56 protein-coding genes, 1 other RNA gene and 3 riboswitches (1 of these 60 running past the window's edge) are annotated in these 57671 nt (G+C 40.6%); of the genes, 12 read left to right on the forward strand and 45 right to left on the reverse strand.

Translation table 11 applies throughout. The features are described from left to right. Positions 1-254: IS3 family transposase (locus tag BMX34_RS03090; RefSeq protein ID WP_143440720.1), on the forward strand; the 254-nt coding region annotated here is incomplete at its 5' end. 119 nt (positions 255-373) lie between these two features. On the opposite strand, the gene rpoE is transcribed toward BMX34_RS03090, so the two are convergent. Together rpoE and BMX34_RS03100 are read right to left on the reverse strand one after the other, a co-directional pair. After that, complete coding sequence (rpoE, locus tag BMX34_RS03095) at positions 374-1033, reverse strand: DNA-directed RNA polymerase subunit delta (RefSeq protein WP_092570687.1); 660 nt, start codon at positions 1031-1033, stop codon at positions 374-376. Positions 1034-1070: 37 nt separating this feature from the next. Next, positions 1071-1472 (reverse strand): DUF1934 family protein, encoded by a 402-nt coding sequence (locus tag BMX34_RS03100; RefSeq protein ID WP_092570689.1) that lies wholly within the window; start codon positions 1470-1472, stop codon positions 1071-1073. A gap of 83 nt (positions 1473-1555) precedes the next feature. On the opposite strand from BMX34_RS03100, the gene BMX34_RS03105 reads away from it, so the two are divergent. Next, a complete protein-coding gene (locus tag BMX34_RS03105) occupies positions 1556-2365 on the forward strand; it encodes a lipoate--protein ligase family protein (RefSeq protein ID WP_092570692.1) in 810 nt (269 codons plus the stop codon). Positions 2366-2402: 37 nt separating this feature from the next. After that, positions 2403-3800, forward strand: coding sequence for an HD domain-containing protein (locus tag BMX34_RS03110; protein WP_092570694.1), 1398 nt, complete (start codon positions 2403-2405; stop codon positions 3798-3800). A gap of 48 nt (positions 3801-3848) precedes the next feature. Here the strand turns inward: BMX34_RS03110 and BMX34_RS03115 are convergent, their stop codons facing one another. Continuing rightward, positions 3849-4547 (reverse strand): methionine ABC transporter permease, encoded by a 699-nt coding sequence (locus tag BMX34_RS03115; protein ID WP_092570696.1) that lies wholly within the window; start codon positions 4545-4547, stop codon positions 3849-3851. Next, a complete protein-coding gene (locus BMX34_RS03120; RefSeq protein ID WP_092570698.1) occupies positions 4544-5617 on the reverse strand; it encodes a methionine ABC transporter ATP-binding protein in 1074 nt (357 codons plus the stop codon). Before BMX34_RS03120 ends, BMX34_RS03115 begins: the two co-directional genes overlap by 4 nt. A gap of 424 nt (positions 5618-6041) precedes the next feature. Here BMX34_RS03120 and BMX34_RS03125 point away from each other — a divergent pair, with 424 nt between their 5' ends. Beyond that, positions 6042-7169 carry an NAD(P)/FAD-dependent oxidoreductase gene (locus BMX34_RS03125; RefSeq protein WP_092570700.1) on the forward strand — a complete coding sequence of 376 codons (1128 nt, stop codon included), beginning with the start codon at positions 6042-6044 and terminating at the stop codon, positions 7167-7169. A gap of 60 nt (positions 7170-7229) precedes the next feature. Continuing rightward, positions 7230-7604 carry a large conductance mechanosensitive channel protein MscL gene (gene mscL / locus BMX34_RS03130; protein ID WP_092570702.1) on the forward strand — a complete coding sequence of 125 codons (375 nt, stop codon included), beginning with the start codon at positions 7230-7232 and terminating at the stop codon, positions 7602-7604. Positions 7605-7697: 93 nt separating this feature from the next. On the opposite strand, the gene BMX34_RS09705 is transcribed toward mscL, so the two are convergent. The 23 genes from BMX34_RS09705 to BMX34_RS03240 all read right to left on the reverse strand — a co-directional run bounded on the left by BMX34_RS09705 (position 7698) and on the right by BMX34_RS03240 (position 27149). Further along, complete coding sequence (locus tag BMX34_RS09705) at positions 7698-7847, reverse strand: hypothetical protein (RefSeq protein WP_159428831.1); 150 nt, start codon at positions 7845-7847, stop codon at positions 7698-7700. Between the two features lie 112 nt (positions 7848-7959). After that, positions 7960-9660: an alkaline phosphatase gene (locus BMX34_RS03135; protein ID WP_234971667.1), complete on the reverse strand. Its 1701-nt coding sequence runs from the start codon at positions 9658-9660 to the stop codon at positions 7960-7962. 220 nt (positions 9661-9880) lie between these two features. Beyond that, the gene (gene pcp, locus BMX34_RS03140) at positions 9881-10522 is read right to left on the reverse strand and encodes a pyroglutamyl-peptidase I (protein ID WP_092570704.1); all 642 of its coding nucleotides are present in this window, start codon (positions 10520-10522) and stop codon (positions 9881-9883) included. Positions 10523-10549: 27 nt separating this feature from the next. Next, positions 10550-11491 carry a DUF979 domain-containing protein gene (locus tag BMX34_RS03145; RefSeq protein WP_092570706.1) on the reverse strand — a complete coding sequence of 314 codons (942 nt, stop codon included), beginning with the start codon at positions 11489-11491 and terminating at the stop codon, positions 10550-10552. Next, positions 11488-12204: a DUF969 domain-containing protein gene (locus tag BMX34_RS03150; protein ID WP_092570708.1), complete on the reverse strand. Its 717-nt coding sequence runs from the start codon at positions 12202-12204 to the stop codon at positions 11488-11490. Before BMX34_RS03150 ends, BMX34_RS03145 begins: the two co-directional genes overlap by 4 nt. Positions 12205-12626: 422 nt before the next feature. Beyond that, complete coding sequence (locus BMX34_RS03155) at positions 12627-13130, reverse strand: FUSC family protein (RefSeq protein WP_092570710.1); 504 nt, start codon at positions 13128-13130, stop codon at positions 12627-12629. 50 nt (positions 13131-13180) lie between these two features. After that, positions 13181-14185 (reverse strand): YdcF family protein, encoded by a 1005-nt coding sequence (locus tag BMX34_RS03160; RefSeq protein WP_159428832.1) that lies wholly within the window; start codon positions 14183-14185, stop codon positions 13181-13183. A gap of 17 nt (positions 14186-14202) precedes the next feature. Beyond that, on the reverse strand, positions 14203-15075 hold the full coding sequence (gene rsmI, locus BMX34_RS03165; RefSeq protein WP_092570714.1) for a 16S rRNA (cytidine(1402)-2'-O)-methyltransferase: 873 nt from the start codon (positions 15073-15075) through the stop codon (positions 14203-14205). Continuing rightward, the gene (locus BMX34_RS03170; protein ID WP_092570716.1) at positions 15053-15394 is read right to left on the reverse strand and encodes a GIY-YIG nuclease family protein; all 342 of its coding nucleotides are present in this window, start codon (positions 15392-15394) and stop codon (positions 15053-15055) included. The genes rsmI and BMX34_RS03170 overlap by 23 nt, the downstream gene beginning before the upstream one ends. After that, positions 15387-16178 carry a tRNA1(Val) (adenine(37)-N6)-methyltransferase gene (locus tag BMX34_RS03175; RefSeq protein ID WP_092570718.1) on the reverse strand — a complete coding sequence of 264 codons (792 nt, stop codon included), beginning with the start codon at positions 16176-16178 and terminating at the stop codon, positions 15387-15389. Before BMX34_RS03175 ends, BMX34_RS03170 begins: the two co-directional genes overlap by 8 nt. Beyond that, positions 16162-16521 (reverse strand): initiation control protein YabA, encoded by a 360-nt coding sequence (locus BMX34_RS03180; RefSeq protein ID WP_092570720.1) that lies wholly within the window; start codon positions 16519-16521, stop codon positions 16162-16164. The genes BMX34_RS03175 and BMX34_RS03180 overlap by 17 nt, the downstream gene beginning before the upstream one ends. Positions 16522-16538: 17 nt before the next feature. Next, complete coding sequence (locus tag BMX34_RS03185; protein WP_143440721.1) at positions 16539-17549, reverse strand: hypothetical protein; 1011 nt, start codon at positions 17547-17549, stop codon at positions 16539-16541. Beyond that, positions 17515-17844 carry a cyclic-di-AMP receptor gene (locus BMX34_RS03190; protein ID WP_092570724.1) on the reverse strand — a complete coding sequence of 110 codons (330 nt, stop codon included), beginning with the start codon at positions 17842-17844 and terminating at the stop codon, positions 17515-17517. The genes BMX34_RS03185 and BMX34_RS03190 overlap by 35 nt, the downstream gene beginning before the upstream one ends. 17 nt (positions 17845-17861) lie before the next feature. After that, positions 17862-18494 carry a dTMP kinase gene (tmk, locus tag BMX34_RS03195; RefSeq protein WP_092570726.1) on the reverse strand — a complete coding sequence of 211 codons (633 nt, stop codon included), beginning with the start codon at positions 18492-18494 and terminating at the stop codon, positions 17862-17864. 21 nt (positions 18495-18515) lie between these two features. Then, positions 18516-19112: a recombination mediator RecR gene (gene recR, locus BMX34_RS03200; protein ID WP_092570728.1), complete on the reverse strand. Its 597-nt coding sequence runs from the start codon at positions 19110-19112 to the stop codon at positions 18516-18518. Positions 19113-19130: 18 nt separating this feature from the next. Then, complete coding sequence (locus BMX34_RS03205; RefSeq protein ID WP_428831969.1) at positions 19131-19445, reverse strand: YbaB/EbfC family nucleoid-associated protein; 315 nt, start codon at positions 19443-19445, stop codon at positions 19131-19133. A 96-nt stretch (positions 19446-19541) separates the two neighbouring features. Continuing rightward, positions 19542-21470 carry a DNA polymerase III subunit gamma/tau gene (gene dnaX, locus BMX34_RS03210; RefSeq protein WP_092570732.1) on the reverse strand — a complete coding sequence of 643 codons (1929 nt, stop codon included), beginning with the start codon at positions 21468-21470 and terminating at the stop codon, positions 19542-19544. 60 nt (positions 21471-21530) lie between these two features. Continuing rightward, positions 21531-22721 (reverse strand): cation:proton antiporter domain-containing protein, encoded by a 1191-nt coding sequence (locus tag BMX34_RS03215; RefSeq protein WP_092570734.1) that lies wholly within the window; start codon positions 22719-22721, stop codon positions 21531-21533. A gap of 132 nt (positions 22722-22853) precedes the next feature. Continuing rightward, positions 22854-22950: signal recognition particle sRNA small type (ffs, locus tag BMX34_RS03220), an RNA gene on the reverse strand. 80 nt (positions 22951-23030) lie between these two features. Further along, on the reverse strand, positions 23031-23570 hold the full coding sequence (gene tadA, locus BMX34_RS03225; RefSeq protein WP_092570736.1) for a tRNA adenosine(34) deaminase TadA: 540 nt from the start codon (positions 23568-23570) through the stop codon (positions 23031-23033). A 65-nt stretch (positions 23571-23635) separates the two neighbouring features. Further along, positions 23636-23983: a hypothetical protein gene (locus BMX34_RS03230; RefSeq protein ID WP_092570738.1), complete on the reverse strand. Its 348-nt coding sequence runs from the start codon at positions 23981-23983 to the stop codon at positions 23636-23638. A 199-nt stretch (positions 23984-24182) separates the two neighbouring features. Continuing rightward, on the reverse strand, positions 24183-26672 hold the full coding sequence (locus BMX34_RS03235; protein ID WP_092570741.1) for an ATP-dependent Clp protease ATP-binding subunit: 2490 nt from the start codon (positions 26670-26672) through the stop codon (positions 24183-24185). A 12-nt stretch (positions 26673-26684) separates the two neighbouring features. Continuing rightward, the gene (locus BMX34_RS03240; protein ID WP_092570744.1) at positions 26685-27149 is read right to left on the reverse strand and encodes a CtsR family transcriptional regulator; all 465 of its coding nucleotides are present in this window, start codon (positions 27147-27149) and stop codon (positions 26685-26687) included. Between the two features lie 240 nt (positions 27150-27389). Here BMX34_RS03240 and BMX34_RS03245 point away from each other — a divergent pair, with 240 nt between their 5' ends. Both BMX34_RS03245 and BMX34_RS03250 read left to right on the forward strand, forming a co-directional pair. Further along, positions 27390-29993 carry a vitamin B12-dependent ribonucleotide reductase gene (locus BMX34_RS03245; protein ID WP_092570746.1) on the forward strand — a complete coding sequence of 868 codons (2604 nt, stop codon included), beginning with the start codon at positions 27390-27392 and terminating at the stop codon, positions 29991-29993. 113 nt (positions 29994-30106) lie between these two features. Then, on the forward strand, positions 30107-30697 hold the full coding sequence (locus BMX34_RS03250; RefSeq protein ID WP_092570748.1) for a cob(I)yrinic acid a,c-diamide adenosyltransferase: 591 nt from the start codon (positions 30107-30109) through the stop codon (positions 30695-30697). Between the two features lie 174 nt (positions 30698-30871). Here the strand turns inward: BMX34_RS03250 and BMX34_RS03255 are convergent, their stop codons facing one another. The 4 genes from BMX34_RS03255 to BMX34_RS03270 form a co-directional block, all read right to left on the reverse strand. Continuing rightward, a complete protein-coding gene (locus BMX34_RS03255; protein WP_092570750.1) occupies positions 30872-31540 on the reverse strand; it encodes an ABC transporter ATP-binding protein in 669 nt (222 codons plus the stop codon). Positions 31541-31549: 9 nt separating this feature from the next. Then, a complete protein-coding gene (locus BMX34_RS03260; protein ID WP_092570752.1) occupies positions 31550-32617 on the reverse strand; it encodes an ABC transporter permease in 1068 nt (355 codons plus the stop codon). 196 nt (positions 32618-32813) lie between these two features. Further along, complete coding sequence (locus tag BMX34_RS03265; protein ID WP_234971668.1) at positions 32814-33368, reverse strand: ECF transporter S component; 555 nt, start codon at positions 33366-33368, stop codon at positions 32814-32816. After that, positions 33361-33801: a DUF4430 domain-containing protein gene (locus tag BMX34_RS03270; RefSeq protein ID WP_159428833.1), complete on the reverse strand. Its 441-nt coding sequence runs from the start codon at positions 33799-33801 to the stop codon at positions 33361-33363. Before BMX34_RS03270 ends, BMX34_RS03265 begins: the two co-directional genes overlap by 8 nt. A 44-nt stretch (positions 33802-33845) precedes the next feature. After that, positions 33846-33992, reverse strand: a riboswitch (adenosylcobalamin (AdoCbl) riboswitch). A 280-nt stretch (positions 33993-34272) separates the two neighbouring features. Between BMX34_RS03270 and BMX34_RS03275 the strand changes: the two genes are divergently transcribed. Next, positions 34273-35781, forward strand: coding sequence for a DUF1846 domain-containing protein (locus BMX34_RS03275; RefSeq protein WP_092570758.1), 1509 nt, complete (start codon positions 34273-34275; stop codon positions 35779-35781). Between the two features lie 179 nt (positions 35782-35960). On the opposite strand, the gene folP is transcribed toward BMX34_RS03275, so the two are convergent. Further along, on the reverse strand, positions 35961-36923 hold the full coding sequence (gene folP, locus BMX34_RS03280; RefSeq protein WP_092570760.1) for a dihydropteroate synthase: 963 nt from the start codon (positions 36921-36923) through the stop codon (positions 35961-35963). 19 nt (positions 36924-36942) lie between these two features. Next, positions 36943-38322 (reverse strand): SLC13 family permease, encoded by a 1380-nt coding sequence (locus BMX34_RS03285; protein ID WP_200793412.1) that lies wholly within the window; start codon positions 38320-38322, stop codon positions 36943-36945. Positions 38323-38413: 91 nt separating this feature from the next. Continuing rightward, a riboswitch (THF riboswitch) is annotated at positions 38414-38510 on the reverse strand. Between the two features lie 219 nt (positions 38511-38729). Between BMX34_RS03285 and BMX34_RS03290 the strand changes: the two genes are divergently transcribed. The 3 genes from BMX34_RS03290 (at position 38730) to BMX34_RS03300 (ending at position 40793) form a co-directional block, all read left to right on the forward strand. After that, positions 38730-38948, forward strand: coding sequence for a hypothetical protein (locus BMX34_RS03290; RefSeq protein WP_092570762.1), 219 nt, complete (start codon positions 38730-38732; stop codon positions 38946-38948). Positions 38949-39096: 148 nt separating this feature from the next. Continuing rightward, positions 39097-40101, forward strand: a complete 1005-nt coding sequence (locus BMX34_RS03295; protein ID WP_092570764.1) for an ornithine cyclodeaminase family protein — start codon at positions 39097-39099, stop codon at positions 40099-40101. A gap of 20 nt (positions 40102-40121) precedes the next feature. Further along, complete coding sequence (locus BMX34_RS03300; protein ID WP_092570766.1) at positions 40122-40793, forward strand: hypothetical protein; 672 nt, start codon at positions 40122-40124, stop codon at positions 40791-40793. Between the two features lie 154 nt (positions 40794-40947). On the opposite strand, the gene BMX34_RS03305 is transcribed toward BMX34_RS03300, so the two are convergent. Beyond that, a complete protein-coding gene (locus tag BMX34_RS03305) occupies positions 40948-41271 on the reverse strand; it encodes a helix-turn-helix domain-containing protein (protein ID WP_092570768.1) in 324 nt (107 codons plus the stop codon). Between the two features lie 111 nt (positions 41272-41382). Next, complete coding sequence (locus BMX34_RS03310; RefSeq protein ID WP_092570770.1) at positions 41383-42699, reverse strand: LysM peptidoglycan-binding domain-containing protein; 1317 nt, start codon at positions 42697-42699, stop codon at positions 41383-41385. Between the two features lie 267 nt (positions 42700-42966). Between BMX34_RS03310 and BMX34_RS03315 the strand changes: the two genes are divergently transcribed. Beyond that, positions 42967-44148, forward strand: a complete 1182-nt coding sequence (locus BMX34_RS03315; protein ID WP_092570772.1) for a coenzyme F420-0:L-glutamate ligase — start codon at positions 42967-42969, stop codon at positions 44146-44148. 145 nt (positions 44149-44293) lie between these two features. Here BMX34_RS03315 and BMX34_RS03320 read toward each other — a convergent pair whose 3' ends face one another. From BMX34_RS03320 to BMX34_RS03365, 10 genes are all read right to left on the reverse strand, one after another. After that, positions 44294-44845 (reverse strand): folate family ECF transporter S component, encoded by a 552-nt coding sequence (locus BMX34_RS03320; protein WP_092570774.1) that lies wholly within the window; start codon positions 44843-44845, stop codon positions 44294-44296. Between the two features lie 42 nt (positions 44846-44887). Continuing rightward, positions 44888-44976: riboswitch (THF riboswitch) on the reverse strand. A 12-nt stretch (positions 44977-44988) separates the two neighbouring features. After that, complete coding sequence (gene hutH, locus BMX34_RS03325; RefSeq protein ID WP_092570776.1) at positions 44989-46518, reverse strand: histidine ammonia-lyase; 1530 nt, start codon at positions 46516-46518, stop codon at positions 44989-44991. A gap of 36 nt (positions 46519-46554) precedes the next feature. Further along, positions 46555-47907, reverse strand: coding sequence for an APC family permease (locus tag BMX34_RS03330; protein ID WP_092570778.1), 1353 nt, complete (start codon positions 47905-47907; stop codon positions 46555-46557). Positions 47908-47928: 21 nt separating this feature from the next. Then, positions 47929-48567, reverse strand: a complete 639-nt coding sequence (locus BMX34_RS03335; RefSeq protein WP_234971669.1) for a HutD/Ves family protein — start codon at positions 48565-48567, stop codon at positions 47929-47931. Next, positions 48536-50209 (reverse strand): formate--tetrahydrofolate ligase, encoded by a 1674-nt coding sequence (locus BMX34_RS03340; RefSeq protein ID WP_092570782.1) that lies wholly within the window; start codon positions 50207-50209, stop codon positions 48536-48538. The genes BMX34_RS03335 and BMX34_RS03340 overlap by 32 nt, the downstream gene beginning before the upstream one ends. A 40-nt stretch (positions 50210-50249) precedes the next feature. Beyond that, positions 50250-50876, reverse strand: a complete 627-nt coding sequence (locus BMX34_RS03345; RefSeq protein ID WP_092570784.1) for a cyclodeaminase/cyclohydrolase family protein — start codon at positions 50874-50876, stop codon at positions 50250-50252. A gap of 13 nt (positions 50877-50889) precedes the next feature. Next, positions 50890-51789, reverse strand: coding sequence for a glutamate formimidoyltransferase (gene ftcD / locus BMX34_RS03350; protein WP_092570786.1), 900 nt, complete (start codon positions 51787-51789; stop codon positions 50890-50892). Between the two features lie 817 nt (positions 51790-52606). Continuing rightward, entirely contained in the window at positions 52607-55591 is a 2985-nt protein-coding gene (locus BMX34_RS03355; protein ID WP_092570788.1) for a tetratricopeptide repeat protein, read from the reverse strand. 65 nt (positions 55592-55656) lie between these two features. Next, positions 55657-57048: a glutamate mutase L gene (locus BMX34_RS03360; protein ID WP_092570790.1), complete on the reverse strand. Its 1392-nt coding sequence runs from the start codon at positions 57046-57048 to the stop codon at positions 55657-55659. A 193-nt stretch (positions 57049-57241) separates the two neighbouring features. Continuing rightward, positions 57242-57671: the final stretch of a urocanate hydratase gene (locus BMX34_RS03365; RefSeq protein ID WP_092570792.1), read on the reverse strand. The gene runs 1601 nt beyond the window's last position; 430 of the gene's 2031 nt are visible here — the last part of the coding sequence; its start codon lies off the right edge, out of view; the stop codon is at positions 57242-57244.

Genomic DNA, 57671 nt, shown 5'->3' on the forward strand with positions numbered 1-57671 from the left:
AATATCAGGCGTTACTAGTAGAACATCAAGTATTCCAAAGTATGTCGCGTAAAGGGAATTGTTATGATAATGCCCCGATCGAAAATTTCTTTAGTGTGATGAAACAGGAGATGTATTATGGGAAAATATATCGAAGTTACAAGGAATTAGAAACTGCAATCACAGATTACATTCAGTATTATAACGAAGAACGAATTAAAGAAAAATTGAATTGGCTAAGTCCTGTGGCATATAGAAAAGCGCAAGCGGCTTAACAATTTATCATTAAACCAAAAGAGAGACAAACACAAAATAGTGTTCATCTCTCTGGTCCAACTATTTGGGGTCACTCTATAGATCGACTAACACGTTAGCCTCTACAAGGGATTGAATCTTATTCTTCTTCGCTTTCCTCTGGACGGACTTCTTCTTCAGCCTCTTCTTCCTCTTCATCGAAGAATTCATCATCTTCGTCTTCAAAAGAAGTATCAGATTCTAGGTCAATCTCATCGTCACCAAATTCAGAAAGATCACCTGCATAATCTTTCAATTCAGGATCTTCTTCATCTTCGTCTTCGATTTCGGTTAGACCTTCTAATTCATCATCTTCTTCATCTTCGTCATCTTCAAGTTCATAATCTTCATCGTAGATATCATCAATATCTTCAGGATCATCCTCATTGTAGTCGATAATATCTTCGCCATCACCGAAGGCATTGATTTTGTTGGTTTTCTTCCGGCGGCGTCGACGGGGTAGATCCTCATCATCAATCGTACCGACAATTTCTTCATCAATTGAATCAATCGGATACCAAGCTCTTAAGCCCCAACGATTCTCTCCCAAAGAAATAAAACGACCATCAATGTTGATATCTGTATAGAATCGTGCCATACGCTTTTCTAAATCTTCTTCACTTATTTCAAGATATTCTTGGATGGTCACTAATAACTGGGTAAAATCATATACCTCGCCCGTTTCTTCTAATAGTGCATGGGCAACTTCGACCATCGATAATTCTTCTTTATTTTGTCCTGCGAACTTCTTCAATTCCATTTGGGCACATCCTTCCTCGCTCTTTTATATTACCTTCTTAATCTTTAAAAATCAATTGAAATTCATAGATCCCTATGCTTTGTTGGCCTAGATTTAGCGAATAATGAATCTCGATTCCTTGGCTTAAATCAAGTTTATGGGTCGAACTTTCAAGCAGCCAAACTCCTTGAGGAGTTTGATAAGGATTAGTCAACTTCTGAGCTAAATTAAAACATAGTTTCCCTGCTTGCTGTTGGATTTCAACCCATTCCAGCTGATCTTCCCCTTCAGTCCACCATTTTATCTGAATCGGCTGATGATTGTAATCTTCAAAGACCAACTTGTCATAAGTCCTGAGTTGATAATGCTGAGCTGTTCGTTGATATTTGAAGCTATCCTGTCCTTCAGCTTGATAATTAATCTTTTGTTCCACTTCAATCGGTCGAATAAGATGTTTCATGAAATAACTTTTGAATCCTTTCTATGAATCTAATGTAAATTTGCTATAATTATAACAAAGATTTACTAGCAAGGAGTTTTCATATGTCTTTCGTGCCAGATACTCAAAGTCAATGGTTTTATCTTAAGTCGCAAGAAGATGCATTAACGTCTTTGGCTTACGAAACCGCTTTGATTCGTTATCTTCCTACTATCCATGACCTAACGACTCAGCCAGCAGAGCATAAAATTATCCATGCTTATCCAATTCAAAAAGCAACCGTCCTCTTGGGAGCTAAAGATACACGTCTGCCAAATTATAAAGAAGCACGCCGATTCTTGCAAGGGCAAAATTATCAAGTGCTCGTTCGGCCCCATGGAGGCCTTGGCATAGTCTGTGATCCAGGCATTGTGAATCTGTCACTGGTACAAGACAGCCGATATCAAAATTTAAACATTGATCAAGCTTATCAGCAATTTGTTGAGCTCATTCAATATATCTTCGAGGATTATCCACTAAAGATAGAAGCTTATGAAATGGCAAATTCTTATTGCCCGGGTAAATATGATCTGATTGTCCAAAATAAGAAAATAGGTGGCTTGGCTCAACGGCGCTTTCGTAATGGAGTAACCACTGCGGCCTACCTCTCTTTAAATGGGGATCAAGAAGGTCGCGGCCAGTTGATGAAAGCATTCTACCAACGAGGCCAAGCCGATACCAGCTACCCAAATGTTGACCCTCATTCTATGGCCAATCTTTCCGATTTCTTGACAGAAGAATTTACCTTGGCCGATTTTAACCGGCTTTTGCAAGATAAAATCGTATTTGCTAAGGAATCCATCTTAGCCATCGAAGCTGATAGCTGGCAGGATGCTTTAAAGCAAGCTCAAAAACAACTTCGTCCGTCTAGTTAATCCAATATTCAACTTATCAAGAGCAATGGAGGTTCTTATGCAAACTTATCAAGAGCGCTACCAAGCCCAAGTTCTACAGCGAGAGAAAGTCTTCCGCGATCCTGTCCATAATTATATCCATATCCGCGACCGAATTATTCTCCAATTGATTGACACGCGTGAATTCCAACGACTGCGGCGGATTAAACAACTGGGCGCTTCCCAATATACTTTTCACGGGGCAGAGCATTCTCGTTTCAACCATTCCTTGGGTGTATACGAAATTACCCGGCGTATTATTAATAATTTCGTCCGAAATTATCCGACTAAAGAAGCTGGCGATGGCCTTTGGGATGATTCTGAACGCTTAGTTGCCCTCTGTGCGGCGCTCCTACATGATCTTGGTCATGGTCCCTTCTCCCATACCTTCGAAGGCATCTTTAATACTGACCATGAACAAATCACCCAAGAAATTATTCTCTCAAGGGACACTGAAGTTAACCAAATCCTGCGGCAGATGGGCGCTGATTTCCCAGCCAAAGTAGCCAGTGTGATCAACAAGACCTATCCTAATCAACAGGTGGTTCAACTTATTTCCAGTCAGATTGATGCCGATCGGATGGACTATTTGCTCCGCGATGCTTTTTATGCTGGCGTCTCTTACGGGAAATATGATTTGACTCGAATCGTCCGTGTTATCCGTCCTTATGATGGTCGAATTGTCTTTGATTTTTCAGGCATGCACGCCGTCGAAGATTATATCATTAGTCGCTATCAAATGTATATGCAAGTTTATTTCCACCCGGTGTCACGGGGCATGGAAGAAGTCATTCATAATTTGTTTACCCGAGCAAAATATCTCTATCTACATCGTCCTGATTACTTAAGCCATCCAGCCGGCATTCTTGCCCCTTTCTTCCAAGGGAATTGGACCTTGACTGATTATCTCAGATTAGACGACCACACGGTTATTTCTTATTTCTCACATTGGCTGGATGACCAAGATGCCATTCTAAGTGATTTATGTTACCGCGTCCTCAACCGAAAGCCTTTCAAGTCGCTCTTAGTCGTCGCTGATGAAGTTCAAGAATTAACTACGGCCCTCCAAGATGAACTGCGAGCTATGCATTTCGATCCCGAATATTATTTCGGCTTAAATACTAGTCTAGACCAACCTTATGACGATAGCCAATCTTTAACCAGTTCTCAAAAAACTAGAATTGAATTAATTACCAAAATGAACCAAATTGTCGAACTTTCGCAAGTATCGATGTTAATCCAGTCGATCAATGGTAAACAACTCGGTGACCAACGCTTATATTATCCGCGAGAAATCATCCACCATATTCTCTCGCTAGCACCCGAAGAATTAAGCGATAACCAACGAATTATCTTAACCGCCTATGCTGAAGAAACCAACGATGTAACTTATCATATTCAGCAACGCCTCTTTTAAGCAACACAGAATGGAAAACCGGTCCTATCACAGGGCCGGTTTTGTTGGTTAATGTTGAACTTTTTTGATCAGCCAATTAAAGATTAATTGGGTTAAGAATACAATCAGCAATATCAGGATCGTTGCCACCATGATCACATCAAAGCGACTCCGTTGATAACCCTTGGCAATGGCCATGGTTCCTAGACCACCCCCGCCAACTGAGCCGGCCATGGCAGTCAAACCTAAGATATTGATTACCGTTGAAGCGCTGACCCGTAATAGAGCAGGCAGACCTTCGCGTAAATAGACCCGGCCAATAATTTCTAAAGGACTAGAACCCATCGCTTGAGCAGCTTCTATGACCCCTGGTTCAACTTCTAATAGGGCGATTTCCACTTGACGAGCAAAGAAAGGTACCGTCGAAAAGATAATCGGTACACAGGCCGCTGCTGGCCCAATCGTTGTACCCACAATCCCCCGGGTAACATTAATCAAGAGAGCCAACATAATAATGAAAGGAATTGAGCGCATAATATTCACCAATCCGTCGAGTAAATTATATAGCCAGCGGTTCTCTAAGATACCTCCCGGTCCGGTGACCGTCATTATAATCCCAAGAATTAAGCCAAAGAAACCGCCAACTAAGGTGGAAAGACCTAGCATAAACAAGGTTTCCCAGCCAGCTTCAATGAAGTCATCTCTCAATTTCCATGCATTTGGTAGCCACGTCTCCATCCATTGGCTGAAACTTAAGACATAGTTCATGCTTCATCCACTCCTTCCTTTTGTAAGTAGGTATAAATCAGTTCTTGCATCGTTTGAACCCCTACTTGGTGTTCTTTTAAATAGGTCAAGGCCTGATCAATCTGGTCTGTATCTCCTCGCAGGGCCACCAAGAGGTTCCCCGTTGGCACTGACTGAATAATCTCAACATGACCATAAAGAATATTGACCTCTACCCCAAAACGCTTCATCACTTGACCCATAAATGGTTGCGTCGTGGCATCGCCGACATAGGATAAGCGGTATAAATTGCCTTTTTCGGTAAGGGCCTTGGTTGAAGGATGGTTGAGGACAACTTCAATCTCTTGGTCAAAATGAGTCGCCGTATTAATAAATTCTCGGGTCAAATCTTCTTGCGGCCGGGCAAAAATATCTAAGGTCCGTCCTTGTTCTAGAACCCGACCATCTTCCATCACCGCAATACGATGACAGAGGTCTTTAACGACATTCATTTCATGAGTAATAATTACAATGGTTATATTCAGTTCACGATTTAATTGACGCAACAGAGCCAAAATATCTTGGGTCGTCTTTGGATCCAAAGCTGAGGTCGCTTCATCACACAGTAGAATAGCAGGATCATTCGCTAGGGCTCGGGCAATGGCCACTCTTTGCTTTTGACCACCCGATAATTGCTTGGGGTAATTATTAGACTTCTGTCTTAAACCCACCAAATCCAACAATTCTGCAACTTTACGGGCAATTTCTGCCTTGGATAAACCACTATGGCGTAGTGGATAGGCCACATTCTCAAAGATCGTACGTGACTCCATCAAATTGAAATGTTGAAAAATCATCCCAATCTTTGTTCGCGCTTGCCTTAATTCTTTGGAACTAAGACTAAGCATGTCTTTGCCATTCACGATCACTTCTCCTTGGCTGGGGATTTGTAATAAGTTAATCGTGCGCACTAAAGTACTCTTTCCCGCTCCTGAATAGCCGACAATGCCATAGATTTCTCCTGGCTCAATATGAATGGTCACATCATTTACTGCTTTAATCACCTGGTCTTTCTGTTGAAAAACCACATCAATATGTTTCAAATCTATCATTGCTTTACCTCCTTAAATAAAAAATACACTCCATCCTCAAAAGGACGAGTGTTCCCGTGGTACCACCTTAATTCGTTAAAGCTCAGAAAACAAGCCTAACCTCAATCGATAACAGTCGATGCCGTCCGCCCAGCTCAAAGGCTAGCTAGCCGCTCCATGGCCATCTTCCAACCCTACTTGACTTACTTTCACCCTACGTAAGCTCTCTACCCAAGATCAGGTCTTCTCTCCACTTCAATGCGTTTAATGAAATATTGTCCCTATCATAGCGGTCAAGCCAGGTCTTGTCAATCCTTTTACCATAATCTAAATCACTTATTAGCTAAAACCGATTACTTTCTAGTAAATAATCGTTCACTGGCTTTGCAAGTTAGACCAACTATTCTAAAATAGACTTATCATCAAACATATTAAGGAGAATTTAATGCACAAGCGTATCGCCATTATCGGGGCTGGCATCGTTGGTTCAACAGCCGCCTATTATCTGAGTAAAGCTGGCTACCCAGTAGATTTATATGATGAAGGGATCGGTCAAGCCAGTCGAGCGGCAGCCGGTATTATCTGTCCCTGGTTCTCGTTGCGACGCAATAAAGCTTGGTACTTTCTGGTCTCACAAGGCGCAGAATTCTACCCTAAATTAATGACCGACTTAGAAAGTGACGGTCAACAAAGTCAGGCTATCTATCACCAGGCCGGCGCCATTCTTATTCGCCGCAAACAAAGTCGTATCGAAGATGATTTGAAGAAAGCTGTCCATAAACGCCAACAAAGTCCTCTAATTGGTCAAGTCTATGCATTAAGCCCAGCTGAAATTGAAGCCCGCGTTCCTTGGCTTCACAGCGGTTATGGCGGAATTTGGGTAGAAGGCGGAGCTCGGGTCCATGGTGATCAACTCGTTCAAGCTTTACAAGAAGCAAGTCAAACAATGGGTTGTCAGATTATTCGGCAGAAAGCTAAACTTATTGCCCGACCTAATTCATCGGTCGCGGTTCAAATTCAAGCTGGAGAAATCCAAACTTATGACAGCCTGCTACTCAGTCCAGGTGCTTGGTTAAAAGATCTCTTGGCTCCCCTGGGATACCAAGTCGATCTCCAGGCCCAGAAAGGACAACTATTCAACCTCTATCATCCTGACTGGAAGAATAACACTTGGCCAGTCATCATGCCTTTTGGTCAAGTCGATCTGATTCCATTTGCCGATGGCACGATTACTTTCGGGGCAACCCATGAAGATGAAGCTGGCTTCGATTTACAGATAAATCAACAAAGTTTAGAAAACTTAAGACAGGAGGGCCTACAGTGGGCTCCCAATTTAGCTACCTATCCGCTTCATCAATGTAAAGTCGGCACCCGCGCCCATAGTTCGGACTACGGCGTCGTGGTCGGCCAAGTCCCAGATCTCAAAAATGTATGGGCTATCTCTGGTTTAGGCTCTTCCGGCCTAACCTCGGGACCTTATCTAGGTTATCAATGGGCTCAATTGCTACAAACAGGCAGCTGGACCATTGAGCCACAAGCTTTTACCATTGAAAAATATATTCAAAAAATATAATCGCTTTACTAGTCATCACTTGCAACTGTGATATAATATAAACAGAAAGGTGGATATAATATGTGGAAAGAATTTAAAGGATTTATCGCCAATGATTCGATTGTCTCTCTAGCAACCGGTTTAATTATGGGTTCAGCGTTTACAGCGATTGTTACTAGTTTAGTCAATGACATCTTTATGCCTCTGATTGCTTCATTAACGGGTGCTGCGGATGTTTCAGGTCTTTCATTTAAGGTCGGTAGTGCGACGATTGGGATTGGACTTTTCTTACAAGCTATTATTAACTTTATTCTTATTGCCATATTCTTGTACCTCACATTAAAAGCCCTTGAAAAAGCTCAACATAAGAAAATTGTGGCTCCTGATGAAGAACCAAGTGGACCAAGTGAAACTGAACTATTAGAACAAATCCTCGCAGAATTAAAACAAAAATAAACCTTAATGCTCTCTCCACACAACCTGGGAAGCTAGTCGACAGACTTGTCACTGGCTTCTTTTTTAGTTTATCTTCACCTGCCAATATGCAATTTATGTATAGATTGGTTGATTAATTTGGCTAGCAACTTGTACGATTGTCGCTAAGTGATAATCAGGAAACTCAGGCGCGATCACGCCTGTGACTACACTCTTGACCAGAATCATTTTGTATAAAAGACTAGCTTCAATACTTATTAGCAACATAAAAATCCCAGAATGTCTACGGATCCAATCGCAATTGCGATCTTTCAGTAGACCTCCTGGGATAGTTTTTGATTAAAACTATTAATCTTGATTTAATTCAGCTACTTTATTAATCGTTATTTGGGATGCCCATCGCTGCATTGATGCGAAGTGAAATATCAATATTATCAAATTCACCATCAAACATTTGAGCGCCAGCACCTAAAGCGTAAACTGGAACTTTATCGCCAGAGTGGTCTGTCGTTGTCCAAGTTAGGCCTGCTTTTTCACCTAAAATACGCGTACAAGTGATGGAAATTGGGTTATAGCCACCATATAGATAACCAGCTTCAGCTGCTCCGCCAGCACCTTCTACGGTATTAAGGGTTAAATTAAAGGCTTCTTCCAGACGTTTGTATTCTTCTTCATTGACTAAGTATGGGTTAAAGTCTTCACTTTGTGAAGCTTCATAACGTTCTTTGGTTGACATCATTGGTTGAAGATTATCTTTGTCAATTTCAAGACCGAAACTTTCTTTAATCATTTCGAAAGTATCTTCGAATTTCAATTCTTGGTTCTTTTCAACTGCTGCTTCAAATTTAGCATCAAAAGCAACTTGTGAATCTTTTTGAGCTTCTAAGATATTATAATAAGTTTCATAGCCTGTCATACCATTTCCGATAGTGAAACCACCTGTCGCATGGTCGGCAGTAACCACGATTAAAGTATCTTCTGGATGTTCATTGTAGAAATCAACGGCTTTTTGAATGGCATCTTGGAAATCAATTACTTCATGGATAGTTGTTTTAGAGTCATTAGCATGTTCAGACCAGTCAATCTTACCAGATTCAGCCATCATGAAGAAGCCATTTTCATCGTCACCCATGACTTCAATTCCTTTAGCAACCATATCTGCTAATGTTTGTTCGCCTTCTTTACGATCTAAAGCATAAGTCATTGATCCGCTATCTTGTAAGTTTTCTGAAACGGCGTATACTTTTTCAGAATCTTTATTGATTTTATCGAAATCTTCTTTAGTTTCGGCGATGGTGTAGCCTTTTTCTTTCATAATATCGAATAAGTCTTTTTGATCTTCATTCTCACCCGTACGGTCACCAAGTGATCCACCGGCAATATAATCGAAGTCGCTATCCGCTAATTGTAGACCGATTTCATAGTAAGATTTACGACTTTCAACATTGGCGTAGAAAGCGGCTGGTGTTGCATGGTTTAAGGTCACGGTTGAAATAATACCTACTGATTTACCATGTTTCTTAGCTTTCTCTGCAGATGATTCAGAGGCTTCGGTGAAATCTTTATTTAAACCAATGGTATTTGAGACAGTTTTATTTCCGGCTCCAAAGGCAGTCGCGGTTGAAGCTGAGTCTGGAATGAATGAGTGACAATCATAAGGAGATTGTAAACCAATAACTGGGAAATCAGTAAAGTTCATGTTGGTTGGTTTAATATCTTGATTATCCATTAAACCTTGATATTGTTCAGCAGCAGATACGGGCATAACTCCCATACCATCACCGATAAATAAGAAAACATATTTAGCTTGATTCTCATTGACCAAGGAGTAATCTTCTTTTAATGGACGATCTTCTGGCAATTTGATGATGGGTAGACTTTCACTTGATGCTTGGCTGCTTTCTTCGGAAGCTGCTTCAGAAGTTTCTTCTGCAGAAGTTTCTTCGGCTTGGCTTTCAGCAACTTCACTCGTTGTATCTTCAGCGGCAATTTGACTTACACTTGAGGCTAAAGTAGATAATCCCATTAGAGAAACGGCTGACACGCTCACAATCTTTTTAACTAAACTCTTTTTCATTTTCTTTCCCCCAACTTAATATTTTGTTACGGACTCTATTATAGGTCGACATTGTAAATATTAAGTAAAGGTCAGGTAAATATAGCGTAAATTATTTGTAAAGAATATGTTAACTTATTCACAATCGTAATGCTTACATTATAACCCGCTTAGCCCTAACTAAAAAGGACCCAGTCCTTAAACTGAATCCTTCATCCTGATTCTATTCAAATGTCAAAGCTTAAGCGATTGCTCCGCCTTCTTTTTTAATATCTTGATCATTAGCCACAATCGCTTGTAAGCAGGCTTCGATCCCCTTCGTAATATCCGCCAAAGCCATTGAGGGTTGGTTAGGTTTATTTACAACTTGTTCAGGAATAAAAGGAACATGAACAAATCCGCCGCGAGCTTCAGGTAACTCTTTAGCCAAAGTGTAAAGAATTCCATACATTAAGTGGTTGCACACAAAAGTTCCGGCCGAATTCGATACAGACGCAGGAACACCAGCCGCTTTTACTTCTTCTACCATCGCTTTAATCGGCACACTGGCAAAATAAGCCGCTTGTCCATCTTCAAAAATTGGCACATCAATCGGTTGATTTCCTTCGTTGTCTTCAATTCGGGCATCATCTTGATTGATGGCTACCCGTTCGGGGGTAATTTCATATCGACCGCCAGCTTGACCAATCGCTAAGACCACATCCGGTTGCTCGCTCCGAATTTTATCAGCGACTACCTCAATCGCTTTGTGAAAGACGGTAGGGACTTCTAATTTAACTATTTCCGCATCAATATGGTCAGGATTTACTTTCTTAACCGCTTCTAGCGCTGGATTAATCGATTCATTGCCAAATGGGTCAAATGCTGTTAATAAAATTTTCATGATGATTAGGTTCCTCTCTTTCTCAAATTAGAAGGCAAAGAAGTACAATAGTAAGATGTGAACAATTAGTAGAGTAATAGCCACACCGGCTTGGGCTTTAATAATACCATACTCATTTTTCATCTCCAGTAAAGCGACGGGCATAATATTAAAATTAGCGGCCATCGGTGTTAATAGGGTTCCACAGTAACCAGCCGTCAATCCTAAAGCACCCACCACTACCGGGTCGGCCCCTTGATTAATCAAGAAAGGAATACCAATCCCCACCGTAATCACTGAGAAAGCGGCAAAGCCATTTCCCATAATCATGGTGAAGAGGGCCATCCCAATACAATAGACGGCGGCTGCCATGAATTTAGAGCCATCAGGAATGAGTACTGCGACATAATTTGCAATGACCGTCCCCACGCCAGCGGCTGTAAAGACTGCACCCAAAGCAGCAAGCAATTGAGGTAAGATGCCAGTAGTGCCGACACTGTCTAACAAGCGAAGGCCTTCATTGACTGCCGTTGCTGGTTTAGCACGTGTAATTAAGAAGCTAGCGATTAAACCTAGAATCGCTGATACCCCAATGGCATTATTCGCACCCAAACCAGGAACAAATTTAGCGACCACAAACGCCCCCAAGGCAATAACCAAGGCAGGGATAAATATCTTGAAACCAATCCGATCTGCATTACTACGAACTTCTTCTTCACTTGCCGATTGATGAGGAGCCGCAATCACCCCTTTAATAAAAGTGAGGATAGCAATAATAATAATAATGACTCCAGTCACCCAAGCTGGGAATAGATTGCCAAAAGCAAAGGCAAAGGCTAATAAAGCCCAAAACAAGAAAGTGGTGTACCGCTTCCAAGAAGGAATTACTTTCAAACAATAGATACCTAAAGCTAGGAAGACTATGGCAATCATTGAATAAAAGAATTCAGCAACTTGAGCAGAGAGCGTAGCCCATTGTGCTTCAGTCATTCATCTTCACTCCCTTCTCTTTGATGACTTGCTGACGATTGTTGACTCAGGCGTTGTTTAATCTTTTGGTCATGGAGCCAGAAGAAGAAACCGCCCACAAATACGGCAATCACTGCGATTGGAATCGACCATTCGGCAATATTCTGAGCATTAACTTCCTTGAAACCTTGTTCATTTAAGGTTGAAACAATTAATAAGGTTCCAGCAGCACCCATAAAGACGTTCTGAGCATAGAAGTTTCCATAATTCTCCACCGCCCCACTCTGACCCTTAATATCATCAATAATATCTTCGGGTACTTCGCCATAACGGGCCTGGGTGGCTGCTTGAGCCATCGGTGAAATTAGGGGACGAATAAAGGTCGCATGTCCACCAATCCGCATGGAAAATGCCGCCGATAACGACCGGATGACTAAGTACAAGCTAAGAATAGAACCTGTGGTCGCATTCTTAAAGCGTGAAATAAAGTCGACCGCTTTCTCCTTCAAACCATAGCGCTCAAGTAGGGCTACCGCCGGAATCGTTAACACGAATAAAGTCGCAAAACGATTATCGACAAAAGCCTTGCCTAAAATCTCTAGAATTTCCATCGGTGTTTGGTTAGCAACAAGCCCAGTAACCACTCCGGCTACGACGACAGTCGCAATGGTATCCACCTTAAAAATGAAACCTAGGACAACAATTAAAACCCCAATCAATTTGATCAGTTCCATATCCTCATCCTTTCATAAACAATCTCTGTTATAGTTAACCATTATAAATTATTTCTGGGTAAAAGTCTGTTAATATCCTTAAGTTTCTTAAAATATCATGGTAAACTTTCTCATTTATTATCATCGACTGAAATGCTGTGATATAAGCAAAGGAGACTGACTTATATTTTTAACTATTCGCAAGGTTTCAATAAAAATACGTCTACTCTTCGCCTAGCAATCAACCGACTTACTCAGGCAAACCTTCCCTCCTGAATCCCTCGACAAAAAAATCCGAATCACTGTCAACACCTGCCTCTTGTTTATAAGGCTTGGCCACAGTAACTCGGATTATCTCATGTTTATATTTTGTTTTTAAAATGTATCGTTGGTAATGACCCTTAGATAAATTAGGATGAAGAACGGCGGCAAAGTTCTTGGACTTATTCTTCGCTTTTAACTTGGGGAGAGGGTAAGAGATAGTTGACTAATAAGGCCGTAATAATGCCAATACTGGTATCTAAAATACGGTTAAAGGCAAACAAAATTGGCGCCTCATCATAACCATGACTCAAGGTAACACTTAAAAACACGACGCACATTAAGAAGGTCGCCTTGGTCCGCTTAATCCAAATCGAAAATTGAATAATAGGAATGAGCATAAGGGTCAGTGCGATTTCACGATATTCTAGCGACCAATTCTTCAGATACTGGTGCTCGACAAAGATAAAGGCCATCCCCCATAATCCTCCAACGACCGTAGCCAGCTCACGATGTTTGGCCCCCTGCCAACTTGATTGCGGACTGCCTTGCATACAATAGATGGCGGCAATCGCTGAATAGAAAGGGATACCTCCAGGACGAAAATGGTCAATTTGTAAACAAAGATAGACTGCTAAGAGGGTCTTTAACGTACGCCAGCCGATGCGCCAGTATTGAGATGTCATGTGCACCCACGCCCTTTTGCTTAAAGTTATAGTTAGCCTGAGCCGGCTAACTAATTATAAATCAGGCTATAAATAATCAGGAAAACAAGATAAAAGAAATGCCAACCCTTGGTCAGGATAAAATAAGCCAAATATTCGCGGACAATCTGATAGGGCCATAATTGTAAGGTAGAAAGCGAACCCACTAGATAGACCCGCATGGCTAAACGCCGAGCTAAGAAAGAGGTCCGCAGTAAATGAAAACGACTCGTAACGATCAGAATAGGTTCTTGCAAACGATATTCTTCAATTAAATCTTGCGAAAGCGTCAGATTCTGATTGGTATTCAACGCATCATCTTCCATCACGATTTGTTCAGCAGGGATTCCCCGACTCAATAAATAATCCTTCATCATAAAGGCTTCGGACTGATCAATATGACCAACAACGCCGCCTGAAACAATGATTTGTGGTTGAATCGTCTTTCTATCGACTTGCTGGCGATAAATTTGAATGGCCTTATCCAAACGACGCAACAAGAGTTCCGGAACTTCATTCTGTTTCTCCAGCTTCAATCCGAGAATAATCAAGGTGCCATAGTCACGATGATAATGCCAATAATGAATAATTTGATTAATCAGAACAAAACTTAGAAAGCTCGATAAAAAATACATAGTAATCAGACTATAGCTACTTATGAAGAGATTAAAACTTTCTCGGTTCAAATTAAATACCGCCCAATAAGTCACCGCTGAAATTACCAGAAAAGCGACAATCACAATAATATCAAAAACTTTCAACCACCAGGCAGCTTGCTGATGCTCCCATTTCAAAAAAATCAGCAGCGCCAGCAAAATCAAGATTAAAGGAATAAAACCCATAGTAAACCCAGCAATTAAATAGAAGAAATAGCGGACCATAAAAATAAATTTAAGGTTTGAATATTTCAAAAGTCCCAACATAAAGCTGGTCAAAGCATAGAGCCCACACACCGTAGGCGGGAGTGGATGTTTGGGAAAGATAAGACTTAAGATCAATAGGCCGACAAAAACAAAGCCAACCCCATATAATATCATCTTATCCCCCATTTCTTTCATAACTGATGATAGGCCGCATAAACCTGATTTCTAGACAGTTGATTGAGTTTTGCTACTTTTTTGATCGCTTGAGTAGGCGTGCAAGCTTGGCTATCGATGATTTGTTGAACTTGCTCTGCCAGTGAAAGCGAGTTGATAGCTTCAAATTCATTCTGCTTGGCTTGTCCTGATTCAATTAAGAGAACTAATTCACCCTTCAATGTCTGATCACCCAACCAGCGTTCTATCGATTGGACATCGCCACGGATATAGGTTTCAAATTTTTTGGTTAACTCGCGGCCGAGCACCAATTGAGTCGATTCAGCAAGTTGCTCTTGAAGTTTTTTGACGGTCTTGTGGATCCGATGTGGCGATTCATAAAAAATGGCTGTTCCTGAACCTTGACCCACTTCAGCCAACACCTGATCTTGATCTGAACCTTTTCGCGGAAAGAAACCGTAGTAGGTAAAGCGATCTGCTGCTAGACCGGAAGCAATCAAAGCGGTCAAGGCGGCATTGGCTCCGGGTAAAGCCACCACGGGAATGTGTTGAGCAATACAGGCTTGAACCAGCGGATGACCTGGATCATTAATTAAAGGCATGCCCGCATCCGAAATCAAGGCATAGGCTGTCCCGGCTTGTAGACCCTCAACTAATCGATCAACTTTCTGTGAATCCGAATGATCATGGAAAGAATTCATTGGCGTACTAATTTGATAGTGCTGCAAGAGGACGCCACTATTACGCGTATCCTCGGCCAGAATCAGGTCCACTTCTTGAAGCACCCTGACAGCTCGATAAGTCATATCTTCCAAATTACCAATCGGGGTAGGAACTAGATACAGGCTACCGATCTCTTCTTGCAACTTAAAGCTCTGTTGAATCTGCACTCAGTCCCAGCTCCTTCCAATTTCTAAGAATAAATTCTTTATCACTCAAAGGTCGACAGCGATACTGATTTAGATAAGCTTCTTTCTTCAATCTTCTAAATTGTTTGAAGCGATACTCCTGTTGCATAGCTTGGCGCTGACTAGGCCAAAGCTCCGCATAGATTAATTTCAAAGGACGTCTGCTTTTAGGCCGCGTATACTTAGCGCCCTGACCTGCATTATGGGTGGCCAAGCGCTGTTCTAAATCATTGGTATAACCGGCGTACAGACTATCATCCTTACAATATAATACATAGAAGTAATGCCCTTTTTCAACCATAATAAATCGCCATCATTTCTGGTGTGTAAGAATTATCCGCTTGATGAACGACCAAAGGGGGCTCTACTTTGACCCCTTGACGTCCCCCATAATAGATGGCTTCGACTAAAATCATATTAGCCAACTGTCCCTGCTTAGGATAAATAAATTTTAGACGATTTAGGGAAAAATGATAGCGCAATAGAACTTCGATAATATCATCGAGTCGGTCAGGTCGATGGACAAAGAATAATTTCCCTTTAGTCTTCAGCATCCGACTCGCTTGACGGATCCATTGATCCAGGGTCAGAGCAATCTCGTGACGGGCCAGGGCATGACTATCCAAATGATGAATGGCATTCGAATGATCGACTACAAAGAATGGTGGATTACATGAAATCACATCCATCCCTTGCCAGTCTACTAAGGGAAGCTCTAATAAGTCCGACTCTATTATTTTAATTTGCTGGTCTAGACCGTTTAAACCGATACTGCGCCGGGCCATATCGACTAAAGCAGGTTGAATTTCTACCCCCACCAATGGTTCATCAGTGCGTGCAGACAATAATAAAGGAATAACGCCATGACCACTACAAAAATCCATGTAACGGAAATGACGTTTTTGAGGTAATTGGATAAAATCAGCCAGCAGAATCGCATCAAGCGACATGGTAAAGTATTCTGGACTTTGAATTAACTGAATCGCTTCACGTTTGAAACAATCAATACGTTCTTGAGGTGATTTTAGCCAAGGATTGGCTAACGATTCAGATTGATTGATTATTTGTTTATTTCTTAAGTTCATCGAGGACTCCTAAACACAAAATACATTCTTCACCAGACTCCCGGCGGGCACCAAATAACTGGTGGCAAACATGGATGCCTTCATCATAATAGGACTGCAGGCGTGAGCTGGCCTGGTTTTTCTGTTGGGGACTGTTTACTAGATCTGCTTGATTCGTTTGATTCGGCGCTGCTTGGGATTGATTTAAGATGAGATCGTGTAAGTCATGGTTGGACATACGTAGTTGATTATTTTCCTCAATTAAATGCAGGAGCTCTTTCCTTAGGTTAGCTACCGAATCACTTAAATCGAGCATTTGTCGCTCGGCCCGCTCTATAATTTCAAAGACTTCTTCATGTTCCATAGTAATCACACCTTTAATTAACGAATAGTTCGAATAGCTAATTGCTCAAAAGCTAATTGCGGGCTGACATTAGCTAATATTTTTTGTTTACAATTTAATAAATATTGATTAAGCTTCAAAACATCTTCCACCTGATATTGAGCCGATTGATGGATTTGTTGAATAAAGTAAGGACTGAATGTCTCTGCCGCGGCATAGTCCTGCTTCAATAGACTATAATTTAATAACCAGAGATATTCTAGCCCTTGTAAACTCTGCTTAACTGATAAGAAAGGCTTCAACTGTAACTGAACTTGAACCATCGCCAAAGAATCTTTAGCAATCAAACGTTGGTAGAACTGGTTATAGGCCTCCAACCACTTGCCAAAGGTTTCCGCCTGATAATCGATTAAGATATCTTGACTGATCTCATAAGGTAGAGCCTGTAAGACCTCTTGATGCGAAGTGAGTATCTCTTGATCATCGGCCAACAGCATATGCTGGGCCATCCTTTGTCGAGGGAAATTTAACTCTTGGACTCGGGATTGGATGGTCGGCAATAATTTATTAATATCCGGACACAGAAGAATCAGATAGACATCGGCAGTCGGTTCCTCTAAGAATGTCAAGAGCGCATTGGCCGCTGACGTATTCATCAAATCAGCTTGCTCAATTACCGCCATCTTAAAGTTGGCTTCAACCGGACTGGTGGCTAACCATTCTTTTAAATGTCGGATTTGATCAACCTTTAGCGATTGGCCCTCAGGTTTTAAGTAATAGACATCGGGAAATTGCTTATCAGCAATGCGTTGATAGGTTTGCTGAATGTTTTCGGGACTAGCCTGATTCGTATCTTCGGCGACGAGAGTTTGGAGAATCATTTCAATCAAAGCCTCTTTACCTGCTTGGTCAAGTCCGGTAAAAGCATAGGCATGGGCTAAACGCTTTTCAGTCAGCACCCGTTCCATAAAAAGAACTTGTTCAGGCCAAGTTTGTTGAATGCTTAGATCCATATTAGTATTGATAGAAACCATCAACCGGTAGCACAAAGACAGTCGCTCCGCCTACATCAACCTGAACCGGGAATGATTGTGACATATCGAAATCAACATCATAATTCGTTGGTAGCGGAACATATTGTTGACGACGTTTAGAACAATCTTTGATAATAGACAAGACTTGATCGACTTTATCATCGTCAATCCCAACAATAAAGGTAGTATTTCCTGATTTCAGAAAGCCACCTGTCGTTGAAAGTTTTGTTGCCCGTATTCTATTCTCTTGAAACGCTTGATTTAATACGACCTCATCATCATCTTGAACAATAGCAATAATCAGTTTCATTGTGGTCTCTCTCCTTTTTAGATTAATTCGCGTTGTTCCATTATTTGAATACATTTCTCAGCAACTCGTTCGATTTCCTCTTGACCATCGACAACAACCATTCGGGGATCTTCCTGAGCCAGATTAAGGAAGGCTTGACGAACCTTATGATGAAAGCGCACATCTTCTTGATCCAAACGATCGAATTGACGTTGCCCCCGGGCGGCATAAATCCGGCGTAAACCAATCTCAGCTGGCACATCAATCAATAAGATTAAATCTGGATAATGATTCTGAATCGCAAATTGATTAATTTGCCAAATCTCCGCCAAAGTAATATCCCGTGCCACACCTTGATAGGCTAAAGAACTATGAACAAAACGATCTGAAATTACAAGTTTCCCAGCTTCTAAATTGGGAAGAATCCGTTCTACCATATGCTGACGACGCTGAGCAGCAAATAATAAAGCTTCCGTTCGTCCATCCATCTTAGTATTATCCACGTCGAGAATAATCTCGCGAATCTGTTCAGCAATCGGGCTTCCTCCGGGCTCTCGAGTCGTCACTAGAGGGTAACCGCGCGCCTCTAATTCTTGACGAATTTTTTGTAAGACACTGGTTTTTCCTGAACCATCAGGTCCTTCAATGCTTATAAATTTACCTACAGTCATATACGCCCTTCCCATCATTTATTATAGTTCTCTACGTCCTTCAATGGCTCGATATAAAGTCATCTCGTCAGCATATTCAATATCTGATCCGACGGCCAATCCATGAGCCAAGCGAGTCACCTTAATCCCCGCCGGTTTCAATAAGCGGGCCAAATACATGGCGGTAGCTTCACCTTCAGCGGTCGCATTGGTTGCGATGATGACTTCTTGAATCTCTTCATCCTGTAATCGTTTCAGTAATTGAGTGATGTTTAAATCTTCGGGGCCTTTCCCTTCCATCGGCGAAAGCACGCCGTGAAGGACATGGTAAAGACCGCGATATTCCTGCATTCGTTCTAAAGAGATGACATCTCGGGTATCCTCAACCACCAGTACTTGTGAACGGTCTCGTTGCGCATCCTGACAAATTAAACAAGGATCCACATCAGTAATATTGCCACAAATACTACAGTACTTTAAGTCTCGCTTAGCATTGATTAAATTCTGAGCGAATTCAAGTACATCAGCTTCTCGCATTTCTAAGACATGGAAAGCATAGCGAGCTGCAGACTTCGGCCCAATCCCTGGTAATTTGGTGAAGCTATTGATTAATTTAGCAATCGGGGCTGGATACTGCATTGACACACCTGCTCTCTCTTAAAAAGGTAAATTCAAACCTGCTGTAAATTTCCCTAATTTTTCTTCTTGAGTCGTTTCTACTTTTTGAATCGCTTGATTCACTGTGGCTAGAACTAAGTCTTGCAACATTTCAATATCATCTGGGTCGACTAAGGCCTCATTAATGACTAATTCTACAATTTCTTTTTTACCGGTGATTTTAACGGTAACTAGATTTTGACTGTCAGAAACTTCAAAAACACTTGCTTCAATCTCCGCTTGAGTTTTTTGCATTTCTTTTTGCATTTTTTGCATCTTTTGCATCATACCTTGCATATTCCCCATATTTCCCATTCCGCGCATCATCATGCCTCCTTAATTTTTATCGAAAAGTTAATTGTTATTTTAACATATTTTTGGTAGAAGGGTCATAAATTTATCTGTCGCTTCCTATTGATAGAAGATATTTACTTTATCCTCGCCAAATAAATCAATCGCCTTGCTGACCACTTCAGGCACTTCATCAGGAGCATCTTCTCCAGGATAATCTCCTTGATCTTGGTCATCTTCCGTTAAAGCATCCGCTTCGCTTTCTGATACCGAAGTCGCTTGATGAATATATTTGTCTTCACGATCAGTCGGTTCATCCTGGTCAATCTTTTGTTTTAAGGCTTGTAACTCTTGATAGACCTCATCTGCCAGTTCGATAGCTTGACCCTGGTTGGATTTACGTAGAACAGTATAGTCGTTCCGAACTTGACGCCAGTCCTTTTCTGCGATAATCAAAGGGTAGTAACCTTGATCTAGCTCACGCTTAGAACTCTGGTAGAGGGCTTGAAGTAGGTCTGTGTTATTCTGCACCGTTCCCGCCATCGTTGCCGAACTAAAAGACAGCAAGAGCCATTCGGGCCCGGCAGCAATCGGCTGAACACCGGTAAACTTAACGCGATCTTGGGGGGATAAGTGATTGATAATGCCTTCCCAGCCCTGTTTAACTCGACCAATATCCTGATGGGTCGCTATATTTAAGATATGGTAAATCTCTTGAGGCCGACATTGATAGACGGCTTGACTAAATTGCGGCCGTTTCCGCGGTTGGCGTTGAATAGGCTTCTCGCTATCTTGGTCTCTAGTTTCGTCCTCTAATAATTGGACTTCATTGGCTAAGCGGACATCTTGTTTTTCAATTTGAGTCGTTAACTGTTGGACCTGAGCTTTAACTCGGGCTAATTCTTGAGTTAAATTCTCTACGAGGGCATTGACCTGGGCTGAAGAAGCTGTTCCAGCCTGACTATTCTCCTGGCCATGCTCAACTTGAGCCAATTGGATGGTCATCACTTCAACATATAAATCGGACTGGCTGGCAAAACGCATTTTATTCTGAACTTCATTGAGTTGATCTATTAAATAATAATAGAAACTTTCTGGAATTTCTTGGCGCAAGGGTTCAAGCTCTTCTAAGCTCAGTAAGGTCTGATTCACTTCGGCATAGTTCGTCAGCAAGACATCACGGGCAAATAGAATCAATTCTTCAATAAAGCGATTGGCCTGCTTGCCTGCTTGCAGCTGTTCCTTCAACACTTGTAGTGCTTGGTCGGTCTGATGATGGTATAAAGCCAATAAATAATCGACAAAAGCCAATTGATCGAGGCTCCCCGAAACTTCTAGCGCCGAAGTCAAATCCACCTGATTAGGTTGATATGATAGAACTTGATCCAAAAGACTCAGGCTATCGCGCATTCCCCCATTGGCTGCCCGAGCAATAACTTGCAGAGCCTCATCTTGATAGTCAATCTGATCAGATTGCAAAATCTTCTCCATTTGTTTGACCAGACTCGCTTGACTGATGCGCTTAAAATCAAACCGCTGTGTTCTGGAAATAATTGTGGCTGGAATTTTGTGCGGTTCAGTTGTCGCTAAGATAAATATTACACCTTCTGGAGGTTCTTCTAAGGTTTTTAACAAAGCGTTAAAAGCCCCGGTCGTTAACATATGCACTTCGTCAATGATATAAACCTTATATCTAGCTTGACTGGCGGCATAACGCACATTGTCACGTAGATTACGAATCTCGTCGACCCCATTATTAGAAGCCGCATCAATTTCAACCACATCACTTAATTGTCCTTGAGTGATCGCCTGACACATCTGGCAATGGTTACAAGGATTGCCATCGACTTGGTTCGGACAATTAATCGCCTTAGCGAAAATTTTAGCGGCACTGGTCTTCCCAGTTCCGCGCGGGCCGGTAAATAAATAAGCATGACTAATCTGCTGGTTAGCAACTGCATTCTTTAACGTTTCTGTAATGACATTCTGGCCAACCAATTCATCGAAACTCTGTGGCCGCCAGACCCGATATAACGCTTGATAACTCATGCTCTTGCCCACCTTCTTTCTTCTCTTCTTATTTATTATAACGAACCTATGCTTCAATTTCTACACGTGGGTTGCCTTTGACGGAGAAGTTAACAAACGATCCTTCATCACATCAATCCACCAGGCCCCTAGAGGCGCCGTCAATAAAATTTCGATCACTGCTAAGCTAAAGATTAAATTTCCAGCCGGCATACCTAGGGTCAATGGGATGGAGCCAATCGCAGCTTGAACCGTTGCTTTGGGTAGATAAGCGCCGAGGACGAACACTTTCTCTTTCGCTGATAATTGACTCCCAGCAAGCGATAGATAGACGCCGGCCATCCGCCATACGCTCGTTGCTAAGACAAAGACGATGGGCCACACTCCGAGTCGCGTCACTTCTTGCAGGGGTAAAATAGCTCCTACCAAGAAAAATAAAAACATCTCCGCCACTAGCCAAATGTTATTAAATATTTTTTTGACCGAATCGAGGGGGAAATCATTCTGATCTTTCAGACGATTCGCCAGGAAAATAACTGCTAAAAGGCCAGAAACCCATTGTTGACTTCTACTTTCAATCAGTAAACAGGATAGACTCAACAGGAAGATAAGCATGACCCATTCAAAAGATTTCAGTGGATGGTGATTCACCCAGGAATGAATCAAGATATTCAGTAACAGAGCCAATAAAATCCCCAAGCAAATTGAAACCGGCAAAGAAAATAATAAAAGATAAGAAAATTCACCCTGTTGATAAAATAATAAGGCCATGGAAAATAAAACAAGAGTATAAATATCATCTAAAGACGAACCTGCCAAGATAATTTGCGGAACTTTGGCTGAAACGCCAAGGCCTTGTTCTAAGAGACGAATCATGCGCGGAACGACTACAGCCGGCGATACGGCAGCAATAATCACCCCAAGAACGAAGGTTTCCAACCAGCTCAACTGGATTAAATAATGGCCGATTAAACTTGCCCCTACAATTTCGAAAGTTGCCGGCAAGAAACTCATCCGGATTGCTACTGGGCCAACTGTTTTTAAATCCTTTATATCCAAAGTCAAGCCTGCTCGAATGAGAATAATCGCCAAGGCCATCCGTTTAATATCGGTGGCTTGACTAATCAGTAAATCAGAAATCACACCAGTGGCAAAAGGCCCCATCAACATTCCCATCAACAAATAGCCGACTAAATGAGGCAATCTCAACCGATTACACAGATAGCGCATTAACAAACACGAACCTAAGAGTAACAAAACATCTTCAATCATTATTTTCCTCCAATAAAAAAACTTCTACCCCTTCAATCCATGGAGATTCATGCATTCAAGAAGTAGAAGCCATTAGTTTAATTTAAACGGTTTGGGCCAAGTAGCACTTAAACCCTGGGAGGCGTCATTCCCAAATATTCAAAATAAAAGGCACATGGTTTTACCGCTTATAGCTGCTACCTTCCGGTCCTGACTCGATTCACGGCGCCACCATTGCCTCTTTATAATATAACACAGAATACAAGGCTAAACAAGACGATATCTATGCTAAGCTGTGGGTAAATCTTCAAGGTTTCTGTGCATAAGTCCCTAAAATTCTGTTGATAAGCCCTTTTGCTTGTTGATAAGTTTTTCTTTTTTTCTTTTATTTCTTAAATTTTGGAAGAATTCACTCAGTAAGGCGGCTGTTTCATCAGCACAAGCTCCCGCAATCACTTGAATTCGATGATTGAAGCGTTCATCTTCTGGCAGATTATATAAGCTGCCCACACAACCGGCCTTCGGATCCTGGGCTCCATAAATAACTTCTTTGATCCGAGCGTTGATTATGGCGCCGGCACACATGGGACAGGGTTCTAAAGTAACATAGAGGCTGGCCCCTTCTAATCGCCATGCTTGACTCGTTTGATTCGCGGCTTGAATGGCTAGGATTTCAGCATGGGCCACCGCTTGATGCGTGCATTCACGTTGATTGTATGCCTGGCCTAGTATTTCTCCATCGCGCACAATAATCGCTCCAATAGGCACTTCCCCCATCGCTTGCGCAAGCTTTGCTTGTTCAATGGCCTTACTCATCCAATATTGATGAATGTTTTGCTCTTCCTGACTTAAATCGTTAAAGTTACGCATCCTTTACCCCTTTAAAAAATCCCAGTCAACGACTGGGATTTTAATCAAATCATTGTCCTTAGATTTTAGAAATAGTCACTAACACGGTTAGCGACATCTTCTGTCACTTTTTTAGTTTTATCCACTAAATCACCAAAAGTATTTCCCACGTTTTCTTTCACATCGTTAGCAGAATCCGCCAATTTTACCAGGGTATTGACTTCAGAATCTGACAAACCATCAATAGCTTTAATCATGGCATCGGATCCATTCAAGCGATGACGGACAAATAATTTGGCTTTCTCACGATTAATCATTCCTTCAACATTTTCGCGAGCTCCTTCATCGAAATACAAATAAAGCGCGAGCCCTGCTGCGGCAACAGTTGATCCAAGAAGAAATAATCCTAGATTACGTTTTGATTCACGATTCATATTTCATTCCTCCTTCTTTTAACTTAGTTTATTATAGCATGATTTGCGTGGAGACTCGAATGAAAAACTCATCCCCCAAGGGAATAAGCTGACCATGGCATCCGCCCATTTGCCCAAAGATACTCTTCTTTTAAGCAACAAACCTATCAAAAAAAGGCGGGGAACTCCCCGCCTTACTACTGATCACTAGAGGTTATGATTACTTGCTTCGTGATTCAGTTCGATTATTGATATTAATATTTCCTTGACGTCCGCCAATAGTTACTTTGTCCCCTAGAGCAATTTCACCCTTCAGCATCATTTCGCTCAGTACATCTTCGATTTGTTTTTGAATGGCTCTACGAATTGGTCGAGCACCATATTCCGGATCAAAGCCGGCCTTAGCAATAATATCGACTGCTGTCTGGGTCACATTGGCCTCAATTTCTAAATCATGTAGGCGGTTGATAATCTCTTGTGTTTGTAATTTAACAATTTCACGAATGTGCTCTTGTTCTAAAGCGTGGAAGACCACTATCTCATCAATTCGGTTAATAAATTCTGGTCGGAAAGCCCGTTTTAATTCTTCTAGGATTCGTTTTTCCATGGCTGAATGGTTGGCCGTGACGTCGGTCGCACCGAAGCCGATTGACTTCTCATCACGTAAGGCTGTCGCACCGAGGTTGGAGGTCATGATAATAATGGTATTTCTGAAGTCCACTTTTCGACCTTTACCATCGGTAAGGTGACCATCGTCAAAGACTTGTAGAAGAATATTAAAGACATCTGGGTGAGCTTTCTCAACTTCATCTAAGAGGATAACGCTGTAAGGATGTTGGCGAATTTTTTCAGTGAGTTGGCCTGCTTCATCGTAACCCACATATCCTGGAGGAGATCCCACCAAACGAGAAACACTGTGTTTCTCCATATATTCAGACATATCGACCCGAATCATATTATCTTCAGAGCCGAACATAGCTTCGGCCAAGGCGCGAGCCAGTTCAGTCTTACCGACACCTGTTGGGCCTAAGAACATAAAGGAGCCGATTGGGCGTTTTGGACTCTTCAAGCCACTATGGGCCCGGCGAATCGCTTTAGAGACCGCGGTAACGGCAGCATCTTGACCAATCACCCGTTCATGAAGTTCTTTTTCAAGATTAACTAAACGTTTGGCCTCATGCTTATCCATTTGCTTCACTGGAATACCGGTTGCGGTCGCAATCACTTCAGCAATATCCTCTTCGCTGACTACTAAAGCTTTGGCTTCAGTCGTTGGTTTGCTTTCTTTAGCCTCAATTAATTTTTCCAGATCGCTTTCTTTGTCTCTTAATTGACTGGCCAATTCAAAATCACGAGCTAAAATAGCTTGTTCTTTTTCTTTATTTAACTTTTGCAGGTCCTGATTATAGTCGGCCAAGCTTTTATCCATTTGATTATGGTCAATTCGAACCTTTGCCGCTGCCTCATCAATCAAATCAACGGCCTTATCAGGTAAACGGCGTTCGGTCATATAACGGACACTTAATTTAACTGCAGCTTCGGCCGATTCATCCGGAATTTCAACGTTATGATGGTCCTCATAGCGATTCTTTAAGCCTTTGACAATTTCAATGGCATCTTGAATCGAAGGTTCATCCACCTGAACTTTAGAGAATCGACGCTCTAAAGCTGCATCTTTTTCGATATATTTTTGATATTCGTCTAAGGTTGTGGCTCCAATTACCTGAATTTCTCCACGAGCTAGGGCTGGTTTCAAGATATTGGAAGCATCAATGGCGCCTTCAGCGCCTCCCGCTCCGATAAGGGTATGCAACTCATCAATGAAGAGAATCACTTTACCATCTTGAGCAATCTCTTCGATAATCTTCTTCATCCGTTCTTCAAACTCGCCCCGATACTTGGTTCCGGCGACCAAAGAGCCCATATCAAGCATCATCAAACGTTTCTCGGCGATATCAAGAGGAACGTCTCCCATAATCATTCGTTGAGCCAAACCTTCAGCTAACGCTGTCTTACCAACACCAGGTTCGCCGACTAAGACTGGATTATTCTTAGAACGACGACTCAGAATCTGAATCATCCGTTTGACTTCGGTTTCTCGACCAATCACCGGATCCAGCTTCTCTTGACGAGCTAATTCAGTTAAATTGCGGGCAACGCCTTCAAGAGTTGGCGTGGTAGAATTTGATGCTTGGCTTTGATTTTGATGAGCCATATTATTCATATTATTTTGCCGACGGCCGCGTCCTTGCGGTCCAGATTTCTTCTGAACACCAATCATGTCATAGACTGTTTTACGCAGTTCATTTAAATCCATGCCAATATTCTTCAAAAGAACAGTAGCTAGAATTTCTTCCTTTAATAATCCTAATAAAAGATGCTCAGTACCCACTTTGCTGGCACCTAGACGTTTAGCATCATTGGAAGCATTCATAATTACTTTCTTAGCCCGGGGTGAATAAGGAATCACAATATCCCCTTGGGGCAAATTCTGTACCACTCGGCCATGGAGCATTTCTAATTCATGTAAGAGCACATCAAATTCAGCCCCATATTGACGGAGAGCTTGACCAGCGATCCCATTCTCCTCGCGTGCAAGTCCTAATAAGATATGTTCTGTTCCCACGGTTTGGTGATGTAAATAATAAGCCTGTTCAGCGGCATAAATCATAACCTGACGAGCACTTTCAGTAAATAATTCTTCAAACATTGTTTCAACTCCTTAATAGTGGATTCGTAGTTGGTTTAGTAAATTCTTTAATAGATAGGCGCGTACCGCCTGTTCGTCATCGCTAATCGGCGCTAATAAATCTTTATTGACAATTGTCGACAACAATATTGCCTCTCTTTTACTTATAATATCACGTCGCACCAAGGTTTCGATGATCGTCTCTGAATTCCGTTGGTTCAGCCGGTCACCAATTAAACTAATCATTTGATCGATTTCATCCACATCATCTACTAATTCAATCTTGACAATTCGGATATAACCTCCACCGCCTCGCTTACTTTCGACATTATAGCCATGTTCTTGAGTGAAACGAGTGTTAATCACATAATTAATTTGCGAGGGGACGCAATCAAAGCGTTCTGCAATATCACTCCGTTTAATTTCTAACGGTTCATTTGATTTTAGATAACTTTTTAAGTAGGCTTCAATTACATCAGAAATATTTCTTTTAACCATTATTCAACCTCCTTTTATGGGGTTTTTAAAACCTAACATTGACTATCTTTGACTATTATAAACGATAAAAATTTTTTTGCAAAGGATTTAGGCTTTTTTTGTCTGTACATTCATCCGTCTTTTAACTATACTAGATGAAAGCACTATATATAGTGGGAAACATCCCATGGTCTCCACTATATATTGTATAATTTACATAACATGTCGATAAATAACCATATAATTAAAGGAGTCATTTTTATGAATCGTCTGAGTGCAACTACTATTATTCCTTGGAATCGTTCAGCCTTGAATGAAGCGATTAAACAATTCCCCCAAGTTCATCCGATTGAAGAGTCGATGACCATTACCCATGAAGGCATCTCTCGCATGGTAATGCTCGATCGTTATGCCTTTAAAGATACCGCCAAATTGACCTTAGCAGTCGGCGACTTAGTGGTACTTACTGTTAAAGCTGATCCCACCTATCCGGCACGAGGTATCGGTGTTGTCCAAGAATTGGACTGGGACCACCATGAAGCAATCATTTGGATTGAAGAAAGCTACCGGGGTTCATTAGAAAATGCCGATGAACAAGAAAGTGGATTAGTCAAACGCAATATTGATGCCATTGACAAACCCCTTGAAATCTATTATGAACAAATTGCCAAACGAAATGCGACCGGCTTAGCTCAAATTGAAGTCAATCAAGAACAACAAGCAGCCAGTTTTCAAGAATTCTATCAAGAGCTGGCGGCCATGAATTTTGTACCGGCCGGCCGGGTACTATACGGAGCTGGGTCTCAAACTGATGTCACTTACTTTAACTGTTATGTCATGCCTTTTGTTCCTGACTCACGGGGTGGTATTGCTGAACACCGTAAAGAGATTATGGAGATTATGTCCCGCGGAGGTGGGGTCGGAACCAATGGCTCGACCCTACGGCCAAGAAATACGCTGGCCCGAGGAGTGAATGGTAAGTCATCTGGGGCAGTATCTTGGTTAAATGATCTCGCCGATCTGACTCATTTAGTTGAACAAGGCGGATCTCGCCGGGGAGCCCAAATGATTATGTTGGCGGACTGGCATCCGGATATCATTGAATTTATTATCTCCAAAATGCAGAACCCTAAAATTCTGCGTTTCTTAATTGAAAGCTCACAAGATGAACAAATCAAACAATTGGCTCATGATAAATTGAAATTTACGCCGTTTAGTCTGAGCGAAATGGAAATGTATGAGAACATTTTGCGCTATCAGGATATTCCGGGAACGGGTGGATTCTCTGAATCGATTATTGAAGAGGCTCGTGAACTATTCAAGGCAAGCGGTAGCTACTCCGTCCATAATCCTGAATTCTTGACCGGAGCCAATATCTCAGTGACCTTGACCAATGACTTTATGGAAGCCGTCAAAAATAATGCCGATTGGCCACTCCGCTTCCCTGATGTTGAGAACTATAATGAAGAACAGATGGCTGAGTACAATAAATTATGGCAAAAGATTGGCGATGTCCGTGAATGGGAAGCCTTAGGTTATCCTGTACGGACTTATCGAACTATCCCTGCTCGTGAACTTTGGCAACTGATTAATATTTGTGCAACTTATTCAGCTGAACCGGGGGTATTCTTCATTGATAATGCGAACTTGGATACCAATGCTAAGGCTTATGGCCAAAAAGTTGTGGCAACCAACCCATGTGGTGAACAACCCTTAGCTCCTTATTCAGTATGTAATCTGGCTGCGATTAACTTAGCTCAAATGGCTAATAAAGAAAGTAAAACCGTTAACTTCGATAAATTAAAAGAAACGGTCCGCACTGGAGTGCGCATGCAAGACAATGTGATTGATGCGACACCATATTTCTTAGACCGCAACCGTCAACAAGCCCTAGGTGAACGACGAATCGGTCTAGGAGTGATGGGTTTGGCCGATTTACTTATCTACACTGAGACCCGTTACGGATCTGCTGCCGGTAATCAAATTATTGATCAAGTCTTTGAAACCATTGCTACCACTGCCTATGAAACTTCCATCGAACTGGCTAAAGAGCGGGGCTCTTTCCCATTCTTGGTGGGGCAAACTGAAGCAGAAACGCAAGAATTGCGCGAACGCTTTATCCAGTCTGGCTTTGTCCGTCGCCTACCAGAACATATTCGCCAAGGTATTCTGAAATATGGTATCCGCAACTCCCACCTACTGACCGTTGCACCAACCGGATCGACTGGTACCATGGTTGGGGTGGCCACCGGTTTGGAACCTTATTTTGCCTTTAAATACTTCCGTTCAGGTCGTTTAGGTAAGTTTATTGAAGTCAATGCGGAAATTGTTCAAGAATATTTAGCTGCCCATCCAGAAGCAGATGCTGAACACCTACCTGATTTCTTTGTCTCCGCCATGGAATTAAGTCCAGAGGAACACGTGGATGTCCAAACCACCATTCAACGCTGGGTCGACAGCTCCATCTCTAAAACCGTTAATGCCCCGAAAGGTTATGCTGTTAACCAAGTTGCTAAGATTTATGAACGCTTATTTGACGGCCATGCCAAAGGTGGAACTGTGTATGTGGATGGATCGCGTGATTCTCAAGTTCTTACCTTGGATGCAGAAGATGCTAATATTCAAAGTGATATTACCCTCTTTGAAGTTGAAGAAACGCGTATTGTCGATGACGTCGATGAGTTGCGACAATTAGTTGATCAAGCAGAATCAGACCACTTCCGTCAGCTAGGTCATACCGATGACGTGGTTTACGGATCAGAAGTTGGCGATACCTGCCCAATCTGCCGCCAAGGAATTGTGGAAGACATTGGCGGATGTAATACTTGTACCAATTGTAATGCCCAATTACGTTGTGGCTTATAAACGATTATAGACAGAACATCAATCCAAATAGCGTTAGTTTCCTAACCGTTCAAAGAAGCGACTCTTTGTTCCTTGGGAGCTAACGCTATTTCGATAAGCTAAAGGAGGATTTCATGCAAATATATACACGAACAGGAGATCAAGGAACGACCCGGATTATTGGTGGCCAATCGCTATACAAAGATGATGCCCAAATCCAAGTTATGGGTAGTCTCGATGAATTAAATAGTTATGTCGGCCTGATTCAAAGTCAGAATAAAGACTGGCCAACATTAAACCAAGAGTTACTACAAATTCAACATTATATCTTTGATGCGGGCAGTGATTTTGCTCAAGCTAAAACAAGTTCAGACTATCGCTTAGCCAAGCAAGTCATCGCCTGGTTAGAAGATATAATTGATGACTATTCACAAAACACTCCCGAATTAACTAAATTTGTCTTACCTGGAGGCAGCCCATTAGCTGCTTCCCTTCATTATGCACGTAGTTTGACCCGACGAGCCGAACGAGATTGTGTTAGCTTTATCCGCCAACAAGCACACTATCCCCAAGATGCTTATAAATTTATCAACCGGCTCTCAGATTATTTCTTTGCGGCAGCTCGTCTGGCCAATTATAAACAAGCTTATACTGAAATCCATTATGAACGTGGTGGAGACGTCTTCCATCCCGAGTTAAAGAAGACACATCTGCCCAAACTCTAGGTTCATTAGCTAAACCACCTTGTCGACTAACCTATCAAACAGAAAGATTTTTCCAAACTAGAAGAGACCAATAACGATGTATATATCTAGACTTAGCTAGACGATAAATCTCGTTACTGGTCTCTATTTTTCTTAATTAACTCAAGTTGCTAGAGAAATTTGTTAACTGCGAATCTATTTCTTCTCGGTTAAGACCCCATCTGACATTTCAAAGACGCGATCACACTGATCAATGAGTCTTAAATCATGGGTCACCATTACAATCGCTTTGTTCTTGGCTTTGGATTCCTTGGCCAAAATTTTGACAACTTCAAAAGCTCGTTCTGAATCCAAACTCGCTGTCGGTTCATCAGCTAGAATCAGAGTTGGATTATTATACAAAGCTTTGACAATCGCCACTCTTTGCTTTTGACCCCCAGATAAATCTTCAGGGTATTTATCCGCAACGCCACTAATTTCTAATTGTGCCAACAAATCCTCCATCTCATCTTGACGCGATTTTTTGTTGATCTTATCAATTAAACGAAATTGATTTCGCACACTCAAATAAGGAATCAAATTGGATGATTGCAAAATAAAGCCAATTTCCTTAAAGCGAATCTTTCCTAATTCCTTAGCCGATAGCTGATATATCGATTGCCCGTTTATGAGTATTTCTCCTTCTGTCGGGGTCTGTAATCCGCCAGCTAAGGTCAAGAAGGTGGATTTCCCGGAACCAGAGGGGCCAATAATGGCCACAAATTCTCCGGTTTCTATAGCAAGATTGGTGGACTTTAAGGCTAGAAATTCTTCTTTCCCATCTAGATAAGTTTTACTTACGTTCTTAAATTCAATGGCTTTCATAGCTTCCTCCTATTCAATGGCATCGAGTGGATCAATCTTAGCAATCGCCCCGACTGAGAAGACCGCTCCTAAAAGGGCAAAACTAATCATCAGCGCGCTAATAATCAGGTTAAACCAATGATTCATCGAGAAGGGAATAGCTTCAGGTAAGAAGGATGCGGTCAAATATGTCAATAAAAGACCTAAAACAACCCCGATCATGGCTAAAAGAAACGTTTGGGCAATGACTGACCAAGCAATAAATCCAGTCGAAATCCCCTCCACCTTCATGACACCAAAAATATGTTGTTTCTGCATGGTCAAAATATACATAAAAATTCCTACCACAATGGCAGCAATCACAATTAGAAAGCCAATCATAAAGATAAAGGTAAGATTCTGGGCTGAATAGCCGGGTAAATCGTTAATGAAATCATCAATAGATAATAGTTCTAATTTATCTTTATCATAGTCAACATCCTGACCTCTGACCACAATAGCGTTAATTGGAATTTCTGAATCTTGACTAGGGGCGACATTCTGAACTTTGGCAAAAGTAGTCACGTTCATATAGACCACAGGACTGACACTTAATTGAGCATGATTGGTAATACCTACAATTTCTAATTCAGTATCGGTCCCCGTTATGGTCAATTTATCGCCTATATTAATCTGACCCTCATCGATTAACGATTCATCTACAATCACCTGGTTATCCTTTTGGATGGAAGTTCCTTCGATAACATTAGGCATCAGGAATTGATTCTTTTCAATGCCAAAGAAGGTAACCCCAACTTTCTCTGAAAAACTTGGATGGTCAACCACCGCTGCACTTTGTCTAAGGCTGGCCTTGTCTTGGGCATCAACTTGATCAAACTCTGTCGCCGAAATATGCGATAAATTCAACTTGGCATTAACATCTTTGGCTAAGAGAATTGATTGAGCTTCCCATTTATCCACTGCAGTTCGGTTTGCCTGAGCCAGACCAAAGGCTAAACCGGTTAAAAAGAAGACCAAATAAGCAATTAGGAACATCAAGGACACAACCATCAAGTAACGTAACTTAGCATACTTCATTTCATTCCAGGCTAGAAACATTTTTTCCCTCCTCAAACTCTCAAATAAGAATAGAAAAAACTATAGCACTAATTCTTTGAAAATACAAAGAAAATATTTATACAGAAAAAATCTCCAGAACCACTATGGGCGCATAATAAAAGACGCTCTTCCTGAGCGTCCCTAGATAGCTTCACTGCATTTTTCCCAGATTGATATTTAGACTAAATATCTAGCTCTATTCGCTGTTAACCCGCTCAAATCTGTTGGAATAGGCATAGCGTCTCAATAATGGATGAATAATCGGCTCCAGTAAGAAATAGAAGATCCCATTCCCCAAGCCATGGGCACTATCAAAACTTAAACCCTGTAAGTAATAAGCCCAAAAACTAGGCATCTTAAAGATAAACACCCAAAATATTGACATCAGCAAGCCATAAATAAAGCCAAGTAGAACGGCATATAAAGTGAAGCCTAAACGATTGATCAAATTTTCTGGTCGGTAGAAGGGCTTTACCAATAAACCGGTGATTAACATCAGCAAGGCATAGCTAATGATTTGCAAGAGGGTCCATGGCCCCATACCTAGATAAATGTTCGATAACAAAATAGATAGGCAAGCCACAATAATCCCATCGACCATGGAAAGATTCAGACATAGAATCAACAGGATGGCCGTAACCGGCTGGATATTTGGCAAAGCTTGCATCATAATTCGGCCAATAAAAGCCAAGCCAGAGAAAATTGCCAACATGGTGATTCTACGTGTAGAAAATGCACTCGCCCTATTCAAGGGTTGCCAACTTCCAAGTAATCGTGTCTCCCTCATTTAAACTGAGTTCTGCCGCTCCTACTTCAGCCATTTCACCGTTGACATCGAACAACCACCATTTATTGGCTGCTTCGTCTTGTTGGTGGCCTTCAATCGATTGGACAAAGCCATCCTTTTCTTCAATATCATAATGGTCTTTCATAACCGCCAACAATTTACTTCCTGCTTCAACTTCAAAGCTGTCAGCAGGCTTGATAGCTTCCCCATCAACCAGAATTTCAATACTCACTTCAATGGTCTCTGCTTCTACATTCGTCGTGCTTTCAACCATAGAGCTTGCTTCGGTTAGATCCTCAACAGTGGTTGTTTCTTTCTGTTCGCTTGGATTTTGACAACCTGCAAGCACTAACAATACCGATAAGAGACTTAAATAACGAACCAGACTTCTTTTCATCATGAATCCTCCATTCAAAATTTTGCAAAATAAAAAGGCCCTGAGGCCCTTCTTCCTATCTTGCCTCGAAATAAGAAACGAATCTCCCCATTGAATTGAAAGACCTGACTCCAGTATAAACTGATTACAGTGGCGGGACCGTCTTGGAATTTCACCAAAGTTCCATGCAATTCAATGCTATTTATTATATTCTAATCATAAGGAAATAAGTAAGCAATTTCAAGATAGTCCGCCAAAATTTATTAACCTTTAAATTGAGCGAACATCCTGATAGATCCCCACATGATTTCCAAAATAAATGAATAAGAACTTTCTTAGGTCAACCATTTGTCGAGGAATCGGATTTTCATGTCTTTCAAGGATTTTAAAGATCTGTTGCTGGAGGTCTCTCCTCAAATTATAAGGTAAAAAAACTCAAATCATGTTAGAATATAGAAGTTGTGAATAAATAAGGAAGGAGTATGTTAGGCCATGTATAAGACCGGTTTTGATACGGAGAAATATTTAGAAGAACAATCAAAATATATCTTAGAACGTGTAAAAGGCTTTGATAAACTTTATCTTGAATTTGGGGGAAAATTGATTGGCGATAAGCATGCAGCCCGAGTGCTGCCTGGTTTCGATGAAGATGCCAAAATGAAGCTCTTAGCTACCATCAAAGAACAAGTTGAAATTATCATCTGTGTCTACGCAGCCGATATTGAGAACAATCGAGTTCGGGGTGATTATGGCATTACTTATGGTCAAGAGGTGCTTCGGCTCATCGATGAATATCATCGCTATGGCATCCCCGTAAACAGTGTCTTAATTACACGCTATAAAGAAGAGAAAAATGCCAAAGCCTTTATCAAGAATCTAAAAAATAGAAACTTAAACGTTCATGTCCACCGTGATATTGAAGGCTATCCTACCGAATTAGATATGATTCTCGGCCCGGATGGCTTTGAAGCAAATGAATTTATCTCAACCAGCAAACCTGTGGTCGTTGTTTCCGCCCCAGGAGCTAATAGTGGAAAATTGGCCACTTGCTTAAGTCAGGTCTATCATGAATATAAGCGAGGACGAAAAGCCGGTTATGCAAAGTTCGAAACCTTTCCTGTTTGGAATCTGCCATTAAAACATCCAATCAACGTTGCTTATGAAGCAGCGACCGTAGATATTAAGGACGTCAATATTATCGATAATTATCACTTGGAAGCTTACGGCGAACCTGCAATCTCTTATAACCGTGATACCCAAATCTTCCCTGTAATTCGACGTATTATTGAAAATATCACCAACGAACCTGCTTTCTATCAATCGCCTACCGATATGGGAGTGAATCGTCTGGCTTCAGCCATCACGGATGATCAAGTCGTAAGAGAAGCCGCCAATCAAGAGATTATCCGTCGATCTTTCGACATTGAGAACCTCCACAAGAAAGGCCAGATTGATGATGAGAGCCTACATCGGATGCACTTTATTATGGAAGAGAATAATCTCAGCCAAGAAGACCGTCCAAGTGTCTTAGCTGCTAGAAAATATAGTGAATCTCTAAAAGAACGTTTTGACTGTGAAGAGATTCAGGCTGCCATTGCCATTGAGCTTGCCGATGGCAAAATTATTACGGGTCGGACAGGAGATTTGATGGATGCTTCAGCGGCTGCCATTGTCAATTCTTTAAAATATTTCGCCGGTATCGCTGATTCCATCGACCTCCTATCACCTAATATCTTGGAAACCATTCGTAATTTAAAACAAGATTCCCTTCAGAGCCGGATTACGACCTTAACCGCTAACGAAGTCCTGATTGCGCTAGCGATTTCAGCGGTAACCAATCCGATGGCCAAGGTTGCCTATGACAAAATTGCTAAATTAAACCACGGACAAGCTCATTCCACCATCATCTTGCCGAGTGAATCCATGCAAACTTTAAGACGGCTAGGCATGGATGTGACTAACGATCCAGTCTATGAGGCGAGTCATTACTTTATCCAGTAACATCAGTAAAAAATATCCTTTCCCTACATTCGTAATCAGCAATTTTTGGTGGCGTCCGCATGGACTAACTAGCCAAATTAAAACTTAATCATCAAAACAAAGACCGTTCAGAAAATACTTGCTTTCTGAACGGTCTTTTCTGAGCCCATATTTGTAGATGTCAGATTGAAGGGCTATTTTTATTTATAAGCTTTAAAATTAATATCTTCCATCCGATCAGCAAGACGAACACTGTCTGTAATCGCAGCAGCCATTAAATGAGGTTTAATGGTATGAACACGAACGACTTCTACCCCTTTAAGCGCAGCAATCGAAGTCAAGAAGGCGGATCCCCAATCACGATTCTCTGCTCCTTGAACCGTTTGACCATCGGTATCAAATCCTTGATCGGCTAAAATATTAGTAATGAAGCGTTTGCGTGACACCCCTAAATAAGCCAAATAGCCCATTTGATGAATCACATCAATTTGGTTGATTAACGTTAGATTTTCTTTCTTGGTTAATCCGAAACCAATGCCTGGATCCAACATAATCCGATCACGTGGAATACCCGCAGCATCTGTCAGAGCCAGACTCTTATTGAAATAAGCTCCCATTAAGCTAACAATATCTGAGGTTTCAAATTGGCTGAGTTCCTCAGGGGTAAAGACATCTTCGGCACCAAAGGTCGGGAAAATCTTGGAACTTGGATGTTCAGGCCGGGCAATCACCGGGTTAAACATCAAAATCAAACCAGCTTGGCTTTGACTCACTACTTCCGCCATCTTAGGGTCCCCGAGACAGCCAGTAATATCATTGACAATATCAGCTCCAGCTTCAATCGCTGCCTGAGCAACCTCACTCTTCCAAGTATCCACAGATAAAGGCACATCGACCGCTGCTTTAATGGCTTTAATCGCTGGCACGACGCGGTCAATTTCTTCTTGAATCTCCACATAAGTTGAACCTGGTCGGGTAGATTCTCCCCCAACATCCAACATTTTGGCCCCATCAGCGACCAATTCTTTAGCCCGAGCCACCGCCTTATCGACTGAATTATATTTTCCACCATCTGAGAAAGAATCTGGTGTCACATTAATAATGCCACATAAACAAGTTTCTTGTCCGGGTAAGATTTCTTTTCCCATATATTTGAATTTCATCTTATCTTCCTTTCTAATCTTATAGAATTCCCATCAGATGCCACCATGGGAAATACAACAAGGCAAAAATCGCAAAAATAACGACCGTCATTACCAGACCAAATCGCAACATATATTGATCAGGATAATAGCCTTTTGCAGTTCCAATCATTAAGGTCGCATGATGATACGGGAATAGAAAATGAATATTTACAATAATATAGGTCATTAAGGTAATCATCTCGGCTTGATAACCTTGGTTTACCAATAAAGGAATCATGATTGGTAAAGTGACTGACATGGTTGCCACCGCTGAGCCAATACAGATATGAAGCCCCATAATGACTGCGATAATCAAGAAGAGATAGAAGGCTGAAGAAGTCTCCGGAATCATGGTCGTTAATTTCTCAAACAATTGTCCAGTAATTCCCGTTTGACCTAACACCTTTCCAATTAAAAAGACCGTAATTAAGAAGATTAGAAAATGCGGATTTACCGATTTAAGATCCTCTTGTTTCAAGACTCCCAGGACAAACATTAATATCACGCCCACCGATGCTGGAATCCAAGGCCGTAAATGATGGATGCTCTCGCTCATCCAACAGCCAATAATGACCAACATGACCAGTAACAAGATATTCTTGGTCTGAGCACTCATTTCAAGGCTCTTTTGTGAGGGTTTAACAATCATTGTAGGTTTAAAGTTTTGAATCTCTTGGCGGAATAAGAAGTATGATAGGCCCAACACCAGTAGACAAGTAGCTAGTGTAGGAACACTCATTAAGGTAAACCAACGTTCAAAAGTCAGCACTGACTGAACTTCCGGTCCAGCAAAGTTCAAAGCGGCCCCATTCAAGACAATGTCTCCATTATTAAAGAACATATAAGTCATAGAAATCGCCATAAAACCATTGAAAACCAAGAATTGTTTAGTCTTATGACTCGCCTGGTCGTTGTCCTTCAATAATTGATTAAAGATCGTCCCGATAATAATCACCCGGGCAAAGGCTTGTGGAATTAAGAAAATCATAATTAAGCCTAAGACATAGGGTAATAAGAGCAATAATAAAGTGTTGCCTGAACAACGACGAAATAACGATTCTACGAAACGGTCAATAATCCCTGCTTTCATCATCCCGACCGATAACAAAGTGGTCGTAGCAATTAATAGAATCACATCCGACCATAAGAATGAAACAACCGTCCAGGGAGAAGTCTGGCCAAAGAGAATAAAGACTAACAGCAAGAAGAGACAGGCTAGGGTCTTATGAAAAGCTCCCGTTGCCCAAACGCCTACCGTAAAAAACAAACCAGCTAAGACAATATTCTGAGAACTGGTCAGGGCTAAGGGATTCAACCAAGCTAACAACAGCGTGATCAAGGTCACAATCGCAAGTGGCTTTACTTTGATATTATTCAATACAGCACCTCCTTTAATTTTTTACCTCAAAACAGATAGGAAGGCGCTCCAGCAAAAAATACACAGCGGAAAGTTTATTCCACAAAAAATACACAGCGGAAGCGGCAATCAATCGTACGATATCTTAATCGTTCGTTTCACAACAACATCCCATTCGTGAACACTTTACGCTAATTGTCTACTCTGTTTATCGATGATATTGGATAGCATCAAGCCTTACCTACTATAAGCCTATCAAAGTGGCTTGTCAACGCTACCAACGCAGATTTCACAACTATTTTCATAATTATTTTCAAGAGGATTCTTCCATGAAATCTCCTTTAAAATGGTGTCAAATCATTAATATTATTTAACCTTAATTTAATAATGTGGGCGTCTATGTTATAATTTTTCTAAGGAGGGAGAGGATGAAAGTCTATTATTTTAATATAAATTTGGATAAGCATGGCAACCATGTGGTCCATAGCCAAGACTGTAAATATTTACCAAAAATTGAAAATCGCAAACTGATTGGCCGCTATCAAGATTGTGAACAAGCTTTACGAGCCGCAAGTTATCTAAATTATCAAGCTAATTTCGACGGCTGTCATTTTTGTTGTGGTGAATGTCATCGCACTAATTCTTAATAGATAAATTGATAAACAACTGATTAGCGACTTCTACCTAATCTTTATGATCAACCCTTGGCTTCATTTTAATCCTTATTCTTGCATTCATTTTCTAGTTTGTTTATAATGATTCTAATGTAACATTAATAAAAGGAAGGTTGATTATATGACTCCAGCAGATACTCTATTACTTAATGAATCGACCATTCAATCTTTGATTACGGTAAGTGAAATCAATGATATTGTTAATCAAACCTTTCAAGGATTAGCAGATGGTTCCATTGTCAACCCTAGTAAAGTTAGTTTAGATTTGGGTGAAACAGGAAATGAACCCCAGTATGAAGGCTTCATGAATGCAATGCCAGCATATGTCGGCTTTCAAGATATTGCCGGAATTAAATGGGTCGGTGGTTTTCAAGGAGAGCGTAAACAAGCCGGCTTGCCTTATATTACCGCGCTAACTATTCTACTAAACCCCCATTTAGGGACGTTCATCTCGGTCATGGAAGGTTCTTATATATCAAATATGCGCACGGGAGCGCAAGCGGCGATTGCCATCGAATACCTTAAACGCAAACCATCAGTGACTATCGGCATCTTCGGAGCCGGTATGCAAGCTCGTAAGACCATTCAAGCGATTGCTGACCGTATGACCATCGACCATCTATATGTCTGGAATCACCGCCGACCTACGGCAGAGCAGTTTAAAGAAGACATGGCAGAATTTGTTCAAGGTGAAATCGAAGTGACCACGGATCCAGCCCAGGCTTGCCAAGCCGAAGTGCTGATTACCTTAACACCTGCTCAAGAACCCTTATTCAAAACCGAGTCGGTCAAACCTGGTACCATTATCTTCCCTATGGGGTCTTTCCAAGAAATTGAAGATGAACTGATCCTTAAAGCCGATAAAATTATCGTCGACCATGTCCACCAAGCCCTTACTCGAGGGGCCTTAAAAAAACTTCATGGCCAAGGTAAATTAAATGAAGCTTCTATTGATTCTACCATCGGTGACCATGCTCAGAGTCAAGAAGCGATTGATCCAGATCAGCAACAAATTATTATCTGTATTCCAATCGGAACGGGAGCTATGGATGTCGCCGTAGCTTACCAAGTTTATCAAAAAGCACTTGAACAAAACCTAGGTAGTCATTTCGATTTCCATGGCTAATACTTTAAGAGGACACCATTATGTTTGAAAATTGGTTAAGGATGGAGCAATTTTACTATCAACAATTACCAACGATTGCCATTGTAATAGTTATTCTGTGCTTTATCCTCTGCATCCTCATTCCTTATCGACGCATAGCGAATATAAGGCGAATCCTACTAGGCCTTAGCCTACTCATATTTGTTGGCCTTTCCTACTTAGCTATGAATTATTACCATTACCAAGCCGATATCCAACAAATAAGCTGGATTGATGCTGGCATCCGCTCAATCGATAAGCAATTCTACTTTGACTATCCATACTCGTTTAACGAACAAAACGCTTATAAACAATATAATAACCGACAAAATTTCCAACACTTAAGCATGTATCAAGTTGAAATAATCAGCGAGCCCATTGAATTCAAGGGACTTAGCGATCGCTATCTATTCTTTGAACTCCAAGAAGAAAAGTATAAAGTCCCACAATACCTAGTCACTTATCAGACCAAACTTCAACACCCGATCCGTCAAGGGATTCAATATCAGTTAAAAGATGAACGCTTTATTGAGCTTGGTTTCTACCCCAAGTCGCATAGGTTTTTACAAAGCTATGTGCTACCGGCCGACTATGAATTCCCCCCAGCTGAAACTTTGAATGAGGATGACTATCACTATCCCTTCAAAGTATTGGCCAACTGGTATAATCCTTGAAGTAAATTATTAACAAATGAAAAAAGACCTGCTTAATGTAATCGCCAAAGGTTAGCGTTCACATTAGTCAAGCAGGTCTTTTTGTATTATTTTTGACTTTAGCCTTCGAGCAAGCAGTCTATGCAAAAGCTTGCCTTTGCCTAGGGATTTCTAATTAAAGAAATTGTTTAAAGCACTCGGCCAACTTCTCAAGTTCTTCGTCATTGGCTGGTCGTTGGCTTTGATAGAGTTCTTGCCAGGTCTGGTCTGAAAGGCCAATCTGTTCAGCCATTACCGCATCGGTTAAACCGGCGCGTTCCTGTTCATCATGAATAAATTCGACGTAATAAACTGTTTCAATTTCAGCGGGCTCGACATCTTGCATCATAGAATCCATCGCTAACAGATCTTTGACCGATTCCAGACCTAGAATTTTCCCCATATTTCGTACAGTTTGTTTAATTTCTTTCAGAATAAAATCTTTATCTTCTAAAGCCATAAGTCTCCTCCATTCTCTTCTTCATTATTATAATCGAGCAAACTTTAAAATACTACTTTAAAAGGAGTTGACTTATCAAAGCCAACTCCTAAATAAGTAATGATTTAATGGTTAATTAAAGGAAACATGGACATGGTCGTAATGGTTAGCGGTAATGCCGCCCCGATCTTCCATTTGACTCCAAGAGTTATTCCAATCGCCATAGATTTGTTGTTCCCAAATGACGTACGAAATCCCTTTTTCAGCCATATTAGCGATTGAATAGTTTGCTACATCGTCCCCTAGTTGAGAACCAACGGGAACCATGAAGTCCACGGCTTTACCCGCACCATGGTCACCATCGTCGCCTGGACGGTATAAGCTAAAGGAAGTAATTCCAAATTTATTAGCAACTTCTTCTTTATACGCAGCTACATTAGCTTGCAGGCCAGCATTTTCTGGGTTAGCCATTGGGTCAAAATCAGGACTGTCAGGTTGATCAACAATCTCTTCGACTTCTTCCGGATCTTCAACAACAATGTCTTCGGCAGGAATTTCCTCTTCTGCTTCAATATCTTCCTGAACGGATTCAGGAATTTCCTCAACAGGGACTTCAACAGTCGTTGTTTCTTCGACTGGAGTCTCAACCGGAACTGAAATTTCTTCAACTGGCTCCGTTTCTACTGGGATTTCATTATCCAACGCTGATGAATCTGTTGCTGTATTATCTGTTAAGCTAGAATCCACGGTTTCTGAATCAGCTTGCCCAACTGGGGTTGAAATTAATGCGTCAGGATTTTCTTCAAGAAGTACTGGTTCGCTTTCGCTCACCGTAGCTTCTTCTGTCGCAGGGCTTTCTTCGACCCATTCTTCTACCATCGCGGGACTATAGGTTTCATTCTCTGAACTGGCTTCAACTGATTCTGCTTGAATCATTCTTTCTGTTTGTTCGTCGCCACCAATTAAGGTAGTGGTTTCCGCTGGAGTTTCTTCCACGGCTACCTCTTCTGCTACTGGCGCTGAAATTTCTTCAGCCACTGCATCTGTGGAAACTTCTTCAGTCGCTACGTCTGAGGTTAAATTAACTGGAAGATCAATTTGATAAGATTGACCTTGGGGAGTATTTACCGTTAAATTGGTAGCTTGTTGATCTTGATTGAATTGAGCCACCAATTTGGTTCCAGGTAGAATCAAATCAACGTTATCAATCCCATTAATATTAGCTAAATAATGTAATTCAATTTGCATCGCTTCAGCGATTACACTTAGCGTGTCACCTTCTTTAACTAGGTAAGTGACTTGTTGGTTCTCGTCAACTTCTAATTCAGCTAAGACTTGATCAACAGTACGAGCTTGCCAAGAAGACATATCTTGCGCAGTAGCCATCGCTGCTTGTGAGGAAAGAGCTAATAAGGATGCTGACATCCACATTGTTTTTCCAAATTTCATATATAATCACCTTTTTATTAGTTTTTTGGTTTTTTCCTTGTTCACGGATCAAGTTTAACACAGAATATGGACAGTTTGGTCAATCCCTTGTCTTCTTAAAGGAATTGTATCGATCCTGTAACAATCATCATTCCTGATGTTTAATCATTAAAAAGTAGAAAAATCAATTAAAATTGGCTTTTATCTTAGGAATGATTTATGCTAGAATTAACAGGCTTGTTAAGCAACAAGTAAATTTTTGGTTTATCCTGAAAGAGGCGTAAAAAGATGAAAAGATATGTTGGTACCCTAAGCTTTGGCGTTCGCACTCCGATTATTCAAACCGGCGACAACCTAGTGGATATTGTAACAGACTCTGTCATTCAAGCCACTGAATCTGAGCAAATTCGCATGCGAGATAAGGATGTTGTCTGTGTCACTGAATCCTTATTGGCTCGAGCTCAAGGGAACTACGTGAATACTGATCACATTGCTAAAGAAATTTCTGATAAATTTCCTGATGAAGTGGGCGTAGTCTTTCCTATCTTAAGTCGGAATCGTTTCTCTACATTATTAAAAGGGATTGCAGCTAGTGGTCGTAAATTACACATCCTCTTAACCTATCCTTCGGATGAAGTCGGTAACCATCTGATGGATGAAAAACTACTCTATGGCATTAATATTAATCCATATACCAGTGTCCTCGAAGAAGACGATTACCGTCGCTTATTTGGCCAAGAGGTGAAACATACCTTCACTGGAATTGACTATGTCAATCTATATAAAGAAATTGCTCCCAATAGTGAAGTCCATTTTGCTAACGACCCTAAGACGATCCTTAATTATACGAAAGATGTCCTCGTTTGTTCGATTCATACCCGCGAGTTAATCAAGCAGGAATTGAAAGATGCCGGTGCCGAACGAATTTATGGCCTCGATGATATCTTAAATGAATCGATTGATGGATCAGGTTATAATGCAGAATATGGTCTGCTAGGCAGTAACATGGCTGGAGAAGATCAAGTGAAATTATTCCCTCGCGATGGTCAACCGTTCGTAGAAGCGGTCCAAGCTAAATTGATCGAATACTCTGGTAAACAAATTGAAGTCATGATTTACGGAGATGGCGCCTTCAAAGACCCAGTCGGTAAGATTTGGGAATTGGCTGACCCTGTAGTGTCTCCAGCGCATACTAGCGGCTTACTTGGCACCCCAAACGAACTGAAAATGAAGTACTTAGCCGATACAGAATTAAAAGGAATGGATAGTCAATCCATGGAGACAGCGATCCTTGACCGAATCAATAGTAAAGATCAAGATTTAACTGGGAAAAACGAAACCCTCGGTACCACTCCACGTCGAATCACTGACCTTTTAGGTTCATTAGCTGACCTGACTTCAGGATCAGGCGACAAGGGGACTCCAGTAGTATATGTCCAAGGTTATTTCGATAATTATGCGTCTAACTAGCATTACATTTTTGCAAAAAATAACAAAAATACGAGCTGTGAAAATCTCACAACTCGTATTTTTTATTCGTTATATTCCAAAACGAAACCATATTATTCTGCCCGCTACTGGGCCAGTAACTCGCTGCGCTCGAACTGGCCCAGTACTAAAATTGGTATTTGCGAATAAAGCGTTGGACGCTTTTTTGTTTGAAGACTAGATATAAGATGGCTGTGTTTAGGATGAGGCTGACAGCATTTTTGACTAACCGAGGCATGATTAAAGCCACCCAAGCTTTATCATAAAGAATGGTTAACCACAATGAGTTCAAGCCGATATTAATAAACACAGTGACAATCGCAACATAAATAAATATTCTCAACAATGTGGGTTCTTGTCGCCAGAAACATTTAGCGTAGAGAAAACCACCTAGGGCTGCACTTAGGGTGAATCCTAAGAAGAAAGGACCCGGGTGAATAATCAAAATATCCAAGAGATCGTAAAGCACTGCAAAAACTGTTCCATAAAGTGGGCCTAAAATGGCTCCAGCAAAGGCAGTTCCTACAAAACCAAATCCCATTTGAATAATATTACCTACTTTAAAAGCTGGAATAAAAGAAAGTAGAATACGCATAGCCAACAATAGGGCCATAATCGTTAAATGTCTAGCGCGAAAATGATCTAATTTACCAAGTCGATTGGTACGGTTATACTCCATTAAAATAATTCTCCTTTGAAACAGAACGCCACATGTTAATTATGCAGCGAATGCAGGATTAAGCACGATGGTCATCCACCCCTTATGCAACATTCCATCACAAAGGGCTAATGCTTAATCCTTACTCTGCTAATTATTTTTTATTATTGAATGTCTAAGCTAACGGCTTCTTCAACTGCTTTTAGTAAGCTTCCATCTTCAAGTACGGCAGAAACTTTATTAAGTTCGTCGTAGATTTCGATGTCTTTATCAAGTTCGATGAAATCAACTTGTTTTCTGACGAAGTCGTAAGCAGCTTGAGTTCCTTTACCTAAACCAGAAGTTTGTTCTTTCAAGTCAAGTGCTTGACATGCAGCCATAATTTCAGTAGCCACAACACGACGAGAGTTTTCTAGGATTTCTGCGGCTGTACGAGCAGCGATAGTACCCATAGAAACAAAGTCTTCTTGGTTTTCACATGAAGGAATTGAGTCAACTGAAGCTGGGTGAGCAAGGATCTTGTTCTCAGAAGCTAAAGCTGCACAAGCATATTGAGTGATCATGAATCCTGAGTTCAAACCAGGGTGTTTAACTAAGAATGAAGGGAGTCCACTTAATTGGTTGTTAACTAAGCGTTCTACACGACGTTCTGATACGTTACCAATTTCAGCTACGGCAATACCTAAGAAGTCAAATGGTTGAGCCATTGGTTCACCGTGGAAGTTACCACCTGAAATAACGTCACCATCATGGGTAATGATTGGGTTGTCAGTAACGGCATTAATTTCAATTTCAACTTTTTCTTTAACGTAGGCTACTGAGTCTTTACTTGCTCCATGAATTTGAGGGATACAACGTAAAGTATAAGCATCTTGTACGTGTTCTGGTGTTTGAGGGCGAGTATGTTGGCTGCCTTCAATCAAAGTACGCATGTTTTTAGCAGTTGCTAATTGACCAGCGTGAGGACGGATGGTATGTAAGCCTTCTTTGAAAGCATCATGGATACCATTGTGAACTTCGAGAGATAAAGCACCAGCGACGTCATTTAATTTCAACAATTCGATGGCATCGTAAGTTGCTAACGCACCTACAGCGGTTAATACGGTTGTACCATTGATTAAAGCAAGTCCTTCTTTAGCACCTAAAGTGATGATTTCTTGACCCGCTTTTTCCATAGCTTCGCGACCAGACATTAATTCGCCTTCATAATAAGCTTTACCTAAACCAAGTAAAGGTAATACCATATGAGCCAATGGAGCTAAGTCCCCTGAAGCACCTAGAGATCCTTTTTCAGGGATATGTGGAATAACATCAGCATTTAACATGTTGATCAAAGCTTCAACCGTACTTAAACGAATACCTGAGTTACCTTTTAATAGAGAGTTGATCCGGATTAAGATGATCGCACGAACAACATCTTTCTTAAATGGTTCACCAAAACCAGTTGCGTGAGTCCGAATTAAGTTTTCTTGAAGTTGAGCTGTGTCTTCAGCTGAAATACTTACTCGGCAAAGAGAACCGAATCCAGTATTTACTCCGTAAACCACCCGTTTGCTTTCAACGATTTCGTCAACAATTTTACGAGAATTGTTAACTGCTTCGATGGCTGTTTGGTCTAATTCGACCTTAGCACCTTGGCGCGCAACTTCTACGACTTGTTCAAGCGTTAAACTTTTTCCGTCTAATTTTACCATTAAAAATTCCTCCTATTGTTTTGTTACTATAATAAATTATTGGGCTTTGGACGTATTTTTTGATTTATTTAAATTTAATAAGAAATAGATGACAGAGGCAACAACCACCCCAATGACTAGATAAACCACGTTCTTAGCTTCAGCCATAAAGAGCATTACCAAGCTGACAATAACGGCTAAGGTTGGAATTAACCAAGGTCCGCCAGGAACTTTGAAAGCTGGTTTATTTGGCATATCTTTACGTTTACGTAAGAATGGCACAGCTAGGGCAGCAGGAATATATTGACCGAAACGGAATACTACTGAAAGGTTCGCTAAGGTTTCGAATGATCCTGAGAATAGTAAAGCAATGGTTACAATTGAAGAAATGGCGATGGCAACAATTGGCGCCCCTTTATCATTTTGTTGAGCAATCACCGCTGGTAATTGACCCTCTTCAGCAATCGCTGCACCGAAACGAGGAATCATAATAGATTCACCCATGTTCAAACCAGCAACTGAAATAATCGCACCAATGTTGATAATGGAGAAGCCGATTGGTCCAACCATTTCTCTAAAAGCATCTTGTACTGGAGCATCTGTAGCTAGAATACGTTGACCTAACATAGCGATAACTCCGGTAGTAATAATGATGTAGAATAATGATACGATTGAAATTGATGAAATAATCGCTCTTGGTACGTTCTTCTTAGCATCACGCATTTCCCCGGCAATAATTGGTAAAGTTTCAAAACCAATGAAGGCATAGAATACGGTAACCGCGGTAGCAGAAAGAGCTTTACCTAAAGTCATGTCTGGGTTAAGTTGTAAGAATGGAGTAAAGTGACCTTGATCCACACCATGTTTAATGAAGAAGAAAGTCATGAATGAGAAGGCCACAATTGGCACTAATTTAGCAACAGTGGCTACTACCGTAAATATCTTAGAGGTTTTAATCCCAGCTACGTTCATCAATGATAATAGAATGATAATAACCACACTCAAGATAGTTTGATGAGGTGCTAAGCTTGGGATTTGAATTGAAATTAAACGAGATAGACCCGCAGCCATGGCTGACCAAGCTACAGTGGTTACGAACCAACCTAAAATACCTACGTTAAATCCGACAAAATCACCAAAGGCAGCCTTAGAATATTGATAGGCTCCCCCATTCTTATCAAAGTAACCAGAAACTTCAGCAAAACATAAAGCTAATAAGAATACAAGAACCATTACACCAGCCATGGCTACTAGAGAAGCTGGCCCTAGGTCTTTATATAGACCCGTTTGGATTAAGAAAATACCAGAACCAATAACCGCATTAATTCCGTAAAGAATCGCCTGAGGGAAGGAGAATTTGGCTTCTTCACCAACCTCCACTAGGTTAACATCTTTTAAATCTTTTTCCATATCATTTCCTCCTAACGTTTGTTATTTATATTCAATTTTTGCTAATAAAGCTATAAGTGCATTCTGAGAGTCTTGTGCGTCAAAAATCAATGTAGCGCTTTCATTTGTCAAACTTTGACGAATCCATAATCCTTGTCCTTGTGCTAGTGTCCACCTCTCTTCCTCATGATTGACCCGCATAGAGAATGAGATATTCTCGACAGCATGTAAGTAATAATCATTGTTACTTTCAATTTCAATATTAGGGGATTGTTTGGTAATCTTGATCAGATCACTCTTCAAGGATTCTTTATAAATAATATTAAAATCAGTACATGGTTGGTGGCTACTTATTTTATCGGAGCCACTAAATTCATAGGTTTGAAATTGATCTAGTTCTACTTCTTCTCCACTTGTATGATTCGTTAACAATAACTTCCCTTGCAAAGGTAGAATAATGCGTTGATAACCAGGTAAGGGAGTAAAATCCGATTCTTCAATTTCAATGGTCGCCGAAGAAATACGATAATCGAAATTTCCCGGTTGATATACCGCATCCGGTGGCGCGATTAACAACTGAGTTGTTAATCCGCCGGACCATTGCGATACAAGATAATCATTGCTTGTTATCTTTTTTGTTTCCATAGGCTTAGAATAATCCGCTGATGTTTCCTTCTGCATCAACATCAATTTTTTCAGATGCAGGGACTTTTGGTAAACCAGGCATGGTCATAACATCACCGGTTAAGGCAACGATAAATCCTGCCCCAGCAGAAATTTTCAAGTTCTTGATTTCAATATTGAAATCAGTTGGTGCACCCACTTGCTTAGGATCATCAGAGAATGAATATTGGGTCTTAGCCATACAGATTGGATAATTACCGAAACCTAGTTCAGTTAATTCACGCATTTGACGTTTTGCTTTACCAATCAAGACAGCTTTATTTCCGCCATAAACTTTTTGAACAATCTTATCAAGTTTTTCTTGAATGCTATCTTCTTCATCGTAGACGAATTGGAAGTTATTTTCTTGTTCAGCAAGCTCAACCACTTTCTCAGCTAAGTCTTTACCACCTTCACCACCATTAGCCCATACGTCAGATAGAACCACTTCTACCCCACGTTTTTCACAGGCTTCTTCGACTGCTTTCAATTCAGCTTCGGTATCTAGCGGGAATTTATTAATGGCAACCACTACTGGTAAACCATAAACTTCTTGAACGTTCTTGATATGGCGATCTAAGTTAGGAAGTCCGTTGATAACTGCATCCACATTTTCAGGGCCTAATTCTTTCTTATCTACCCCACCATGCATCTTCAACGCACGAATCGTAGCAACCAATACGACTGCTGAAGGTTTCAAACCTGATAGGCGACATTTAATGTCAATGAATTTTTCAGCTCCTAGGTCGGCACCGAATCCACCTTCAGTAACCACATAGTCAGCATGTTTTAAGGCTAATTTTGTAGCAATGACTGAGTTACATCCATGAGCAATATTTGCGAATGGTCCACCGTGGATAAAGGCTGGTGAATGTTCTAAGGTTTGAACAATATTTGGACGAATTGCATCTTTTAATAAGGCAGTCAAAGCACCTTCAGCTTTTAAGTCATGAGCTGTGATAGGTTTCTTGTCAAATGAATAACCAATGATCATCTTGCCTAATTTTTCTTTAAGGTCAGTAATATCATTCGCTAAACACAATACAGCCATAATTTCTGAAGCGACTGTAATATCATAACCATCTTCTCTTGGCACACCATTGGTACGTCCTTGAAGACCATTGACAATATGACGAAGTTGACGGTCGTTCATGTCAACTACACGTTTCCAAGTGATATTACGTGAATCGATACCTAATTGATTACCGTGGTGAATATGGTTGTCAATTAAGGCAGCTAGTAAGTTATTAGCAGCACCGATGGCATGGAAGTCACCAGTGAAGTGAAGGTTAATATCTTCCATTGGCACTACTTGAGCATGGCCACCACCAGCAGCTCCACCTTTTACCCCAAATACTGGGCCTAAAGAAGGTTCGCGTAGGGCAATTGCTGCTTTTTTACCAATTTTGCTAAGTCCATCGACTAAACCAACAGAAGTGGTTGTTTTACCTTCACCGGCAGGGGTTGGGGTAATTGCGGTAACTAGGATTAATTTTCCATCTTCTTTGGCTTCTAATTCTTGTGGGTCGATGGCTACTTTTGCCTTATATTTTCCATAAAGTTCTAAGTCATCTTCTTCAATACCGATAGCTTGAGCCACTTCGGTAATAGGTTTCATTTGGCTTTGTTTTGCAATTTCAATATCTGTTAATTGTGGCATTCTCCAAAACTCCTTTATTTAGTATAGAAATGTTACTGATTTACATTTGAGCTAAAATTTGAGTATAAATTGTGTCAGCTAGACGCGTACCTTCGTTAAGGATTGTTTCGCCTTTAGCTTTGAAATCATTGACAAATTCTTGATCTTTGATTCCGCTAATATTGATTAATACGTTTAACCAAGCACCTTGTAAGCCAGATTTCAAGTTTAAGGCAGCCACACCTAGGTCACTGGCAGCATTCGTATTTGACTTACCTACAGCTGCAGAAGTGACGCGTAAGGATTCTACCATTAATTCCATCACTTCTAATGGTGTTGTAGCGGCAACTTTTAAAGCTTTTTGCATGGCTTCGCGGCGTTTTGCTTTGTCTTCATCGGTTTCTTTTGGCATTTCAAAGACAGCAGCAACTTCATTAAAGGCTTCAGTATCTTTATCAATCGCTTTAACTAATTTATCTTGTAATTCTACAGATTGATCATGAATTTTTTGAATTTCATCTTGGAAATCCGCGTATTTTTTCTTACCTAAAGTCAATTCAGTGACCATTTTGGTTAAAGCAATGCCCATTGATCCTGCTAAGGCAGAAGCAGATCCACCGCCAGGAGCTGGTTCATCTGAACCTAAAACTTCGACAAATTCAGAAACTTTTAAGTCAACTAATCCCATCGATTGGTCCTCCTTAATTTAATAAGTGGTTTTCTAACACTTGTTTGTCATAGTCAAATTCTTCAACTTGTAAGTAGTATTCCGCACAGTCAATTAAAGCTTTGGCTGGAGTTAAACCAATCACTTCAGAACCGATAATGTTTACACCATAGCGTGCAGCTTCGAAGCGGATAGTTTCCATGACACGGTATAGTGGAGTCTTTTCGAAGTTAACCATATTCATGGAGACTTGAGCAACATTACGATCTTCTAGCATAACGCCGATACCTTTACAATATTTGTAACCACCTGAAGAACCGCGAACGATACGAGCAATCTTATTGGCGATTTCAATGTTGTCAGTATCTAAGTTTACGTTGAATGCAACTAAAGGCATACGTACACCTACAGCAGTAACCCCAGCTGTTGGATGGATCTTACGTTCACCGTAATCTGGTGCCCATTCTTCTTGCAATAATTTTTCAGGCATTCCTTCAAATTGACCTTTTCTAACTTTGGCTAAGTTCTTACGAGCAGGGGTGCTAGCAGAGTCTTCATATAAGAAAATAGGAATGTTAAGTTCGTTGGCAATACGTTCTGCAACTTTTTTAGAAATTTCAACTGTTTCAGCCACATCGATATCTTTTACTGGAACGAAAGGAACAACGTCGGTAGCTCCCATCCGTGGGTGTTCCCCTTGATGTTTAGTCATGTCGATGTTTTCGCTTGCAAATTTAACTAATTGGAAAGCAACTTCTTGAATACCATCAACATCTCCTACGAGAGTAAATACACTACGGTTGTGACTTGTATCTGAAGAGTAGTCTAATAAGGTCACGCCTGGTACACTTTTAGCCACTTCAACTAAACCATTGATGATCTTTTCGTCTTTACCTTCACTAAAATTTGGAATACATTCGATTAACTTTGCCATTTCGATTCCTCCTAAATTATTCCTAAGAATTTGGCGATTACGATCACAACTTATGAAATGAGTGTGTTTCATCACATAAATTATGACAGCGTTCTCACATGCTTAATTTATCAAGTCCATCAATCCGTGTCAAATCTATAATCTTTATATATAGATTTATTATTATTATAAAAAAATTTTTAATATTTCTAGAGTTTTTTCGTCTAATGTGAAAGTCACTTTTTATTTGACTATTTTTTGACAACTTTCCATTGAATCGCTTTCAGTTATTTTTTTTGTATAAATTTTGCGCCTATATTCAGCATATTTTTATTTTATTCTCATTTTAACCTGGTAATTCTATTCGCTTTGCCTGTTCATTTTCTTTTAATTTATTCTCAAAAACAGCGTTTGACGAATATTATCTCATTATCTCACTAAAATATAATAATTTTAATTAAAATACTATCGTTTTCTAATCCTGGTTCTTGCCGATTTTCATTATATTTCTCAGCTTTTTACGGAAGGATTTTCAGTAATATTTTAAACGACATTTAAAATTTGTCATTCCCACATTATTTATTTGTTTCGTTGTCACTGAGTCTATTCTTTCAAATTGACTTACCCCAGCTCTTCCATCGACCTCTAGGTCAGTTTAAACAGAAGAAAACCGAATACCTACCCAAGCAAATCGCCATAGCTGCTTACTACTCGCTTAGTCGTTTATCTTTACAAATAGAACGACTTTTGGCCAATCTTTGCCAGGTAACTATTCGGTTAGAATGAGCGCTTAAAGACTTTATTGATTCAGTCACTGGGCTATTCTATTCGTCTTGGCTTACTTGATTTGATTTAACTCATCTACATCACGGAATGGACTGAGATGGTTATATGTTAGGGACTTATAATCATAATAATTCAGCGGATTCAAGATATTCTGATCATAATGACTTAATCGATCGCTTTGTTCGAGTTGATCTAAGATCATTACCTTGGCCCAATTTAGGATTCCTATATCCCGGTCATTGGCCTTATCTGCCATGGCGACTTCTAACTCACATTTTTGTAGGTATTCATTCGCTTTCTGATCCTTATTCATCGCCATATAAGTTGTGGCAAGGTAGGCCAACATTTGGGGTCGCTTCCAAATAAAATGAATGGATTCTGAATGCTGGGCCGCTTTTAACAAGTATTCCTCAGCCAGTTCATAATCGCCCATGGCAAAATAAATAATGCCTAAATCAATATAGAAGACCACTAAACTGGTCATTTGATTTTTACCTTCGCCAAAAGCTAGGGCTCGTTTTTGTAATCTTAAAGCATCTTCATATTGTCCATTTATGCGCTCAATCTCAGCCAAGTAATTATAAGCTGCCGCAATATTAATCGCGTACTTATCGGTTAAACTCCGTGAAAGGGTCAAATTAGTAATCGATTCATGGATATATTTCTGCGCTCGTTCGTAGTGACCAATCATCAAATAATAAAGGCCTTTGAGGCGGAGAAGGATCCCAATCGCTTCATAATTATTGCTACTAATTGCTAAATCCAAGGCTAGACGGACATATTGAATCATATCTTCAGAACTATTCGTTTGAATACAGAAGTAAATCATTTGTAAATAAGCTTTCAACAAGTAGGCAGAATCACCCACATCTTTGGCTTTGACAATAACTCTGAGAATATTATCTATACCACGGTCATATTGACCTAGTCGAATATAGTAGCGTCCTTCTATATAAAGGAATTTTAATTCTAAGCGAAGGTAATTATCATCGAGCCCTGATTGTTCACTTAGCTGAGCTAATTCGCTCCGTGTATTCTCGAAGAATTGATGAATTTCCTCTGGCGACATCGACACAATCTGATTTTGATAAAGATCTTGACTGTAAACTGGGAACAATTCATGCTGAAATCTCAAAATACTTTGTAGATAAGATAATTTGTAGCTGAGGGCTTGCGATTTCTGACTAGCTCGGTAATAGTGATAAGCTATTTCAGCGAGTAACTGTAAATTATCACTTTGAAGTCCTTGTTGAAGTTTAAGGTTTTCAGCAATTTGCTTATGCATTAATTGTTTGACGGCTTGGCTTTGTTTGTTGTAACAATATTCTTGCAGTCGTCGGTTTTTAATGCGGACTCCTTGAGAGTTCTCGGATTTGTCTTCTTCGATTAAATTCCTCCGGAATAAATCGACCAGTTCTTTCTTTAGTTGAATCACCGATAGTCCAATTAAGGTTGATAGAATTTGAATGGGCACATAGCTCTTGAAATAGGATAGCGTTTCTAAGATTTCCATCCCACTAGCGGTTAATAGACTATATTGTTTCTCAATACTTTCAACCATTTTATCGGTTAAGACAATCTCATACTTACCCTGTTGGAAACGTGACAGCAATTCAATGGTCGCTAATAAATTTCCTTGACTAAAGTCATATATATTTCGGATATCTTTCTCACTCAGTGTTGTGTTGCTGCCCAGTATGGTCTTAGCTAGATTCTCTGTTTCCTCATAGTTCAGCGGATTTAGATGAATGAGTTTAAGATATTCTTGCATCCGCAAATCATTCAAGACTTGCTGGGTATGGTAAGACCATTGACCGTTCCCCGCAAAGACGAAAAAGATAGGCAGTTGTTGACTTAAAATAAGGTAGTAAAACATGTTGAGCGATTTTTCATCGATAAACTCAAATTGGTCGATAAAAACGACCCATTGTTCATCTTCTAATAAAGGAAGAAGTTGTTCGGCAATCTGCTCTAGTAAAGAGAAAGAGATGCGATCATATTTATCGACAAGCTGATGATATTTCAACATTTTGCTAGACATCTTATTAGGGAAATCAAGGTACTTCGTCAATTGGTTGATCCACTGATCCCAAACATAAGCTTCTTCTTTATGAAGTGTCGCCTGACATTCTATCGTTAAGAAATTAATTGATTGCTGATTCATATTAATTAAACGATTGACAAATTCCGTCTTCCCATTCCCCGTCTCACCTTCAATAATAATGCCTTTAGGACTGCCTTCTTCTAAATAAGAAGCTAAACTTAACTCAAACAAGGCAATCTCTTCACTCCGAGAGAAGTAATAGTGGGGCAAAGGATTGGTTTCGACCTGATTTTTGGTATGAACTTTCTTCAAGGTCTGTTGATAAATCTCGGTAATTTCCTGCGTAGGTAATATTCCCAGTTCCCTTTTAAATAAGTCTGTTAAGGTCAGATATTCTTCGATAATCTTACTATATAAGCCCGCTTGGAAATAATAATTCATTAACAGAATATAGTTCCGTTCATTAAATTCATCAATGGCGATTAATCGGCGAATATCTTTTTCGACGAGTTCCATATTTTCACTATCTAAATGCTGATCGATGGTGATATATAATTGATCGGTGAATTTCTTTTCATAATAAGTACGCATTTTGTTCATCCATAACTCGTAGGATTCACAATCCTTTAAGTAGAAGCCTTTTAAGAAATCACCTTGATAAAGCGTATCCAAATCTTGGTTTTTGTCAGCAATTTTATCAATATCTAAATCGATCGGTAAGTCAGGATTCAAACTCAATACTTGATTTGACAAGGAAATAATATATTCTTCGCCCAAACTTTTATTGGTTTGATAGATTGTATTTCTCAAGTTCTTCTTGGCGTTAGCTTCAGACTTGTCCGGCCACAGCATACTAGCTATTTCATCCCGGCTGACCGACTTATTCACTAGAAGATAATAGAATAAAGCATTAATCTTGGCAAAAGGGAATAGAATCTCTTGCCCATTTTTGCGGATGGACGGACTGCCCAATAATCTCACTTTTAGTGTCACAGGGATAACCTCCTCCTCTTCATATAATTCACTTTAGTTTACACTTAATTCTATTCAATGAAAAGTCAGCTTTGAGTATGCGGAATGACATATTTCTTGAGTAATTTATGTGCGAAAGCTTGATCGATTTGAGAGAGGACACCAATCGCCGACATTAAATAGTAATGATCAAAGTAGATATTTGGTTGGCTAGGTCTTAAATTGTTATCCTCCGGATGAAAATTCTCATGTAAAATATCCTGGCGATAAGGATTCTTAGTCAATGGACCGCCAGTGGCAACAACGGTGGAGAATTGACGCAAATCCTTACCAGATTGATAATAATCCTGAGTGTTTACTTTGCGTAAACGACCGACATGGCGGTGAATCGCTTGATCGAGACACTGACTCGCCACCAATTTATCAAATAATAAACCGGCTTCATCTTGAGGGACATAGTTTCTTTCTTGGATCCGTTTATTAACGAAGTCTTGAATTTGATCTGAGGAAAATAATGATTCTAAGATTTCTTTACGTTTTGATTCCTGAATATAGGTTAAGACAGAAGCCACCGATTCACGCATGCCCAAATCGCCTTCCACCGTTCTCTTAAGTAGGGGCTCACTCATCCCTTCATAGAAGACATTCAGCCCTAGTCCTAATCCCTTGCCATAGCTATGGATATCCGTAGTGGCTCCACCAATATCAACGACTAGCACGCCGTCCATCGGCTGTCTCTCTTCCATTTGGCCTAAGCACTCGGTGGCTTTCATAACCGCAGTCGGTGTAGGAATAATAGGTAACGGAGACTGAGGAGCCAAATCTGACAAGCCATGGGACTGGGTAATCTTACGAATAAAAATTTCTTGAGCAATGGCCCGCACGGGTTCCACCTTGAGATCATTGACGGCGGGCATTACATTATCCACGATATATAGTTTGCAATTGGAATCTGCAAAGATTGCAGCAACTTCTTCTTGAGCCGCTTCATTGCCAGCATAGATAACATCAGTCTTTAATGAAGTTTGAGTCAGCTGATGAGCCACCTTAATAACAAACTGTTCATTTCCGCCATTGGTCCCACCGGCTAAGAGAATCACATCTGGATCTAGGTCTACGATTTCAGCTAAGTCTGATTGACTCAACTTATAATAGTAGGAACCGATAATTCGGGTCCCTGAACCTAAGGCTGCATATTCCCCTGCTTTCTTGGTTAATGTTTCAGTAAAAGCAATGACCACCATTCTAAAGCCACCCCAAGCTGAAGAACAATAATATTCATCGATTTGGTCTGTTTTAGAATAATTATCAAGCTGATTTAAGAGTATTGTCTTGGCGGTTCGATAACAATCCATGACCGAAGAAACCTGACTCGTTGGCAAAGTATGTTGATCAACTAAAATCTCTTGATCTCGGTTGAATAGGTTAAATTTTGAATAGGTACTACCAAAATCAGCCGTCAGAATATAATGTGTCATGATAACCCTCCTTTATTGATTGGATTGATAAACTCATCGTCGGATAATTTTATTGTAACGAATTTCTGTGACAAATTGAAAGAACATCCACCATCGGAGCATGATCCCCAGTGATGAATGTTCTTTTCTTATGTTAGCGTTGTCTCAACACCCTTGTTCAGACATCTTGGCTCACATTGCTCGCTGAGATGAATTATTTGAATAATTCGCTCACAGCTTTTTCAACCAATGATTCTTCTGGAATATAAGGGATAGTGATATGATCTGTACCTTGGCGCATCTTGTTATATTCAATTGAAGTTTCAATCGCATGTTCATTACGTGCCCAGTTACGACGAGCTACACCACCCATAGTATCCCAAGCAATCGCTGATTTGATGATTTCGTCAGTCAATTCGCTACCGTCAAGAACTAAACCGAATCCACCGTTGATTGATTTACCGATACCAACGCCACCACCATTATGAAGAGCTACCAAGCTCATACCGCGAGCTGCGTTACCTGCATAACATTGAACAGCCATATCTGCCGTTACGTTAGAACCATCTTTAATGTTAGAAGTTTCACGGAATGGAGAGTCTGTACCTGAAACGTCATGGTGGTCACGACCTAACATAACCGGT

This window comes from Ignavigranum ruoffiae (assembly GCF_900110675.1).
Lineage (GTDB): Bacteria > Bacillota > Bacilli > Lactobacillales > Aerococcaceae > Ignavigranum > Ignavigranum ruoffiae.

Bases quoted from the DNA above. Each gene is read 5' to 3' on its own strand.
- BMX34_RS03135 (WP_234971667.1), bottom strand. From the start codon at position 9,660: ATGAAAAAGAGTTTAGTTAAAAAGATTGTGAGCGTGTCAGCCGTTTCT.
- hutH (WP_092570776.1), bottom strand. From the start codon at position 46,518: ATGGTAAAATTAGACGGAAAAAGTTTAACGCTTGAACAAGTCGTAGAA.
- BMX34_RS03155 (WP_092570710.1), bottom strand. From the start codon at position 13,130: ATGACATCTCAATACTGGCGCATCGGCTGGCGTACGTTAAAGACCCTC.
- BMX34_RS03335 (WP_234971669.1), bottom strand. From the start codon at position 48,567: ATGCAGAAGGAAACATCAGCGGATTATTCTAAGCCTATGGAAACAAAA.
- BMX34_RS03345 (WP_092570784.1), bottom strand. From the start codon at position 50,876: ATGGGATTAGTTGACTTAAAAGTTTCTGAATTTGTCGAAGTTTTAGGT.
- BMX34_RS03190 (WP_092570724.1), bottom strand. From the start codon at position 17,844: ATGAAACTGATTATTGCTATTGTTCAAGATGATGATGAGGTCGTATTA.
- BMX34_RS03240 (WP_092570744.1), bottom strand. From the start codon at position 27,149: ATGGTTAAAAGAAATATTTCTGATGTAATTGAAGCCTACTTAAAAAGT.
- BMX34_RS03330 (WP_092570778.1), bottom strand. From the start codon at position 47,907: ATGGAAAAAGATTTAAAAGATGTTAACCTAGTGGAGGTTGGTGAAGAA.
- BMX34_RS03145 (WP_092570706.1), bottom strand. From the start codon at position 11,491: ATGACTGAAGCACAATGGGCTACGCTCTCTGCTCAAGTTGCTGAATTC.
- pcp (WP_092570704.1), bottom strand. From the start codon at position 10,522: ATGAAAATTTTATTAACAGCATTTGACCCATTTGGCAATGAATCGATT.
- BMX34_RS03120 (WP_092570698.1), bottom strand. From the start codon at position 5,617: ATGATAGATTTGAAACATATTGATGTGGTTTTTCAACAGAAAGACCAG.
- folP (WP_092570760.1), bottom strand. From the start codon at position 36,923: ATGAAATTCAAATATATGGGAAAAGAAATCTTACCCGGACAAGAAACT.
- BMX34_RS03235 (WP_092570741.1), bottom strand. From the start codon at position 26,672: ATGTTTGAAGAATTATTTACTGAAAGTGCTCGTCAGGTTATGATTTAT.
- BMX34_RS03215 (WP_092570734.1), bottom strand. From the start codon at position 22,721: ATGATTGAAGATGTTTTGTTACTCTTAGGTTCGTGTTTGTTAATGCGC.
- BMX34_RS03160 (WP_159428832.1), bottom strand. From the start codon at position 14,185: ATGATATTATATGGGGTTGGCTTTGTTTTTGTCGGCCTATTGATCTTA.
- BMX34_RS03275 (WP_092570758.1), top strand. From the start codon at position 34,273: ATGTATAAGACCGGTTTTGATACGGAGAAATATTTAGAAGAACAATCA.
- BMX34_RS03170 (WP_092570716.1), bottom strand. From the start codon at position 15,394: ATGGTTGAAAAAGGGCATTACTTCTATGTATTATATTGTAAGGATGAT.
- BMX34_RS03175 (WP_092570718.1), bottom strand. From the start codon at position 16,178: ATGAACTTAAGAAATAAACAAATAATCAATCAATCTGAATCGTTAGCC.
- BMX34_RS03150 (WP_092570708.1), bottom strand. From the start codon at position 12,204: ATGGAACTGATCAAATTGATTGGGGTTTTAATTGTTGTCCTAGGTTTC.
- BMX34_RS03180 (WP_092570720.1), bottom strand. From the start codon at position 16,521: ATGGAACATGAAGAAGTCTTTGAAATTATAGAGCGGGCCGAGCGACAA.
- BMX34_RS03110 (WP_092570694.1), top strand. From the start codon at position 2,403: ATGCAAACTTATCAAGAGCGCTACCAAGCCCAAGTTCTACAGCGAGAG.
- BMX34_RS03125 (WP_092570700.1), top strand. From the start codon at position 6,042: ATGCACAAGCGTATCGCCATTATCGGGGCTGGCATCGTTGGTTCAACA.
- tmk (WP_092570726.1), bottom strand. From the start codon at position 18,494: ATGACTGTAGGTAAATTTATAAGCATTGAAGGACCTGATGGTTCAGGA.
- recR (WP_092570728.1), bottom strand. From the start codon at position 19,112: ATGCAGTATCCAGCCCCGATTGCTAAATTAATCAATAGCTTCACCAAA.
- BMX34_RS03260 (WP_092570752.1), bottom strand. From the start codon at position 32,617: ATGTTTCTAGCCTGGAATGAAATGAAGTATGCTAAGTTACGTTACTTG.
- dnaX (WP_092570732.1), bottom strand. From the start codon at position 21,470: ATGAGTTATCAAGCGTTATATCGGGTCTGGCGGCCACAGAGTTTCGAT.
- BMX34_RS03230 (WP_092570738.1), bottom strand. From the start codon at position 23,983: ATGAATCGTGAATCAAAACGTAATCTAGGATTATTTCTTCTTGGATCA.
- BMX34_RS03105 (WP_092570692.1), top strand. From the start codon at position 1,556: ATGTCTTTCGTGCCAGATACTCAAAGTCAATGGTTTTATCTTAAGTCG.
- BMX34_RS03290 (WP_092570762.1), top strand. From the start codon at position 38,730: ATGAAAGTCTATTATTTTAATATAAATTTGGATAAGCATGGCAACCAT.
- BMX34_RS03305 (WP_092570768.1), bottom strand. From the start codon at position 41,271: ATGGCTTTAGAAGATAAAGATTTTATTCTGAAAGAAATTAAACAAACT.
- tadA (WP_092570736.1), bottom strand. From the start codon at position 23,570: ATGCGTAACTTTAACGATTTAAGTCAGGAAGAGCAAAACATTCATCAA.
- BMX34_RS03315 (WP_092570772.1), top strand. From the start codon at position 42,967: ATGAAAAGATATGTTGGTACCCTAAGCTTTGGCGTTCGCACTCCGATT.
- ftcD (WP_092570786.1), bottom strand. From the start codon at position 51,789: ATGGCAAAGTTAATCGAATGTATTCCAAATTTTAGTGAAGGTAAAGAC.
- rpoE (WP_092570687.1), bottom strand. From the start codon at position 1,033: ATGGAATTGAAGAAGTTCGCAGGACAAAATAAAGAAGAATTATCGATG.
- BMX34_RS03360 (WP_092570790.1), bottom strand. From the start codon at position 57,048: ATGACACATTATATTCTGACGGCTGATTTTGGTAGTACCTATTCAAAA.
- BMX34_RS03270 (WP_159428833.1), bottom strand. From the start codon at position 33,801: ATGAAAAGAAGTCTGGTTCGTTATTTAAGTCTCTTATCGGTATTGTTA.
- BMX34_RS03255 (WP_092570750.1), bottom strand. From the start codon at position 31,540: ATGAAAGCCATTGAATTTAAGAACGTAAGTAAAACTTATCTAGATGGG.
- BMX34_RS03250 (WP_092570748.1), top strand. From the start codon at position 30,107: ATGCAAATATATACACGAACAGGAGATCAAGGAACGACCCGGATTATT.
- BMX34_RS03245 (WP_092570746.1), top strand. From the start codon at position 27,390: ATGAATCGTCTGAGTGCAACTACTATTATTCCTTGGAATCGTTCAGCC.
- BMX34_RS03340 (WP_092570782.1), bottom strand. From the start codon at position 50,209: ATGCCACAATTAACAGATATTGAAATTGCAAAACAAAGCCAAATGAAA.
- BMX34_RS03310 (WP_092570770.1), bottom strand. From the start codon at position 42,699: ATGAAATTTGGAAAAACAATGTGGATGTCAGCATCCTTATTAGCTCTT.
- BMX34_RS03295 (WP_092570764.1), top strand. From the start codon at position 39,097: ATGACTCCAGCAGATACTCTATTACTTAATGAATCGACCATTCAATCT.
- mscL (WP_092570702.1), top strand. From the start codon at position 7,230: ATGTGGAAAGAATTTAAAGGATTTATCGCCAATGATTCGATTGTCTCT.
- BMX34_RS03100 (WP_092570689.1), bottom strand. From the start codon at position 1,472: ATGAAACATCTTATTCGACCGATTGAAGTGGAACAAAAGATTAATTAT.
- BMX34_RS03320 (WP_092570774.1), bottom strand. From the start codon at position 44,845: ATGGAGTATAACCGTACCAATCGACTTGGTAAATTAGATCATTTTCGC.
- BMX34_RS03205 (WP_428831969.1), bottom strand. From the start codon at position 19,445: ATGGGAAATATGGGGAATATGCAAGGTATGATGCAAAAGATGCAAAAA.
- BMX34_RS03115 (WP_092570696.1), bottom strand. From the start codon at position 4,547: ATGAACTATGTCTTAAGTTTCAGCCAATGGATGGAGACGTGGCTACCA.
- BMX34_RS03300 (WP_092570766.1), top strand. From the start codon at position 40,122: ATGTTTGAAAATTGGTTAAGGATGGAGCAATTTTACTATCAACAATTA.